This is a genomic window from Massilia forsythiae (assembly GCF_012849555.1).
GTDB lineage: Bacteria > Pseudomonadota > Gammaproteobacteria > Burkholderiales > Burkholderiaceae_D > Telluria > Telluria forsythiae.
This window is the reverse complement of sequence record NZ_CP051685.1, coordinates 631754-688789: the sequence shown is the minus strand read 5'-3', so window position 1 is coordinate 688789 and position 57036 is coordinate 631754. Positions and strand designations below refer to the sequence as shown.

The 57036-nt window shown below is 65.9% G+C and carries 49 protein-coding genes and 2 pseudogenes (2 of these 51 only partly in view); 32 read left to right on the top strand and 19 right to left on the bottom strand.

Translation table 11 applies throughout. The features are described from left to right. The 3 genes in view from obgE to proB are tightly spaced (at most 9 nt apart) and all read left to right on the top strand, a layout consistent with a single transcriptional unit that may run on beyond the window. Positions 1-900, top strand: the 3' portion of a protein-coding gene (gene obgE / locus HH212_RS02955) for a GTPase ObgE (protein WP_169434017.1). The gene continues 213 nt to the left of window position 1, outside the view; only the last 900 of its 1113 coding nucleotides appear in the window; its start codon lies beyond the left edge, outside the window; the stop codon is at positions 898-900. Positions 901-902: 2 nt separating this feature from the next. After that, complete coding sequence (locus tag HH212_RS02950; RefSeq protein ID WP_229217540.1) at positions 903-1325, top strand: hypothetical protein; 423 nt, start codon at positions 903-905, stop codon at positions 1323-1325. A gap of 9 nt (positions 1326-1334) precedes the next feature. Further along, positions 1335-2501 (top strand): glutamate 5-kinase, encoded by a 1167-nt coding sequence (gene proB / locus HH212_RS02945; protein ID WP_169434016.1) that lies wholly within the window; start codon positions 1335-1337, stop codon positions 2499-2501. A gap of 4 nt (positions 2502-2505) precedes the next feature. On the opposite strand, the gene HH212_RS02940 is transcribed toward proB, so the two are convergent. Both HH212_RS02940 and HH212_RS02935 read right to left on the bottom strand, forming a co-directional pair. Continuing rightward, positions 2506-3048 carry a hypothetical protein gene (locus HH212_RS02940; protein WP_169434015.1) on the bottom strand — a complete coding sequence of 181 codons (543 nt, stop codon included), beginning with the start codon at positions 3046-3048 and terminating at the stop codon, positions 2506-2508. 65 nt (positions 3049-3113) lie between these two features. Further along, a pseudogene (locus HH212_RS02935) lies at positions 3114-3260 on the bottom strand (VOC family protein); the annotation flags it as partial. 192 nt (positions 3261-3452) lie between these two features. Here HH212_RS02935 and HH212_RS02930 point away from each other — a divergent pair. From HH212_RS02930 to HH212_RS02900, 7 genes are read left to right on the top strand one after another with little or no spacing between them, the layout of a single operon-like run. Continuing rightward, positions 3453-4922 carry a UbiA family prenyltransferase gene (locus tag HH212_RS02930; RefSeq protein WP_255486920.1) on the top strand — a complete coding sequence of 490 codons (1470 nt, stop codon included), beginning with the start codon at positions 3453-3455 and terminating at the stop codon, positions 4920-4922. Beyond that, positions 4916-6220 carry an FAD-binding oxidoreductase gene (locus HH212_RS02925; protein WP_170205231.1) on the top strand — a complete coding sequence of 435 codons (1305 nt, stop codon included), beginning with the start codon at positions 4916-4918 and terminating at the stop codon, positions 6218-6220. The genes HH212_RS02930 and HH212_RS02925 overlap by 7 nt, the downstream gene beginning before the upstream one ends. A 1-nt stretch (position 6221) precedes the next feature. Then, positions 6222-6974 carry an SDR family NAD(P)-dependent oxidoreductase gene (locus HH212_RS02920; RefSeq protein WP_169434013.1) on the top strand — a complete coding sequence of 251 codons (753 nt, stop codon included), beginning with the start codon at positions 6222-6224 and terminating at the stop codon, positions 6972-6974. A gap of 14 nt (positions 6975-6988) precedes the next feature. Next, positions 6989-9010 carry a hypothetical protein gene (locus tag HH212_RS02915; RefSeq protein WP_169434012.1) on the top strand — a complete coding sequence of 674 codons (2022 nt, stop codon included), beginning with the start codon at positions 6989-6991 and terminating at the stop codon, positions 9008-9010. Then, positions 9007-9966: an NAD-dependent epimerase/dehydratase family protein gene (locus HH212_RS02910; RefSeq protein ID WP_211172446.1), complete on the top strand. Its 960-nt coding sequence runs from the start codon at positions 9007-9009 to the stop codon at positions 9964-9966. The genes HH212_RS02915 and HH212_RS02910 overlap by 4 nt, the downstream gene beginning before the upstream one ends. After that, positions 9967-11268 (top strand): NAD(P)/FAD-dependent oxidoreductase, encoded by a 1302-nt coding sequence (locus HH212_RS02905; RefSeq protein ID WP_169434011.1) that lies wholly within the window; start codon positions 9967-9969, stop codon positions 11266-11268. After that, complete coding sequence (locus HH212_RS02900; RefSeq protein WP_169434010.1) at positions 11265-11666, top strand: GtrA family protein; 402 nt, start codon at positions 11265-11267, stop codon at positions 11664-11666. The genes HH212_RS02905 and HH212_RS02900 overlap by 4 nt, the downstream gene beginning before the upstream one ends. 6 nt (positions 11667-11672) lie before the next feature. Here the strand turns inward: HH212_RS02900 and HH212_RS02895 are convergent, their stop codons facing one another. Continuing rightward, positions 11673-11849 (bottom strand): hypothetical protein, encoded by a 177-nt coding sequence (locus HH212_RS02895; protein ID WP_169434009.1) that lies wholly within the window; start codon positions 11847-11849, stop codon positions 11673-11675. Between HH212_RS02895 and HH212_RS02890 the strand changes: the two genes are divergently transcribed. Together HH212_RS02890 and HH212_RS02885 are read left to right on the top strand one after the other, a co-directional pair. Then, positions 11848-12594, top strand: coding sequence for a MotA/TolQ/ExbB proton channel family protein (locus tag HH212_RS02890; RefSeq protein ID WP_169434008.1), 747 nt, complete (start codon positions 11848-11850; stop codon positions 12592-12594). The two genes, HH212_RS02895 and HH212_RS02890, sit on opposite strands and share 2 nt — an antisense overlap. Further along, positions 12584-13036 carry an ExbD/TolR family protein gene (locus HH212_RS02885; RefSeq protein WP_169434007.1) on the top strand — a complete coding sequence of 151 codons (453 nt, stop codon included), beginning with the start codon at positions 12584-12586 and terminating at the stop codon, positions 13034-13036. The genes HH212_RS02890 and HH212_RS02885 overlap by 11 nt, the downstream gene beginning before the upstream one ends. A gap of 74 nt (positions 13037-13110) precedes the next feature. On the opposite strand, the gene HH212_RS02880 is transcribed toward HH212_RS02885, so the two are convergent. Then, positions 13111-13563, bottom strand: a complete 453-nt coding sequence (locus tag HH212_RS02880; protein WP_169434006.1) for a hypothetical protein — start codon at positions 13561-13563, stop codon at positions 13111-13113. An 83-nt stretch (positions 13564-13646) separates the two neighbouring features. Between HH212_RS02880 and HH212_RS02875 the strand changes: the two genes are divergently transcribed. After that, complete coding sequence (locus tag HH212_RS02875; RefSeq protein WP_169434005.1) at positions 13647-14006, top strand: MerR family transcriptional regulator; 360 nt, start codon at positions 13647-13649, stop codon at positions 14004-14006. A 7-nt stretch (positions 14007-14013) separates the two neighbouring features. Here HH212_RS02875 and nth read toward each other — a convergent pair whose 3' ends face one another. Further along, positions 14014-14661: an endonuclease III gene (nth, locus tag HH212_RS02870; protein ID WP_169434004.1), complete on the bottom strand. Its 648-nt coding sequence runs from the start codon at positions 14659-14661 to the stop codon at positions 14014-14016. Between the two features lie 52 nt (positions 14662-14713). Next, complete coding sequence (rsxB, locus tag HH212_RS02865; protein ID WP_169434003.1) at positions 14714-15418, bottom strand: electron transport complex subunit RsxB; 705 nt, start codon at positions 15416-15418, stop codon at positions 14714-14716. A 226-nt stretch (positions 15419-15644) separates the two neighbouring features. Here rsxB and HH212_RS02860 point away from each other — a divergent pair, with 226 nt between their 5' ends. After that, entirely contained in the window at positions 15645-16082 is a 438-nt protein-coding gene (locus tag HH212_RS02860; protein ID WP_169434002.1) for an RcnB family protein, read from the top strand. Positions 16083-16429: 347 nt separating this feature from the next. On the opposite strand, the gene HH212_RS02855 is transcribed toward HH212_RS02860, so the two are convergent. The 5 genes from HH212_RS02855 to HH212_RS02835 all read right to left on the bottom strand — a co-directional run bounded on the left by HH212_RS02855 (position 16430) and on the right by HH212_RS02835 (position 21703). Next, the gene (locus HH212_RS02855) at positions 16430-17665 is read right to left on the bottom strand and encodes a polyhydroxyalkanoate depolymerase (RefSeq protein ID WP_169434001.1); all 1236 of its coding nucleotides are present in this window, start codon (positions 17663-17665) and stop codon (positions 16430-16432) included. A gap of 244 nt (positions 17666-17909) precedes the next feature. Beyond that, positions 17910-18983 (bottom strand): NAD(P)/FAD-dependent oxidoreductase, encoded by a 1074-nt coding sequence (locus HH212_RS02850; RefSeq protein WP_170205229.1) that lies wholly within the window; start codon positions 18981-18983, stop codon positions 17910-17912. 223 nt (positions 18984-19206) lie between these two features. After that, positions 19207-19530, bottom strand: coding sequence for a ferredoxin FdxA (fdxA, locus tag HH212_RS02845; RefSeq protein ID WP_169434000.1), 324 nt, complete (start codon positions 19528-19530; stop codon positions 19207-19209). Positions 19531-19718: 188 nt separating this feature from the next. Continuing rightward, on the bottom strand, positions 19719-20006 hold the full coding sequence (locus HH212_RS02840; protein ID WP_169433999.1) for a protealysin inhibitor emfourin: 288 nt from the start codon (positions 20004-20006) through the stop codon (positions 19719-19721). 23 nt (positions 20007-20029) lie between these two features. Further along, entirely contained in the window at positions 20030-21703 is a 1674-nt protein-coding gene (locus HH212_RS02835; RefSeq protein WP_229217539.1) for a gluzincin family metallopeptidase, read from the bottom strand. 183 nt (positions 21704-21886) lie between these two features. Here HH212_RS02835 and HH212_RS02830 point away from each other — a divergent pair, with 183 nt between their 5' ends. After that, the gene (locus HH212_RS02830) at positions 21887-22162 is read left to right on the top strand and encodes a polyhydroxyalkanoic acid system family protein (protein ID WP_169433998.1); all 276 of its coding nucleotides are present in this window, start codon (positions 21887-21889) and stop codon (positions 22160-22162) included. Here HH212_RS02830 and HH212_RS02825 read toward each other — a convergent pair. Together HH212_RS02825 and HH212_RS02820 are read right to left on the bottom strand one after the other, a co-directional pair. Further along, positions 22159-22416, bottom strand: a complete 258-nt coding sequence (locus tag HH212_RS02825; RefSeq protein WP_169433997.1) for an acyl-CoA-binding protein — start codon at positions 22414-22416, stop codon at positions 22159-22161. The genes HH212_RS02830 and HH212_RS02825 overlap by 4 nt on opposite strands. A 253-nt stretch (positions 22417-22669) precedes the next feature. Then, the gene (locus HH212_RS02820; protein ID WP_169433996.1) at positions 22670-23026 is read right to left on the bottom strand and encodes an FKBP-type peptidyl-prolyl cis-trans isomerase; all 357 of its coding nucleotides are present in this window, start codon (positions 23024-23026) and stop codon (positions 22670-22672) included. 190 nt (positions 23027-23216) lie between these two features. Here HH212_RS02820 and HH212_RS02815 point away from each other — a divergent pair, with 190 nt between their 5' ends. The 4 genes from HH212_RS02815 to HH212_RS02800 are packed head-to-tail and all read left to right on the top strand — an operon-like array spanning position 23217 to position 26887. Continuing rightward, a complete protein-coding gene (locus HH212_RS02815; protein ID WP_169433995.1) occupies positions 23217-24188 on the top strand; it encodes a YncE family protein in 972 nt (323 codons plus the stop codon). Further along, positions 24188-25009, top strand: a complete 822-nt coding sequence (locus HH212_RS02810) for a polysaccharide deacetylase family protein (protein ID WP_169433994.1) — start codon at positions 24188-24190, stop codon at positions 25007-25009. Before HH212_RS02815 ends, HH212_RS02810 begins: the two co-directional genes overlap by 1 nt. Before the next feature lie 28 nt (positions 25010-25037). Next, a complete protein-coding gene (locus HH212_RS02805; protein WP_169433993.1) occupies positions 25038-26057 on the top strand; it encodes a sterol desaturase family protein in 1020 nt (339 codons plus the stop codon). Next, a complete protein-coding gene (locus HH212_RS02800) occupies positions 26054-26887 on the top strand; it encodes an EI24 domain-containing protein (protein ID WP_308633239.1) in 834 nt (277 codons plus the stop codon). The genes HH212_RS02805 and HH212_RS02800 overlap by 4 nt, the downstream gene beginning before the upstream one ends. A gap of 12 nt (positions 26888-26899) precedes the next feature. On the opposite strand, the gene HH212_RS02795 is transcribed toward HH212_RS02800, so the two are convergent. Further along, positions 26900-28117: a beta propeller repeat protein gene (locus HH212_RS02795; protein WP_169433992.1), complete on the bottom strand. Its 1218-nt coding sequence runs from the start codon at positions 28115-28117 to the stop codon at positions 26900-26902. A 286-nt stretch (positions 28118-28403) separates the two neighbouring features. Between HH212_RS02795 and HH212_RS02790 the strand changes: the two genes are divergently transcribed. The 6 genes and pseudogenes from HH212_RS02790 to HH212_RS02765 form a co-directional block, all read left to right on the top strand. Continuing rightward, entirely contained in the window at positions 28404-31226 is a 2823-nt protein-coding gene (locus HH212_RS02790) for a type VI secretion system Vgr family protein (RefSeq protein WP_169433991.1), read from the top strand. After that, the gene (locus HH212_RS02785) at positions 31223-32773 is read left to right on the top strand and encodes a hypothetical protein (protein ID WP_169433990.1); all 1551 of its coding nucleotides are present in this window, start codon (positions 31223-31225) and stop codon (positions 32771-32773) included. Before HH212_RS02790 ends, HH212_RS02785 begins: the two co-directional genes overlap by 4 nt. 25 nt (positions 32774-32798) lie before the next feature. Then, positions 32799-33773, top strand: a complete 975-nt coding sequence (locus tag HH212_RS02780; protein WP_169433989.1) for a hypothetical protein — start codon at positions 32799-32801, stop codon at positions 33771-33773. Positions 33774-33826: 53 nt separating this feature from the next. Continuing rightward, complete coding sequence (locus tag HH212_RS02775) at positions 33827-34090, top strand: PAAR domain-containing protein (protein ID WP_169433988.1); 264 nt, start codon at positions 33827-33829, stop codon at positions 34088-34090. A gap of 90 nt (positions 34091-34180) precedes the next feature. After that, a complete protein-coding gene (locus HH212_RS02770; RefSeq protein ID WP_169433987.1) occupies positions 34181-34966 on the top strand; it encodes a competence/damage-inducible protein A in 786 nt (261 codons plus the stop codon). Positions 34967-35544: 578 nt separating this feature from the next. After that, positions 35545-38544, top strand: a pseudogene (locus tag HH212_RS02765) (transglycosylase domain-containing protein); the annotation flags it as partial. An 835-nt stretch (positions 38545-39379) separates the two neighbouring features. On the opposite strand, the gene HH212_RS02760 reads toward HH212_RS02765, so the two are convergent. Beyond that, entirely contained in the window at positions 39380-39838 is a 459-nt protein-coding gene (locus HH212_RS02760) for a rhodanese-like domain-containing protein (RefSeq protein ID WP_169433985.1), read from the bottom strand. A 296-nt stretch (positions 39839-40134) separates the two neighbouring features. Here HH212_RS02760 and glnA point away from each other — a divergent pair, with 296 nt between their 5' ends. The 5 genes from glnA (at position 40135) to corA (ending at position 46283) form a co-directional block, all read left to right on the top strand. After that, positions 40135-41550 (top strand): type I glutamate--ammonia ligase, encoded by a 1416-nt coding sequence (gene glnA, locus HH212_RS02755; RefSeq protein ID WP_169433984.1) that lies wholly within the window; start codon positions 40135-40137, stop codon positions 41548-41550. 174 nt (positions 41551-41724) lie between these two features. Next, a complete protein-coding gene (locus HH212_RS02750; RefSeq protein WP_229217538.1) occupies positions 41725-42279 on the top strand; it encodes a DUF4124 domain-containing protein in 555 nt (184 codons plus the stop codon). 11 nt (positions 42280-42290) lie between these two features. Then, on the top strand, positions 42291-43382 hold the full coding sequence (gene glnL / locus HH212_RS02745; RefSeq protein WP_169433983.1) for a nitrogen regulation protein NR(II): 1092 nt from the start codon (positions 42291-42293) through the stop codon (positions 43380-43382). A 62-nt stretch (positions 43383-43444) separates the two neighbouring features. Beyond that, positions 43445-44974 carry a nitrogen regulation protein NR(I) gene (ntrC, locus tag HH212_RS02740; protein WP_169433982.1) on the top strand — a complete coding sequence of 510 codons (1530 nt, stop codon included), beginning with the start codon at positions 43445-43447 and terminating at the stop codon, positions 44972-44974. A gap of 343 nt (positions 44975-45317) precedes the next feature. After that, a complete protein-coding gene (gene corA, locus HH212_RS02735) occupies positions 45318-46283 on the top strand; it encodes a magnesium/cobalt transporter CorA (RefSeq protein WP_169433981.1) in 966 nt (321 codons plus the stop codon). An 18-nt stretch (positions 46284-46301) separates the two neighbouring features. Here the strand turns inward: corA and HH212_RS02730 are convergent, their stop codons facing one another. The 4 genes from HH212_RS02730 to HH212_RS02715 form a co-directional block, all read right to left on the bottom strand. Continuing rightward, positions 46302-47318, bottom strand: a complete 1017-nt coding sequence (locus HH212_RS02730; RefSeq protein ID WP_169433980.1) for an acetamidase/formamidase family protein — start codon at positions 47316-47318, stop codon at positions 46302-46304. A 143-nt stretch (positions 47319-47461) separates the two neighbouring features. Then, on the bottom strand, positions 47462-50158 hold the full coding sequence (locus HH212_RS02725; protein WP_169433979.1) for a TonB-dependent receptor: 2697 nt from the start codon (positions 50156-50158) through the stop codon (positions 47462-47464). A gap of 194 nt (positions 50159-50352) precedes the next feature. Continuing rightward, the gene (locus tag HH212_RS02720) at positions 50353-51252 is read right to left on the bottom strand and encodes an EamA family transporter (RefSeq protein WP_169433978.1); all 900 of its coding nucleotides are present in this window, start codon (positions 51250-51252) and stop codon (positions 50353-50355) included. Continuing rightward, entirely contained in the window at positions 51242-52885 is a 1644-nt protein-coding gene (locus HH212_RS02715) for an NAD(P)/FAD-dependent oxidoreductase (RefSeq protein WP_169433977.1), read from the bottom strand. The genes HH212_RS02720 and HH212_RS02715 overlap by 11 nt, the downstream gene beginning before the upstream one ends. Positions 52886-53602: 717 nt before the next feature. Here HH212_RS02715 and HH212_RS02710 point away from each other — a divergent pair. Further along, on the top strand, positions 53603-56413 hold the full coding sequence (locus HH212_RS02710) for a TonB-dependent receptor domain-containing protein (RefSeq protein ID WP_229217537.1): 2811 nt from the start codon (positions 53603-53605) through the stop codon (positions 56411-56413). A gap of 622 nt (positions 56414-57035) precedes the next feature. Continuing rightward, position 57036 carries a 1-nt sliver of a TonB-dependent receptor gene (locus tag HH212_RS02705; RefSeq protein ID WP_169433975.1) on the top strand. It continues 3176 nt past the right edge of the window, so a 1-nt sliver of its 3177-nt coding sequence is all that appears in the window; only part of the start codon is in view: it crosses the right edge, with 1 base visible at position 57036; its stop codon lies off the right edge, out of view.

Genomic DNA, 57036 nt, shown 5'->3' with positions numbered 1-57036 from the left:
CCGGGCCGCGGCTCGGACTGCTACGGCAAGGGCGCCGAGGACGTCTACCTGCGCATGCCGGTCGGTACCCTGATCATCGATGACAACAACGGTGAGATCATCGCCGACCTGACCGAGCACGAGCAGGTCGAATTGCTGGCCAAGGGCGGCGAGGGCGGCTGGGGCAACATCCATTTCAAGACCTCGACCAACCGCGCGCCGCGCCAGAAGACCGACGGCAAGGACGGCGAACGGCGCGAGCTGCGCCTGGAACTGAAGGTGCTGGCCGACGTCGGCCTGCTGGGCATGCCGAACGCCGGCAAGTCGACCTTCATCACCGCCGTCTCGAACGCGCGCCCGAAGATCGCCGACTACCCGTTCACGACCCTGCACCCGAACCTGGGCGTGGTGCGCGTCTCGCACGCCAAGAGCTTCGTGATCGCCGACATCCCGGGCCTGATCGAAGGCGCCTCCGAAGGCGCCGGCCTGGGCCACCAGTTCCTGCGCCACCTGAGCCGTACCGGCCTGCTGCTGCACATCGTCGACCTGGCGCCGTTCGACGGCAAGACCGACGCCGTCAAGGAAGCCAAGGCGCTGGTCAAGGAGCTCGAAAAGTACGACCAGGAGCTGGTCGACAAGCCGCGCTGGCTGGTGCTGAACAAGCTGGACGTGGTGCCGGAAGCCGAGCGCGCCAAGGCGGTCAAGGACTTCGTCAAGCGCATGGGCTGGAAGGGGCCGGTGTTCGAGATCTCGGCGCTCAATCGCGAAGGCTGCGAAGACCTGGTGCACGCGATCTACCAGCACCTGGAAGAAAAGCGCCACGTCGAACAGCGTTCGGCCGAGACGCAGATGACCGAGGAAGCGCGCGGCATCTCGTCGATCGATCCGGACGATCCCCGCTTCAAGATTCTCGAAGACTGACCTTGGCAGGCGCCATCGCCCATCCCGCCCGGCGGCGCGCCCACTGGCGCAGCCAGCTGCTGGGCGTGTGCGCCACCGCCCATTCGCTGGCCGCGCTGGCGGCGCTCCTCAACCCGGACCGGGTGGCGGAGGCGATGGGCCTGTTTCTCGTCGGCGTGAACGGCTACAGCCAGTTCTACGCCATCTATGTCGGAGTGCGCCTCGCCACCGCGGGGCTGGCTCTGCTGGCGTCCAGGCGGGGCGACCAGCCCATCCTCGGCGACCTCGCAGCATTGTTCATCCTGGCGCAGCCGCTCGGCCGCTTCGTCGCGGCGTTCGCGATCGGCCTGCCCAAGGGTTCCCTGTTCCTCGTGTGCGTCGCCGAAGTGCTGGCCGGCCTGGCGCTGCTGGCCTTGCGTCCGCGCGGGAATGCATTGTTCCGATGAATTCGCCCCATGAACTCCGCCACCGATTCCCATTCCGCCGCCGCGCCTGACGGCGTCGCCGATTCCGTCATCCGCCAGGCCAGCCGCATCATCGTCAAGGTCGGCTCGTCCCTGGTCACCAACGAAGGCCGCGGCCTCGACCACGCCGCCATCGCGCGCTGGGCCGCGCAGATCTCGACGCTGCGCACGCTCGGCAAGGAAGTCGTGCTGGTGTCGTCCGGCGCCATCGCCGAGGGCATGCTGCGCCTCGGTTTTACCGCGCGCCCGACCGACATCCACGAACTGCAGGCATGCGCCGCGGTCGGCCAGATGGGCCTGGCCCAGATCTACGAGACCAGCTTCCGCAGCCACGGCGTCAAGACCGCGCAGGTGCTGCTGACCCACGCCGACCTGGCCGACCGCGAACGCTACCTGAACGCGCGCTCGACCCTGACCACGCTGCTGCGTTTGCACGTGGTCCCGATCATCAACGAGAACGACACCGTGGTCACCGACGAGATCAAGTTCGGCGACAACGACACGCTGGGCGCACTGGTGGCCAACCTGATCGAGGCCGATGCGCTGGTGATCCTCACCGACCAGAAGGGGTTGTATTCGGCCGACCCGCGCAAGGACCCGTCCGCGCGCCTGATCGCCCGGGCGCAGGCCGGCGACGATGCGCTGGAAGCGATGGCCGGCGGCGCCGGCAGCAGCATCGGCCGCGGCGGCATGCTGACCAAGGTGCTCGCCGCCAGGCGCGCCGCGCGCTCCGGCGCCCACACCGTGATCGCCTGGGGCCGCGAAGACAATGCGCTGGTGCGCCTGGCGCACGGCGAAGCCATCGGCACCGCCTTGACGGCGCCGACCGCGCGCCTGACCGCGCGCCGCCAGTGGATGGTCGACCACCTGCACACCGCCGGCGAGCTGGTGCTGGATGCCGGCGCGGTGCAGAAGCTGGCGCGCGAGGGCAAGTCGCTGCTGCCGATCGGCGTGAGCGCGGTGCGCGGCGAGTTCCGACGCGGCGCGCTGGTGGGCTGCGTGGATGCGGACGGGCGCGAGATCGCGCGCGGCCTGGTCAACTACACCAGCGCCGAAGTGAAACGCATCATGCGCCATCCGTCCAGCGAGATCGAAGGCATCCTCGGCTACGTCGAGGCGCCGGAACTGGTGCACCGGGATAACCTGGTGCTGCTATAAAGCCTCAGCCGGCGGGCAGCACGCCGGCATCCGCGGCGGTGATGGTTTCCGGGCCCGGATAGAACGAGAAGCGCATCGCGTCCACTTGCCTCGGGCCGTTGGCGAACGCCTGCTCCAGCCTGAGGTATTCGCATTCGGCCGGCGCCTCGGGCAGGGTGCCGGCCCAGACCACGGTCCACTCGCCGCGCGCGTCGCGCGCTTCCACCTTGTCCAGGCTGCGCCAGGCCTTCCGGTTCAGTGCGACATGGAAGGCGCGCCCCGTCACGGTCTTGTCGAACGCATAGTGGTACACGAAGGGTTGGCCGGGTTCCGCCCTGGCATGCGGTGCATCGACCCAGGCGCCGGCCTCGCCGTGCGCCGTTCCCAGCGTGCAGGCCGGCGGCAGGGCGGCCAGTTTCTGTTCCATCGCCGCGGCATCGCGGCGCGCGGTCTCGATGTCCTGGCGCGCCTGTTCGGCAGTATCGGGGGTGGACTTGCCGGTGCAGGCCCATAGCAGGGGCAGGAAGGCGAACAGGCAAGCGTGGCGGCGCAGGGTAGATGAATACATGGCGTTCGTAAATACAATGACGCACGATCCTAGCATGGACGAGTCCGCTTAAAGCGCGCGGATTGTCACCCCGGTACCGCCGCCGCATCGTGGCACACCACGCACAGCTTGTTGCCGTCCGGGTCATGGAAATAGGCGCCGTAGTAATCGGCGTGGTAGTCGGGCCGCAGGCCGGGCGCGCCGGCGCAGCGGCCGCCATGCGCCAGCGCCAGCACAAAATCGCTCACGCCGATGAAAACGTGGGAAAACATGGATTTCCTTTGGCTGGCTGTAACAAGAAAATGACAGACAATTACAATCGGGCCTGGCCTTGGAGTCGAAAGCGATAGAAGGACAGTATTGCTCAAGGTATAATAGCTGAGATTTACTATTACCTTTTTCATATGCATTCGACCGGGGCGCCAGTGCTCGATCCTTCAGTCTCCCTTCAGGAAATCGATACACGCGCCGTTCCGCTGATCGTCGATCTGGACGGCACCCTGATTCATACGGACATGCTGCACGAATCGGCGTTGCGGATTTCGCGCGACCGTCCGCTGGACGCGCTGCGTATCCCGGTGTGGCTGATGCAGGGCAAGGCGGTCCTGAAGCGCAACCTGGCCAGCCGCAGCGGCTTCGATGCGTCGCTGCTGCCGTACAACGAGGCCTTGCTGGCCTGGCTGAAGGAGCAGCGCGCGCTCGGCCGCCAGGTGGTGCTGTGCACCGCTTCCGACCACGCGATCGCGCAAGCCATTGCGGCGCACCTGGGCGTGTTCGACGACGTCATGGCCAGCGACGGCAGCACCAACCTGGCCGGCGGCCACAAGGCGCAAGCGCTGGTGCGGCGCTATGGCGAGCGGCGCTTCGATTACGTCGGCAACTCGTCCGCCGACCTGGCGGTATGGCGCCACGCGCGCCACGCGATCGTGGTCAACGGCGCGCGCGGACTGGCGCACAAGGCCGCCGCCCAGTGCCGCGTCGAACGCGAATTCGCACCGGCGCCGCGCGGCTTCGCGGCCTGGCGCCGGGTGCTGCGCGTGCACCAGTGGCTGAAGAACCTGCTGTTGTTCATGCCGCTGCTGGCGGCGCACCAGGTCGGCGACGTCGATGGCTGGCTGACGCTGCTGCTGGCATTCGTCTCGTTCAGCCTGTGCGCCTCGACCGTCTACATCGCCAACGACCTGCTCGACCTGGAAAGCGACCGCGCCCATCCGCGCAAGCGCCTGCGCCCGTTCGCCTCGGGCGCGGTGCCGGCCTGGCAGGGCGTGCTGCTGGCGCCGCTGCTGCTGGGAACCAGCCTGGCGCTGGGCGCGCTGGTCGGTGGTACCTTCCTGCCCTGGCTGCTGTGCTATTTCGTGCTGACCTGTCTGTATTCCTGGGTGCTCAAGCGCGTCATCCTGCTCGACTGCATCACGCTGGCGATGCTGTACACGCTGCGCATCATCGCCGGCGCGGCCGCCTTGTGGATGCCGCTGTCGTTCTGGCTGCTGGCGTTCTCGGTGTTCCTGTTCCTGTCGCTCGCCTTCGTCAAGCGCTATGCCGAACTGCAGGTTCAGGCCTCGACCGGCAAGACCAAGGTGCACGGGCGCGGCTACTACACCAGCGACGAGCCGCTGGTGCTGAACCTGGGCGTGACCGCCGGCTACGCGTCGGCGGTGGTGCTGGCGCTGTACCTGAACAGCGACAACGTGCTGGTGCTGTACCGCCAGCCTGAAGCGGTATGGGGCGCGGTGCCGGTGCTGCTGTTCTGGGTCAGCTGGATCTGGATGCAGGCGCACCGCGGCCACATGCACGACGACCCGCTGGTGTTCGCGGTGAAGGACCGCGCCAGCCGGCTGGCCGGGCTGGCCTTCGGGGCGGTGGTGCTGGCCGGCGCGCTCGGGTGGCCATGGTGAAGGTGTCGTCGTGGGGCCGGCTGGCGAGCGGCGAGCACGAGCTGGTGGCGCTGTCCGACCGCGGCCGGGTGGCGCGCCAGATCGCGCGCCGCGGCGCCGATGCCGTCACCGGACTGGCGCAGGGCAATGCGCGCAGCTACGGCGACGTCTGCCTGAACCCGGGCGGGCGCCTGTGGCGCACGGCCGCCATGGACCGCTTCATCGCATTCGACGCCGCCAGCGGCCGGCTGCGCTGCGAGGCCGGCGTGCTGCTGCGCGACATCCAGCGCATGAGCCTGGCCCACGGCTGGCTGCTGCCGGTCACGCCCGGCACCCAGATGATCACCGTCGGCGGCGCCATCGCCAACGACGTGCACGGCAAGAACCACCATGTGCTCGGCGCGTTCGGCGACCACGTGCTGCACCTGCGCCTGGCGCGCACCGACGGCGCCGTGATCGATTGCGCGCCGGGCGACCCGTGGTTCGCCGCCACCGTCGGCGGCATGGGCCTGACCGGGGTGATCGTCGAGGCCGAGCTGCAGCTGCGGCGCGTGGCCGGGCCCTGGCTGGTGACCGATACCGTCCCGTACCGCAATCTCGACGAATTCTTCGCCTTGGCCGACGCTTCGGAAGCCGGCTGGGAGCATACCGTGTCGTGGATCGACTGCCTGTCCGGCATCGGCCGCGGCCTGTTCTTCCGCGCCAACCCGGCTGCCATTCCGGACCTGCAGGCGCAGGCGGGGCGGCGAGCGAACAGCGTGCCGTTCGTGCCGCCGGTGTCGCTGGTGAACGGCTTGTCGCTGCGCCCGTTCAACGAAACCTATTTCCGCCTGAATGCGCTCAAGGCCGGGCACGCCATCGCCCACTTCGAACAATACACCTACCCGCTCGACAACCTGCATCACTGGAACCGCATGTACGGCCCGCGCGGCTTCTACCAGTACCAGAGCGTGGTGCCGCGCGCCGGCGGCCAGGCCGCGGTGGGCGCGATGCTGGAGGCGATCAAGGCGTCCGGGCAGGGCTCGTTCCTGGCCGTGCTGAAGACCTTCGGCGCGCGCGAGAGCGTGGGCATGATGAGTTTTCCCCGTCCCGGCGTCACGCTGGCGCTGGACTTTCCCAACCGCGGCGCGCCGACCCTGCGCCTGTTCGAACGCCTGGACGCCATCGTGCGCGCCGCCGGCGGGCGCATCTACGCCGCCAAGGATGCGCGCATGCCGCGCGACCTGTTCGAATCGGGCTATCCGCGCCTGGCCGAATTCTTGCAATACCGCGACCCGGGCATCAGCTCGTCGATGTCGCGCCGTTTGATAGGAAGCTGATATGCAGGACCTTCAACAACGCATCGTGATCATCGGTGCCACGTCGTCCATTGCCGAGCACTGCGCGCGGCTGTGGGTGGCCGGGCGCGGCGTCGCGCTGACCCTGGTCGGGCGCGACGCCGCCCGCCTCGAGCGCGTCGCCGCCGACTTGCGCGTGCGCGGCCCCGGCGCCGCCGTCACGGTGCGCAGCGCGGACTTTTCCGATCCCCGGTCGATCCGCGCGCTGGCCGACGCCGTGGTGCGCGAGGGCATGCCGACCCAGGTGCTGATCGCGCACGGCTCGCTGCCCGACCAGCAGCAGTGCCAACGCGACCTGGAAGCGGCATCCGAGGCGCTCGACGTCAACGGCGTCTCGCCGGTGCTGTTCGCCGAAGCCTTCGCCGGACACATGGAGGCAGTCGGCGGCACGATCACCATCATCGGTTCGGTGGCGGGCGACCGCGGGCGCCGCTCCAACTACGTGTATGGCGCCGCCAAGGGCCTGGTGACGCGCTATGCGCAGGGCCTGCAGCACCGCCTGGCCGGCAGCGGCAGCAGGCTGAAGGTGGTGCTGGTCAAGCCGGGTCCGACCGCGACTCCGATGACGGCGCACCTGCCGCAGCGCGGCCTGGCGCCGGTGGAAAGCGTGGCGCGCCTGATCGTCGACGGTTCGCGCGCCGGCAAGCCGGTGGTGTACGCGCCCGGCAAGTGGGCGCTGATCATGATGGTGATCCGCCACCTGCCGGCCGTCGTCTTCAACAAAATGAATATCTGAGAAGCGCACCACCGATGACCACACGACCCTTGAGTGCCATACCGGCGATCGATGCGCATCCCGTGCCGCGGCCCTGGACCTGGGCGCTGCTGTTCCTGCTGTTCGCCGCCGCGCTGGCCGCCATCCAGTGGGGCGCGATCCAGAACACGAATCACGAGATGGGCGATTTCGCCGCCAATTCGCTGCTGATCCAGGATGCCAAGCGCCTGCATCTCGTCTACGGCAACTATTCGCGTGTCGGCTTCAACCATCCGGGCCCGGCGATCCTGTATGTGCTGGCCGGCGGCGAGCTGTTGTTCCACGACCTGCTGCATCTCGTGCCGTCGCCGTTTTCCGGCCAGTTGCTGGCGGCCAGCCTGTACGACGCCGCCTGGCTGCTGCTGATCGTCGCACTGGTGCGCCGCATGGCGGGCCGGCTGGTGCCGGCGCTGCTGTTTGCCGCGGTGACGGCGCTGGCGCTGGCCTACGGCGACCATGCGATCCTGGGCGGCATCTGGTTCCCGCACCTCTACGTGCTGCCGTATGCGGCCATGCTGCTGGCGATCGCGCGCCTGGTGCACGGCCACGCCGACGCGCTGACGCCGCTGGCGGTCGCCAGCGGCTTCCTGATCAACGGCCATGCCTCGTTCGTGCCGATACTGGGCGTGATGCTGGTGCTGGTGGTCGCCGCCAACGCCGCGCTGTCGGCGCGCGGCCCGGCCGAACGGATCCTGGCGCGCGCCTGGTTTTCCCGCCACCGGCGTGCGATCCGGCTGGCGTGCGGCATCCTGTTCCTGTTCTTCGTGCCGCTGATCGTCGCCACGGTCAAGGATTTTCCCGGCCCGATCTACCAGTATGTGAAATTCAGCCGCGGCAACAAGGGCAATACGCTGGCGCAGGCGCTCGCGTTCATCGGCGTGTATTGGGGCGTCGGTCCGGCTGCGGCCGCGCGCGGCGCACTTGCGTGGGGCGCGTTGCTGGCGTTGGCCCTGCTGGCCAGCCTGCGCGGCCCCCAGGATGCGTTCAAGCGCGCGGCGCGCGCACTCGGCATCGTCTTCGCCGCCGCCACGCTGGCCGTGCTGTACTACGCCAAGGTCGGCGTCGACATGCTGGACCAGGTGTACATCGCCCTGTTCTATTCCGCGGTGCCGGCGCTGACCGCCGGCCTGCTGGCGCTGCTGGCATGGCAGGCCGCCGCGTGGCGCGGCCGCGACCTGGCCGCGGGCGCGCTGGCGCTGGCGGCGCTGGCCGTCTGCTGGCACCTGGTGCGCCAGCCGACCGCCGCGTCCTACGCGTACGACCATCCGACCGTGGCCGACCTGTACCGGCAGGCGAGCGCGCTGCCTCGGAACGGACGGCTGGTGCTGGACCTGGACGACGATCCGAAGACCTGGGGCGACGTGTGGGGCAACACGCTCGGGCTGCTGGCGCAGGCGCGCCGTCATGGCGTGGAGCTGGCCTGCGTGGACGCCGGCTGGCACATCTCGTTCACGGCCCGGCTCAAGTGCACGCCGCAGGAGGCGGCGGCCAACCCGCATTACCTGGTGCGCCATACCACCGCCCCGGACCCGCTGCTCGGCGAGCCGGACGCCGAGGCGCTGGGCCTGTCGCTGTACCGCGCCGGCGCCGCGCCGCGACCGTTTTCCTACGTCACCGTGAGGGAGGCGCCGGACTATTTCAAGGGTATCCTCGGCAAGGGCTGGGCGGCCGTCGAAGGCGATTTCGTCTGGACCGAAGGCAGCCCCGCCGAAATCCGCCTGCCCGCCGCGCCGGGACGCGCCAGGATGCTGACGCTGGACATGGGCAGCTTCATCCCGAACCCTTACGTGTACCTGCACGTGCAGGCGCGCGCCAACGGCAAGCCGGCCGGCGCCTGGGTGTTCTATACCAGCGAGGTCCGGCGCCGCATCACGCTCGACCTGGGCGCCGACGCGGCTGCCGAACAGCATATCGAACTGCATATCGACCGCCCGCACGCCCCCAGCGAATTCAACCTGTCGGCCGATGCGCGCCGCCTCGGCCTGTCGCTGTACGGAATCAAGAAGGAAGCACAATGAGCGAACCGAAAAGCGCGGACCTGGGCCGCAAGATCATCCTGCCCGGCGGCGCCGGGCTGGTCGGCCAGAACCTGGTGGCGCGCCTGGCCGCGCGCGGCTACCGCAACCTGGTGGTGCTCGACAAGCACCGCGCCAACCTGGACGTGCTGCGCCGCGTGCAGCCCGGCGTCACGGTGGAATACGCCGACCTGGCCGAGCCGGGCGAATGGGCGCGCCACTTCACCGACGGCGCCACCGTCGTCATGCTGCAGGCGCAGATCGGCGGCAACGACTGGCAGGACTTCGTGCGCAACAACGTCGACGCCACGCGCCACCAGCTCGACATCATCAAGGAGCAGCCGAACACGCGCCTGGTGGCGATCAGCTCGTCGGTGGTGGTGTCCGTGGCCGACGACTTCTATACGCGCTCCAAGCGCGAGCAGGAAGCGATGGTGCTGGCCAGCGGCATCGCCTGCCCGGTGCTGCGCCCGACCCTGATGTTCGGCTGGTTCGACCGCAAGCACCTGGGCTGGCTGTCGCGCTTCATGAGCCGCGTACCGGTGTTCCCGATCCCGGGCCACGGCCGCTACATGCGCCAGCCGCTGTACGTGGGGGATTTCTGCAGCGTCATCATGGGCTGCATCGAAGACCCCACCATCGACGGCGTCTTCAACATCTCCGGCCACGAGGAAGTCGACTACATCGACATCATCCGCGAGATCAAGCGCGTGACGCGGTCGCGCACGCCGATCGTCAGGATCCCTTATAGCGCCTTTTACGGCCTGCTGTGGGTGTGGGGCAAGTTCGACGACAACCCGCCGTTCACCACCCAGCAGCTGGCGGCGCTGGTGGCGCGCGACAGCTTCGAAGTCATCGACTGGCCGGGCCGGTTCAAGGTGCGCAGCACGCCGTTCGCCAAGGCGATCGACGAAACCTTCAACGATCCGAAATACAGCAACGTCGTCCTGGAATTCTGAATGAATCAGTCAAGCAAGCAGCGTATCGCCGTCCTGGGCGCCGGGCCGATGGGCCTGGCCGTGGCCTACCAACTGGCGCGCGACGGCCACCAGCCGGTGGTCTACGAAGCCGACGACCGCGTCGGCGGCATGGCCGCCCACTTCGATTTTTCCGGCACGTCGATCGAACGCTATTACCACTTCCACGCGATCTCGGACCACGCCTTCCTGAAGGTGCTGGATGAGCTCGGGCTGGCCGCGAAGATGCACTGGGTGGCGACCAGGATGGGCTACTGGTACCGCAACGAGGTGCAGGCGTGGGGCAACCCGGTGGCGCTGCTGAAGTTCCGCGGCCTCGGTTTCATGGCCAAGTTCCGCTATGGCCTGCACGCCTTCTTGTCCACCAAGCGCGACGACTGGAAGCCGCTCGATCACGTCGAAGCCGGCGGCTGGATCAGGAAGAACGTCGGCGCCGAAGCCTGGGAAGTGCTGTGGCGCCGCCTGTTCGACTACAAATTCTACGACTACAGCGACAACCTGTCGGCGGCCTGGATCTGGAGCCGCATCCGCCGCATCGGCCGCTCGCGCTACAGCCTGTTCAAGGAAAAGCTGGGCTACCTGGACGGCGGCTCGGCCACCGTGCTGGAGGCGATGCGCGCCGATATCGAACGGCACGGCGGCATCCTGCGCCTGCAGACGCCGGCCACCCGCGTGCTCATCGAGGGCGGCAGGGTGACCGGCGTGGAAGCCGGCGGCCAGATCGAGGCTTTCGACAAGGTCATCAGCACCATCCCGCTGCCCTACGTGCCGCGCATCATGCCGGACCTGCCGCCGGCCACGCTGGACGCCTTCCGCTCGAAGAAGAACATCGCCGTGGTGTGCGTGATCGCCAAGCTGAAAAAGGCGGTCACCGAGAACTTTTGGCTCAACACCAACGACGAGGAGATGGACATCCCCGGCCTGGTCGAGTACACCAACCTGCGCCCGATGGGGAACCAGCACATCGTCTACGTGCCGTTCTACATGCCGGGCGAGCACCCGAAGTTCGCCGAGCCGGACCAGGCCTTCCTGGACAAGGTCAAGCGCTACCTCATGAAGATCAATCCGGCGCTGGTCGACGCCGACTTCCTCGACATGCGCGCCAGCCGCTACCGCTACGCCCAGCCGATCTGCGAGCCGGGCTACCTGGACCGGCTGCCGCCGGCCAGGCTGCCGGTGGGCGGCCTGTGGGTGGCCGACACCTCCTACTATTATCCGGAAGACCGCGGCATCTCGGAGAGCATCGACTTCGGCCGCAAGATGGCACGCGAGGCCGGCGCGTGATCAAGGCGTTCGCCTCGCGCCAGTTCCTGGTGTTCCTGGTCACGGGCGGGCTGGCGGCGGCCGTCAACTTCGGCTCGCGCATCCTGTACAACCGCGCGATGCCGTTCTCGGCGGCGATCGTGTGCGCCTATCTCACCGGGATGGTGACCGCCTTCGTGCTGGCGCGCCTGTTCGTGTTCCGCGCGAGCAGCCAGTCGGTGCACCACGCGGCCGGCTGGTTCGTCCTGGTCAACCTGCTGGCGGTGGCCCAGACCTGGGCCGTCAGCATGATCCTGCTGGACTGGGTGCTGCCATGGCTGGGCGTGACCCGGCATGCCAGGGAGATCGCCCATGGCGTCGGCGTGGTGGTGCCGGTGTTCAGCAGCTACCTGGGGCACAAGCACTTCACGTTCCGCTGAACGTCGTCAGGGATGAACGGCAAGGCGCCCATGCGGCGCCTTTTTCATGTCCTGTGCTTCTACTTGGTAGTAATAAATATGCTTTAAAGTAGAAAAATAATTACCAGATTCGCATGGCTGCGTGCTAAAGTCGTTGGTACCGGGCAGGCACCAGGGCCTGCCGCCGAGCGAAAGGATTGCCATGCTAAAGCGTCTGCACGTGCTGTTTCCCTGTTGCCTGTCGATCGTGGCGCTGCCGGCCCGTGCCGAGGACTGGAACCTGCTTGCCCAGCTGGCCAACGGCGGCATCGGCATCGTGGTCACCGGCGCCCTGTCGGTGCTGGCGCTGGCGGTGGGCCTGGAGCGGCTGGTCAACCTGCGGGTGGAGCGGGTCGCGCCCTTGGCCCTGGCGGAGCAGGCGTGCACGCTGTGGCGCGCCGGCCGCTTCGACGAACTGCAGGCGCTGGCGGCCGAAGGCGACAGCAGCCTGGCGCGCATCGTCGGCTACCTGGCGCAGCAGCGCCGCTTGCCGCCCGAGGCGCTGGCGCTGCGCGCCGGCGAACTGGCCGCCACCGAACTGCGCCTGCAGCAGCAAAAGGCCTACGCGCTGAACGTGGTGGCGACCATCGCACCGATCGTCGGCCTGCTCGGCACCGTGATCGGCATGATCGAATCCTTCCACGTGATCGCCGCCAACGGCATGGGCGACCCGACCATGCTGGCGGGCGGCATCTCCAAGGCGCTGGTGAACACGGCGGCCGGCCTGTCGGTGGCGCTGCCGGCGCTGGCCATGCACCACTTCCTGCGCAGCCGCCTGGTCGGCATCGGCATCGCACTGGAACGCGCGCTCAACCGCCTGCTGGACGACATGCGCGGCGGCGGGGCGCCGCACGATGCGGTGTACGCGGCAGTGCAACCCGTCCTGGGCGAGGCGAGCCATGCGCATTGACCTGGGCGACGACGAGCAACCCGAGATCGGCCTGATCGCGCTGATCGACTGCATCTTCTTCCTGCTGATGTTCTTCATGGTGGCGACCTCGTTCAAGCACAAGGAAGAACACCGCAAGGAACGGCAGATGCCGATCACGCTGCCGCGCTCCAGCGCCTCGCTCGACATGGCGCAGGCGGCGCCCGATCCGCTGGTGATCCGCGTCGACCGCGCCGGCAACGTGTCCATCGGCGAGGACGGTGGAAGTGGGGAAGCGGCCGGCGCGCTGTCGGTCGAGGCGCTGCACGAACGCCTGCGCGACGAGGCCGCGCGCAACCCGGGACGGCCGGTGCGCATCGACGGCGACGCCAACGTGGCCTACCAGGCGATCGTGCGGGTGCTCGACCTGTGCCAGTTCGAGGGATTGACCAATATCGCGATGCACACGCGGCGCGCGCCATGAACCTGCCGTCACGCGCAACCTGACCGCGGGGCGACGCAAGCCGCACTTCCACGAGGGCGGCAATGCCATGCTGTTCAAGCGCTGCAACCGCACCAGGCTGATGTTCTTTTCGCCGGCGCCGTCGCCTTGACGCCGGCCACCGGCCACCATTGCACGATGCCCCAGGCCCACTCGGGCGCCACGAACAGCCACAGCACCGGCGCCCCGGTCGCGTCCAGGGCCCACGCCATCCAGGCCGCGAACAGGAAGCGCGTGACGCCGTCCAGGCGCCCCAGCCGCAGCGCCGGCTCGAGCAGGCGCAGGGCCGACCAGACCAGCACGACGCTGCCCATCAGGCAGGCGATCATCACCTGGAACGGGCCGAAGGCCGGCAGCGGCTGGCCGCCCAGTCCCTGGTTGAGGGCGGACAGTTGCACGTGCAGCAGCACGAAGCTCCACGGCGTGGCGAAGGGGGCGGTGAGCAGGATGTCGTACAGCGCACTGGCGCGGACGATCTTGAGGTAGGTGGCGCGCGGCAAAGGCGGCATGGTGTCTCCCGGACGGTGTGGATTTACACATCGTCGGCCCTGGAGTACGCTCCAGGGTCAAGCCTTTTCGTGATCGGAACCTCATGCAGATCGGAGAACTGTCGGCCGCCACCGGGTTGAGCCGCGATACCCTGCGCTTCTACGAAAAACGCGGCCTGCTGCGCGCCCGGCGCGGCGCCAACGGTTATCGCGACTACCCGCCGCAAGCGGTCGACTGGCTGTGCTACCTGCGCACGGCGCAGGCGCTGGGTTTCACGCTGGCCGAAATCGAAACCGGGCTGCCCCTGCTGGCGGCGCCGGACATGTCAGCGGCGCCGGTGCGCGAGGCCTTGCTGCGCAAACTGGCAGACATCGACGAGCGCATCGCCGGGCTGGCGGCGCTGCGCGCCGACCTGGCGCGCCGGCTCGATGCGCCTGGCGAGGCGTGTCCGCTGCGAGGGTAAAGCGCCGTCAGGCATCCGCCGGCGCCGGCGTCTTGTCCTTGTACTCGCACAGGTCGTTGATGATGCAGTTCCAGCACTTGGGCTTGCGCGCCACGCAGGTATAGCGGCCGTGCAGGATCAGCCAGTGGTGCGCGTCCTGCAGGAATTCGCGCGGCACGAATTTCATCAGCTTGTGCTCGACCTGGTCGACGTTCTTGCCCGGTGCGATTTTCGTGCGGTTCGATACGCGGAAGATGTGGGTATCGACCGCCATCACCGCCTCGCTGAAGGCGGTGTTGAGCACCACGTTGGCGGTCTTGCGGCCGACGCCGGGCAGCGCCTCCAGCGCTTCGCGCGAGCGCGGCACTTCGCCGCCGTGCTGGTCGACCAGGATCTGGCAGGTGGCGATTACGTTCTTGCCCTTGGTGTTGTACAGGCCGATGGTCGAGATGTAGGTCTTCAATTCGTCCAGGCCGAGGTCGAGGATCGCCTGCGGCGTGTTGGCCACCGGGTACAGGCGGCGCGTGGCCTTGTTGACGCCGACGTCGGTCGATTGCGCCGACAGCAGCACCGCGATCAAGAGTTCGAACGGCGTCGTGTATTCGAGTTCGGTGGTGGGGGTTGGATTGGCGGTGCGCAGGCGCGTGAAGATGGCGAGGCGTTTGGCGGCGTTCATCGGGCGGTTTCTGTTTTCTTGTCGTGGTGCGGGCGCTGGCGGCCCTGGCGGGTCACGCTTTCTTTTCCGGCGGTGGCGCGGCCGGCGCGGCCGCCTTCTGGCGCGCGCGCTCGATGGCGGCGGCGATGATGGCGCGCTTGCGCTCCTTTTCGGCCAGCTCGTCGGCGCTGTTGGTCTGCTCGGCGGTCACGGCGCGCATCTTTTCCAGCGCCTTGGCGGCCAGGCGCGCGTCGTTCTCTTCCTTTTCGCGGCGCAGGCGCTCGCTGCGGAAATCGTGGCGCGCGCGCGCGGCGTCGGCTTGTGCCTGCGACCAGGCGTCCCAGCCGGTCAGCGCGCCGTCCGGGTCGTCGCGGTTCGGCACCATGACGATGCAGTCGACCGGGCAGGGCGCCACGCACAGGTCGCAGCCGGTGCACAGGCTGGGCAGGATGGTGTGCATCTGCTTGGCGGCGCCCAGGATGGCGTCCACCGGACAGGCCTGGATGCACAGCGTGCAGCCGATGCACAGGTTCTCGTCGATCCAGGCCACCGGACGCGCACGCTCGACGCCGTTGGCCGGATTGATCGGGATGACCGGGCGTCCGGTCAGCGCGGCCAGGCGCGCCACGCCTTCGATGCCGCCCGGCGGGCACTGGTTGATGTCGGCATCGCCGCGCGCGATCGCCTCCGCATACGGACGGCAGGCGGGGTAGCCGCATTTGGTGCACTGGGTTTGCGGCAGCAGGTCTTCGATCTGGTCGGCGAGCGTCTTGGTCACGGCGGTGCGGGGAACAACGAATGCAAAGACGTCATTATCCGCGAAAAGCGGAGTGCCGTCGAAGATGCGCAAGGGCAGCCTGGCAGTCTGGCATCCGATCAACGACAATTTATTCGAGGCACGAAGTTTTTCATCCGATTGTCCGTATAGGTGATGCAATTAACGGTGCGCCGGCAAGTGTCGGTGGTCTACTGTCATCAAAGCAATGGACTTAAAGGAGGGTCTTATGGACAAGAAGCGTCTCATCATCACCGCACTGTCGGCCGCGCTACTAAGCGCCGGCGGCGCCAGCTTCGCCCAGGACCGCTATCATGGCGGCGACCGTAACGATGGCCGCTACGACCAGCGCGGTCCCGACCGCGGCGACCGTCACGACGACCGCGGCGACCGCCGCGACGATCGCCGTCCGGACCGTGGCCCCGATCGCGGCCATTACGACGGCCGCGACAACCGCCGCTGGGATGGCGCCGGTCCGTCGCACGACCTGCGCCGCGGCGGCCGCCTGCCGAACCAGTACCGCAACCGCCAGTACGTGGTCGACGACTGGCGCGGCCACCGCCTGCGCCAGCCGCCGCGCGGCTACCACTGGGTGCAGACCGGCGGCGATTACGTGCTGGCGGCGATCGCGACCGGGGTGATTGCGGATATCCTGATCAATCGCTGATCTTCGCCGCGTTGTCCATGGCTGCCGTGCGGCGGCCTGGAGAGCGGCATCGGACGGCCTGTTCCGCTCGGCGGAGCAGGCCGTTTTTTCGCGGTCGTCCGTACTGTCGTCAATCCGGGATTGAATGCACCGTCGTCCCCGCGAAGGCGGGGACCCATGCCAAGCATCTGGATTCGTGATTCCAGACATGACGTGTGGGGTCCCCGCTTGCGCGGGGACGACGTTTCTATGCCGTTACATAGACACATGCCTGTGCACGCGAGCACTGATGGCAGCCCAATAAAAATGCCGCGGATTCCCGCGGCATTTTGTTACCGTGACGCCGGCGGCAACCCCGCCGCCGCCGCTCACCCGTGCTTGCGGATGAACTCCCCGATCATCGGACAGATGATCTCGCGCCAGCGGCGGCCCGAGAAGATGCCGTAGTGGCCGCACTTGGGCGCTGTGAAGTGCTGCTGCATGTCTTCCGGAATGCCCTTGCACAGTTCGTGCGCGGCCTTGGTCTGGCCGGCGCCGGAGATGTCGTCCAGTTCGCCTTCGATGGTGAACAGGGCGACGGTCTTGATATCCTGCGGGCGCACTAGCTGGCCGCCGACTTCCCAGGTCCCCTTCGGCAACCGATGTTCCTGGAACACGGTCTTGATGGTTTCCAGGTAATACTCGGCCGGCATGTCGAGCACGGCGTTGTACTCGTCGTAGAACTTGCGGTGCGATTCCGCCGAATCGTCGTCGCCGCGCACCAGGTGCTGGTAGAACTCGCGGTGGCTCTGCGCGTGGCGGCCCGGATTCATGGCGACGAAGCCGGCATGCTGCAGGAAGCCCGGATACACCTTGCGTCCGAAGCCGGGATAATTGCCCGGCACCGCATAGATCACCGTGTTTTCGAACCACGAGAATGGCTTTTCCACGGCCAGGTCGTTGACTGCCGTCGGCGACTTGCCCGGATCGATCGGGCCGCCCATCATGGTCATCGATTTCGGCAGTTTGGGGTCGTTCTGGGTGGCCATCAGCGAGATCGCCGCCAGCACCGGCACGGTCGGCTGGCACACCGAGATCACGTGCACGTCCGGTCCCAGGTGGCGGATGAAGTCCTGCACGTAGAACACATAGTCGTCCAGGTGGAACGGCCCGTCGGACAGCGGCACCATGCGCGCGTCGACCCAATCGGTGACGTACACGTCCTGGCCCGGCAGCAGCGCGCGCACGGTGTCGCGCAGCAGCGTCGCGTGGTGGCCCGACAGCGGCGCGACCAGCAGCACCGTCGGCTGCTTCAGCGCGGCGAACTCGGCGTCCGGCATGTCCTTCTTGAAGTGCCGCAGTTCGCAGAACGGCTTGTTGACTTCGATGCGTTCGACGATGCCGACCGTCTTGCCGTCGATGGTGGTCGTATTCAGGCCGAAGGCCGGTTTTTCGTAATCCTTGCCGAGCCGGTACATCAGCTCGTAGCCGGCAGCGATGCGCTGCGCGAACGGCGTGTGCGCGAATGGAGAAACGGGATTGGAAAACAGCTTGGCGGAAGCGTCGGCCCACTGCATCAGCGGGTTCAGGAAGGAGCGTTGCATCTCGTGCAGTTGGTAGAGCATAGTTTTTCCTTCGCGAATTCTGTGCGTCTTACAAACGTTTGCGCATCAGTTTCGTCAATTATAGGCCAATTGGCTTGTGATGGAGCAATACATCAAAATGGGGGCTTGGGGTAAAAATAATGCGATGCAGCATTTGTATCACAATCCGCAGGGTGCTTCGGTTAAGTGTCCTACATAAGAAAAATGCCCCGTGGGGACGGGGCATTTTCGTGGTGCGTTCGAAACGGAACGCTAAGCCGTAAGCTCAATCAAACTGCGGCGTTTCGACGCCGAGGATCTTGTGCAGCTTCGGCGAAGTCGTCGTGTACTGCATGTGGATCTTCTTGTCCGGGAAGATGTACGGCGCGGCGCCGAAGGCGGCCAGCGCGGCTTCGTGGAAGCCCGACAGGATCAGCTTCTTCTTGCCCGGGTAGGTGTTGATGTCGCCCACGGCGAAGATGCCCGGTACGTTGGTCTCGAACTTCTCGGTATCCACGACCTTCAGCTGGCGGCGCTCGATGTCCAGGCCCCACTCGGCGATCGGACCCAGCTTCGGCGACAGGCCGAAGAAGACCATCAGCATGTCCAGCGGCACGCGGCGGGTGACGCCATCGGCGCCGGTGACTTTCACCTCGGACAGCTGGCCATCCTTTTCGTCGAAGCCGGTGACCTGGCCGGTGATCAGCTGCATCTCGTAGTCTTCGCACAGCTGCTTCATCTTGGCGACCGACGCCGGCGCGGCGCGGAAGTCGTCGCGGCGGTGCACCAGCACCACGGATTCGGCCTTGCCGACGAAGTTCAGGGCCCAGTCCAGGGCCGAGTCGCCGCCGCCGCAGATGACCAGGTTCTTGCCTTCGAACAGGCTCGGATCCTTGACGCGGTAGTGCAGCTGGCTGTTCTCGAACTTCTCGATGCCGTCGACCTTGATCGTGCGCGACTGGAACGAACCGACGCCGGCGGCGATGAAGATGGTCTTGGTGATGAAGCGGGTGCCGGCAGTGGTCTCGACGTTGAAGCGGTGGTCTTCACGGCGCTGGACGGTGGTGACTTCCTGGCCCAGGTGGAAGGTCGGCTCGAACGGTTCGATCTGCTTGAGCAGGTTGTCGGTCAGTTCCTGGCCGGTGCAGACCGGCACGGCCGGGATGTCGTAGATCGGCTTGTCCGGGTACAGTTCCACGCACTGGCCGCCGACGGCCGCCAGCGAATCGATGACGTGGGCCTTGATTTCCAGCAGGCCCAGTTCGAACACCTGGAAAAGACCGACCGGACCCGCGCCGATGATCACCGCATCGGCTTCGATGGCGCCGGCAAAGGAGCTGTTGGGAGCGATGGCGCCCATTTCGGGGGTAGCACTGATTGTCATGCTGACTTCCTGTTGATATAGGTAAGGTAGTGGAGCGAGGCCGCCCAGTGTGCCACGACCGGCACGCGCCTGCAGGGACCGGTGCCGCGGCGGCCGGGGCGCCGGCGGCCGGCGATGGAGGCAGCCGCCGACACCGGCGCCGGCCTGCCGCGCCGCGATCGGAAGACGGCGCCGGCTTGCGGGCCGGGCGCCGGATGCCTCAGCGGGCCAGTTCGCCCAGCTTGTCCTTGACGTCTTTCCACTCTTCCGCGTCGGGCAGGGCGGGCTTGGTCTTGGTGATCGACGGCCAGTTGCGCGCGAGGTCGGCGTTGATCTTGATGAATTGCTGCTGGTCCGACGGCACGTCTTCTTCCGCATAGATCGCGTTGACCGGGCATTCCGCCACGCACACGGCGCAGTCGATGCATTCGTCCGGGTCGATGGCGAGGAAGTTCGGGCCTTCCCGGAAACAATCTACCGGGCATACATCGACGCAGTCGGTATAGCGACAACGGATGCACGATTCGGTGACAACGTGGGTCATAACAGTCCTATCAATAATGGAAGCGGCGGCGGCTGGCGCGCATGGGGAAGCTCGCCGGACGCGGCAAAGCACTGTATTTTAGGGCAATTCGGCATTTACGACAAATCACGCTTATACACAATACACATAAGCAAATGTGATGTGCCGCCCGCGTGTTTGCGAACAATCGTGCGGAAAAGCGGGGGAAATCAGGCGCCGGTGCGCAGGTGGGCGAGCAGTGCCTGCCAGCCGGCGCCGGCGGGAGCGCCGTCCTCGTGCAGGACCACGCTGCGGCAGCGCCGGCCGTCGTCGGCGGTGATTTCCCAGCGCTGCAGGTCGGCGCCGATCGGGCAACCGGCGGCTGGTTGCGCGCCGAAGAAATCCAGCTGCTCCAGCAGCGCTTCGATCGACTTGCCGTCCGGGCGGCAGGCGGTGTCGACTTCGAGGCGTTCGACGCGGCCAGCAAAGCCGCCGCTGGCGATGGCGCTGATCTTCATGCCTGTACAGCCTTTCGGAAAACTCACGAGAGGGGAATGGTGCGAACCGGTGCGCCGGCTGTGGAAACGCCGGCCGCCGGTTCGCCGGCCGCAGGATCGCCGGCGGGAGCGCTGCCGGCATCCGCCGCCACGGCCACGGCGGCGGCAACAACGGTATCGTGCCGCGTGCCGATCGCGGCGATCATTGCCGCCTGGGCGGTTCCCGCGGCGCCGTCATTGCCGGCCGGGCCGAAGCGGCCGTGCTCGGCGCACCAGCGCGCCAGCGCCCGGCTTTCCGCGTCCAGCACGCGTTCGACATCGTAGTACTCGGCCAGGTTCATGGTGCCGCAGCAGGCGCGCCGGTCCTGGCGTGCGCCGGGCGGGTCCGTGACCAGCGCCGCCAGGCGCAGGCCGGGCGGGTGGACCGCGGCCAGGCCGGCCGGCAGTTCCAGCACTTCGCGCTGGACGAAGCGGTCGCGGATGAAGGTGGCGTATGCGGGAGGCTGGCCGTCCCGGGCGCACAGGCCCAGCATTTCGTTGGCGACGTCGGCATAGGTGGCGGCGCGTTCGGGGGCGGCGACCAGGGCGCGCAGCACCAGGCCGCGCAGCCAGCCGGCCACCCGGTGCAGCACGCCGGCGCAGTCTTCCAGTTCGGGCCGGCGCTCGAAGGCGAACAGGTCGGCCAGGATGTCGTAGACGGCGCCGGTGAACACCTGCGAGATCGCATGCACCTCGGTGCCGGCCTGCGACAGCGTCAGGTCGTTGTCGGCGTTGCGCAGGCCGTTGGTGCTGCCGAGTGCCAGGCCGAACTGTTCGGCGATGTCTGCCAGGAAGGTCTTGTCGTGCAGGCGCGCCTTGGTCTGGGCCACCACGGCGTCGCACTGGTCGAGCTGGGACAGCGCCAGGAAGATCGCGGTCAGGTCGCCGAAGGATTCGTGCAGGCCGCCGGTCTGGGGCGGATTGGCGGCTTCCAGCCAGTGCGGCTTGAGGCCGTCCAGCACCGCGTGGCCGGTCTCGTGGGCGACGATGTCGAAAGAACGGCAGGTGTACACCCGCCCGGTCTGCCCGGACGGCACGAAGTCGCCGAACTTCAGGCAGTTCTGCGAACGGCTGTAGTACGCGTTCATCACGTTCGGCAGCCCGTACGGGAAAACCTGCAGCGGCGCCACGTCGATGCTGTTGTTCCATTGCCAGGGCAGCGGCATGGCGGCGCCCGCGGCGGACAGGGCGCGCTGGTACATGGTCAGCGTCTGGCGCACCACGGCGAAGGTGTGGACGGCGTCGAACTGCGGGGTGTCCGGCATGGTCACGAAATCGCCGAAGGCATTCGGCTCCACCGCCGCGATGGACGGGTCGCCGATGCGGATGCGGGCGTCGCGCGGACCGGCCAGCACCACGCCCGGCAAAAAGGCGCGGCGGGTGCCGATCTCGTCCACCGACGGGTCCTGCTTCCACATCAGCACGCGGGCGCCGAAGGCGTACGGCAGCGGCAGGTCGCCAGGCATATCGCTTGCGCCCGCCTGCGCCGGGCCGGGGCCGGCAAAGCCGGGTACAACTCCTGGATCGAGCGATGCGGGCTGCAGGCCGGATGCGCCCGGCGCGCCGATCGGCCGCGGCCAACCGGGCTGGTCGAGCAGCTGGGCAGCCTTGCGGTGCTGGCGATAGGTGGCGGTGGGCATCGGGATGAAGCCGACCGGCGGGGTGGCGGGTGCATCCATACTGAATCCTCCTGGCTGGGTACACGACGATGGTCGCTTCTTGCTTGGAGGATATATTGATAATAATCAAGTGATTATTCTCTGTCTCAAAAATGCAGGACGGGTAGGGCGATGCTGGCCTTTGTATGGTTCAGCTGGCATCATGGCGGGCTGTCTTGTTTTCGATCAGAAGGAACAGCCGATATGGCGGATATCAGCATTACCCAGCAACACAATTTGAGCCGGGACGCGGCGCGCGCCGCCGCCCAGAAGGTGGCGGACAAACTCGCCGGCGAATACGGCCTGAGCTGCCGCTGGGATGGGGATGTGCTGCGCTTCGAGCGCAGCGGCGTGGAAGGTTCGCTGGCCCTGGAGAACAGCCAGGCCGCGCTGCGCATCAAGCTGGGTTTCCTGATGAGTGCGTTCGCCGCCACCATCGAGCACAAGGTGGCGGAAACCATGCGCAAGACGTTTGTTTAGTTATCTTTGAGGTCTTCGATCAGGTCGACGTAGCGCTGCATCGCGTCGTCCTTCGCCGTGCCCTTCAATTCGGCCCAGGCATCGTACTTGGCGCGGCCGACCATGTCGGTAAAGCCCGGGCGCTCGCCGGTCACGTCGCCGCCGGAACCCTGCTTATACAGCGCATAGATCTGCAGCAGCGTCATGTTGTCCGGACGCTCCGGCAGGTTTTTCGAATCGATCTGCGCCTGGGCAAATTGCTCTTGCAAACTCATGGTGACTCCTTGTGATGTCGATATGCAGGTACTGCGTAAAGTCATGCCTTAAAGGCAAGACAATACTCATCTTAGCGCATCGTGCAGGAAATCAAGGAGAATTCGTACGGATTTAGAAGAAGTGCTCGGATGGCGGCGATGCCGCCCACCTGCAATGCGATCGCCCCCGTATTGCGCCCGGCATCTTGGAAGCGAGCTTGGATTCCCGCCTGCGCGGGAACGACGCATGGCAAGCGTTGAGGCAGGGCGACGGTTACACGCCCAGCAGTTCGACGTCGAAAATCAGGGTCGCGTTCGGCGGAATCACACCGCCGGCGCCGCGGGCGCCATAGCCCAGGCTGGCCGGAATGGTCAGGCGGCGCGCACCGCCCACCTTCATGCCCTGCACGCCTTCGTCCCAACCCTTGATCACGTGGCCGGCGCCCAGCGGAAACTGGAACGGGTCGTTGCGGTCCTTGCTGGAATCAAACTTGGCGCCGGTGCTGCCGTCGTCGTTGCGCAGCCAGCCGGTGTAATGCACGGTCACGTACTTGCCGGCCGTGGCTTCGGGGCCGTCGCCGACGACGGTGTCTTCGTATTGCAGACCGGAATTCGTGGTAGTGATGGACATGGGTGTTCCTTAACGTTTGGTGAATGCCGATTGTAGTGCATGACATGTCAAAGCGCTATTAACGACTTTTCTACTGTGTTGCGGGCACGCGCCGAATGCGTCGGGAATCTGTTTGAAACCGGTCAACCCGTCATTACATCAGAACGTTTCCTCGTAGAATAAGACTTTTCCACCCAGCGTTCCTTCCGCCATGCCGCGCCTGTTTCGTCAGTTTTTCCTATCCGGTCTCTGCCTGTTTTCCGCCTTGCAGACTGCCCACGCCAACGTGGTGGTGGTGCTGAACTCGCGCGACGCCACCGTCCAGTTGCTCGACCAGGCCACCGGCAACGACAACGGTACCTTCGCGGTGGGCAAGGAGCCGCACCACCTGATGGCCACGCCGGACAACAAGTCGCTGATCGTCGCCAGTTCGGTCGGCAACGAGCTGATCTTCCTAGACCCGGTCACCGGCAAGGTGCAGCGCCGCATCGCCGACGTGCTGGACCCGTACCAGATCGGTTTCACCCCGAACCAGAAGTGGTTCGTGTCGGCGTCGCTGCGCCTGGACCGGGTGGACATCTACAAGTACGACGGCGCCAACCTGGCGCTCAGCAAGCGTATCCCGCTGGCGCGCATGCCCAGCCACATCGCCTTCGACGCCGCCAGCACCACCGCCTTCGTCACCCAGCAGGGCAGTGACCAGGTCAGCGCCATCGACCTGGCCACGCAAAGCGTCAAATGGACGCTCCCGGTCGGCAAGCTGCCGGCCGGCATCGCCATGACGCCGGACGACAAGTACCTGCTGGTCGGCATCATGGGCAGCGACTACGTCGAGGTGATCGACTGGCGCGCCCAGAAGACGGTCAAGCGCATCAAGACCGGCAACGGCGCCCATAACTTCCGCGCGCTGGGCGACCGCCGCCACATCCTGGTGTCGAACCGGGTGCAGAACTCGATCAACATCATCGACCAGAACACGCTGGAAAACGTCGGCATGATCCCGGTGCCGGGCGGCCCGGACTGCATGGAACTGACCAACGACGGCAAGACGCTGTGGGTGACGCTGCGCTGGATCAAGAAGGTCGCCGTGATCGACGTGCCGACCCGCAAGGTGATCAAGCTGATCCCGGTCGGGCGCTCGCCGCACGGGGTGTTCTTCGCCAATTCCGCGCCGAGGATGTGATGCGTGCGCGAGGGAAGCGGGCGCGCGCGCTGCTGCTGGGCGCCGCTGCCGCCGCGGCATGGGCGCTGCCGGCATGCGCCGCCGATGCGCCCGCCGATGCGCCCGCCGATGCGCCGGCGCATTGCCGCGGCACGATCTATTTGACCTTCGACACCGGCAGCCAGTCGCAGGCCGAGCTGATCGCCGCCACGCTGAAGCGGCACGCCATCAAGGCCACCTTTTTCCTGGCCAACGAAAAGACGGTGCGCGGCGATTGGTCGCTCGATCCGTCGTGGGCTGCCTACTGGAAGGCGCGCGTGGCCGAGGGCCATGCCTTCGGCAGCCACACCTTCGACCACGTGTATTGGCGCGCCGACGAAGCGGGCGGGCGCATCCGTGTAAAGCCGCAGTTCGGCGCGGATGCCGGCAAGGTCGAGACCTGGAGCGCCGCCCGCTACTGCGACGAACTGCGCCGCGTCGACACGCGCTTCATGGAACTGACCGGGCGCCGGCTCGATCCGCTGTTCCGCACCCCCGGCGGGCACAGCTCTCCCAACATCCTGGCCGCCGCCCAGGCCTGCGGCTACCGCCACGTCGGCTGGGCCAGGGCCGGCTTTTCCGGCGACGAGACGTCCAGCGACGCCTACCCGAACGCGCTGCTGCTGGAGCGCGCGCTGGACGGCTTGCGGGATGGCGATATCTTCATGGCGCACATGGGCATCTGGTCGCGCAAGGACCCGTGGGCGCCGGCCAACCTGGAGCCGCTGATCGCCGGCCTCGAGCGCAAAGGCTTCTGTTTCGCTACACTGCGCGAGCATCCGGATTACCGGACTTCTCGATAACGACACACGATTCAACGCACATACCCGCATGATCCAGCATCTCTTCGATTGGTTCGCAGCGCTCCAGGGCTGGCTGTTCGAAAGCCTGGTCGAGCCTTTCCTGTTCTTTTCCGGCCTCGGCGAATACACCGAGGATGCCTTCGAGGGCGTCGAATGGTTCCTGATCGGCGCCGTCGAGATCGCGGCGCTGTACCTGGTGCTGCGTCCGCTGGAGACGCTGCTGCCGGCGCAGGCGGCAATGGACCCGCACGCGCGCCGCAACGATTTCCTGTACACCCTGGTCCACCGCCTCGGCCTGTTCACGATGGCGGTGTTCTTCACGCTCGATCCGTTGATGGACGGCGTGGCGGCGCTACTGCGCATGGAGGGCCTGCGTCCGTTCAACCTGGAGTCGCTGGTGGCGGGCATGCATCCGCTGGCCAGCTTCCTGCTGTACCTGCTGGTGCTGGACTTCTTCGATTACTGGTTCCACCGCGGCCAGCACCGGTTCCGCTGGTGGTGGGCGCTGCACAGCCTGCACCACAGCCAGACCAGCATGAACCTGTGGAGCGACAACCGCAACCACCTGCTCGACGACCTGCTGCGCGACGTCTATATGGCGGTCCTGGCGCTGGCGATCGGCGTGGCGCCGGCCCAGTACGTGCTGCTGGTGTCGGTGTCGCGCGCGCTGCAAAGCCTGCAGCACGCCAACGTGCGCATCCACTTCGGCCGCCTCGGCGAACGCCTGCTGGTGTCGCCGCGCTTCCACCGCACCCACCACGCGGTCGGCCTGGGCCACGAGTCGCAGGGCAGCGGTTCGCTGGGCGGCTGCAACTTCGGCGTGCTGCTGCCCGTGTGGGACGTCCTGTTCGGCACCGCCAACTTCGCGCCCGGCTGGCACGGCACCGGCGTGCGCGACCAGTTCGCGCGCACGGCGCCGGACGGCAGCGTCAAGCCGGGCCGCGACTACGGCCGCGGCTTCTGGCGCCAGCAGTGGCTGGGCCTGGTGCGCCTGGCCGACGCCGTCCGCGCAGCCAGCGCGCGCGCAGGCGGCGGGCGCGCATCATGATGCGCCCGATCGCCATCGCCTACGGCCGCGCAGTGCGCTCGCAGTTCTCGCGCCGCATGCTGCTGCTGTCGATCGTCCCGTTGCTGCTGTCGCTGGCGCTGTGGGGCGGCCTGCTATACGCCGGCCTGCAGCCGCTGTACGACTGGCTGCAAGCCGTGTTCACCGAATACGGCCTGTTCGCCACCAGCGGCAGCGCGCTGTCTCGCCTCGGGCTGGGCTTCCTGCATGCGATGGCGGTGCCGCTGGTGGCGATGCTGACGCTGCTGCCGCTGACGATCATCACCTCGCTGCTGTTCATCGGCGTGGGCGCCATGCCGGCCATCGCGCGCCATGTCAGCCGGGTCCAGTTCCCCGCGATGGAGCGCAAGGAGGGCGGCAGCTTCCTCGGCAGCCTGGGCGTGAACCTGTCCGGCATCGTGGTGTTCGCGCTGCTGTGGATCGTGACGCTACCGCTGTACGCGCTGGCACCGCTGGCGCTGGTGGCGCAGGCCGTGTTGTGGGGCTGGCTGACGGCGCGCGTGATGAGCTACGACGCGCTGTCGATCCACGCCAGCCTGGAAGAGCGGCGCGCCATCGTGCGCACGCGGCGCCGGCCGCTGCTGGCGATCGGCACCATCTCCGGCCTGCTGGGCGCGCTGCCCGGCGTGGTGTGGGTCGGCGGCGCGCTGTCGGTGGTGCTGTTCCCGGTGCTGGCGGTGCTGTCGATCTGGCTGTACCTGGTGATCTTCATCTTCACCGGGCTGTGGTTCCAGTATTACTGCCTGCAGGCGCTGGCCGACCTGCGCGCCGGCCGCGATGGGCAGCCGGCCGTCACCATCTCCACGCCCTGAGCCGCAAGCCGATCAGGGCTGGCCCAGGGTCAGCAGCAGTACGCGGCCCCTGGCGCTGGTCTCTTCGTTGACGGTGACGACGATGCGGCCCTGCGGGTCCAGGCCGATCGAGGTCACGTGCGCCGCCGACGCCTCCGGACGCGTACCGGCGTAGCCCGGCAGCAGCGCCGAGATGTCGGTCCACCGGGCGCCGCCGTCGGCCGACCAGGCCAGGTAGGGTTTCAGGGACGCCTTGTCGAAGCCGCCGACCACGAAGGTGTCGGGCTTGTCCGGCAGCGCCAGGAACGCGCCGATGTACGGATAAGCGCTGCCGCCCGCGAGCGGATGCTCGATCACGAACTTGAAGGTGTTGCCGCCGTCCTCGCTGCGCAGCAGCCCGCCCTCGACGCCGACGAACACGCGCTGCGTCGTCCCGGCGCGGGCGATGAACTGGATGTTGCGGTTTTCCAGGTCGGGCACGCTCAGGGAAACCGGTTCCTGCGAAGCCAGCCCCAGGCCGTCGGCGCGCAGGCGGTAGGCGCGCAGGTAGGCCATGTCGAGCGGGCACTCGCCGCCGACCAGCACGCGCTCGCCGATCACCTCGAACTTCTGGTGGTAGCACATCATCGCGTCCAGCTGGCCGAGCACGGCGCGCCAGCTGGCGCCGCCGTCGCTTGAGGCCAGCAGGTTGGGCGCGCCGCCGGCATTGCTGTACAGGACCTTGCCGGCCTGTTTCAGTTCGCTCATCGACAGCTTGGTGCAGAAGCCGCCGGCGCACACGTCCAGCGCCGCATCGCGCGGGACGAAGCTGCCGGCTGCGTCGAGCGCGCACAGCGCATGTTCGTTGGCGGCGTCGGCGCCGCCGTCGTACCAGGGCTGGAACAGCCATAGGGTCGAGCCGAGCGTGCGCAGGGTCGGCGCGCTGGGCGGCATCGTGCCGGAAGCGCCCACGCTGCAGGCGCCCAGCGCCATCTCGCTCCAGGCCGCGCCGGCTTTCAGGGGCAGCGCCGTCCTGAGCACCTGGCTGGCGGCGCCCGGCGTGTTCGACAGGCCGAGGTAGGCGCTGCCGTCCCGGTAGGCGATGCTTTCGATGCCGCGCTCGGAACTGGCCAGCAGGTCGACCCTGGTCACCTGCGCGACCGGTGGGGCGGGCGGCGTCGCCGGCGTGACCGAAACGCTGGAGCCGCCGCAGCCGGCGAGGAGCAATGCCGCCGCCATCGCGGCCGCGCGCAGCGGTGCTGGTGTGATCATGTGAGGTTCTCCTTCTTGTCGGTGCATGGGCGAGCCGATTCTAGGGAGGCGGGGCGGCAGCGTCTTGCGCGGCTTTGTCGGTGCATTGTCGGAAAATGTAGCGTGTGCTCAGGCATCGGCAAGGGGGGCGATGCGGTGCTATCAGCAATGTGGTGCCATGTGCATGAAGCTGTGGCAATTTGGAATCCGAATCACTGCGTCGTAAATTGCAATGATGGCCGTCAAACGGCGCTAGTTTTGAGCATGGCACTTTAGTGTGTAGATCATTCCTTGGGGAAAATCTCACATGAATTTGCCGAATGCGGCCGGCATGGCCGCCGGGTTGACCCAATCCAATCGTCCCATCCAACTGCTGCTGGGAGACCAGCGCGGCGTTCTCGACGACGTCTTGCTCGTCAAGCACGTCAGGGGCCAGGAAGCCCTGTGCGGCGGCATCGAATACCGGCTGTACTGCATCTCCACGCGCGCCGGACTGCCATTGAAAGACTTCATCGCGCAGCCTGCCGAGTTACGATTCGTGACCGACAGCGGCGACTTGCGCTCGGTATGCGGCATCGTGGAACAGGCATCCGCGGGGCAAAGCGATGGAGGGCTGGCGTCCTACCAGCTGGTGATGCGCGATGCACTGGCATTGATGAAACAACGCATCAATACACGTATTTTCCGTAACCAGAGCGAAGTCGATATTTCCGTGGCATTGGTGCGCGAATGGCGTAAAGCCAATCCGATCCTGGCCAAGGCATTCGATATCGATATCTCCGGCTTGCGGCGCACCTATCCGGCCCGTGAACAAACGATGCAATACAACGAGTCGGATGCCGCCTTCCTGTACCGACTGTGGAAACGGCGGGGCATCGGCTCGGGTTTCCGTCCTTGCGACACGGGCCATCCCGGCAAATCGGATATGCCCGGACATGTACTCTTCCTGTTCGATACGCCCTATGCGCTTGCCCGGAATGCCGCCGGTACCGTGCGCTTCCATCGCGACGCCGGCACCGAGGCGCGCGATGGCGTCATCAATTGGAGCGGTGTGCGTACCTTGAAGGCCGGGAGCGTGTCGCGGCAGAGCTGGGATTACCGGCGCGGCCGCATGATGTGGGCCAGTGCGCCTACGACCATGCGCCAAGGCATGGCCGGCACCCGGTTCGCTGCCAGCCTGGAAGATTACCGCATCGACATGCCCCACGCCGGCGACGATGACGACGACTACCGCAGGCTGGCCGACGCGCGCATCGAACGCCACGAATACGAAGCCAAGAATTATCACTGCGAAAGCGGCGTGCGCGACATGCGCGCCGGAGAGTGGGTCGAACTCGTCGGCCATCCCGATATCGACCGGCGCCCGGTCGACGAACGCCAATTCGTGATCACCGAATTGACGCTGTCCGCGGAAAACAACCTGCCCAAGGAAATCGACGAACGCGCGCGGCGCCTGTTCGATGCCAACGACTGGCAGCAGGCAGCCGAGCAAGCCGTCCTGGATCGTGCCAGCGCCGCGCGCGGCGTCAAGTACACCAACCGCTTCACCTGCGTGCGGCGCGGTATACCGATCGTGCCGGCCTACGATCCGCATGTCGATTTGCCGGCCGTGCATCTGCAGACGGCGATCGTCGTCGGCCCGAAGGGCGAAGAAGTGCATTGCGACGCGCTGGGACGCATCAAGCTGCGCTTCACGGGCATGCGCGAAGAGGATCATCCGAACGGCTGCGGCGCCAGCGGTACCGACCGTGACTCGGCCTGGGTGCGCGTCGCCAGCGATCTGGCCGGCAATGGCTGGGGCAGCATCGGCTTGCCGCGCGTCGGCGACGAGGTGCTGGTCGATTGCCTGGGCGGCGATCCGGACAAACCCATCGTGGTCGGCCGCGTGTACGGCGGCTCGGCGGCGCCCCCGACGTTCAGCCATGCCGGAGCGCTGCCCGGCAATCGCTTCCTGGCGGGCATCAAGAGCAAGGAAGTGCAGGGCTGGCGCCATAACCAGCTGCGCCTGGACGATACGCCCGGCCAGATCAGCGCCCAATTGGCCAGCGAACATGGACACAGCCAGCTGAACCTCGGCTGGCTGACGCAGCCGAGAAAAGACGGCGAGGGGCAGGCGCGCGGGGAAGGGGCGGAACTGCGCAGCGACCAGTCGGTGGTGCTGCGGGCAGCGCGCCTGTTGCTGCTGACGACCCAGGCGATGCTCGGCGCGAACGGCAGACAACTGGAACGCGAACCCCTGCAGGCGCTGCTGGAAGGGTCGCAGGCGCTGCTCGCGGAGCTGGGCGGCTTCGCCGAACAGCACCAGGCGCCACCGCTCGACCTGGGCGCACACCGCCAACTGATGGACGACCTGGCCAAGGCCGAGCAGGGCGGTGCACCGTTGATCGCCCAGTATGCCCACGGCGGCTTCGTCAACGCCACGCCGAATTCGTCGGTCAGCTACAGCGGGCGGCAGCAGAACTTCATCGCACAGCAGCATATCCAGGTCGTCGCGGGACAGCGCGTCGACATCCAGGGCGGCAAGGGCATCGCGTTGTTCGCGCATCGGGACGGCATGAAGCATATCGCCCGCAGCGGGAGGCTGGACATCCAGGCGCAGCAGGACAGCGTCGGCATTGCCGCCGACCGCGACGTGACGATCACCGCCAGCCAGGGCAACGTCGTGATCGCGGCCAAGAGCAGCCTCACGCTGTTGTGCGGCGGCGCCTACGTCAAGATCGCCGACGGCAGGATCGAACATGGCTGTGCCAGGGAATTCACGGTCAAGGCGGGCACGCACAACTGGGAAGGTCCGGCCCGGCAAGAAGCCGAATTGCCGTTCTTTCCGGCCGCCGAGCACATCAACTGGCTGAAGCTCGACCTGGACGGCTACCAGGGCGCGCCGATGGCCGGCGTGCCGTACACGCTGCATTTCGCCGACGGCCGCCAAAAGCACGGCACGCTCGACGGCAACGGCATGGCGGAGGAGCGCAACCTGCCGGATACCGTCGGCAAGGTGGTCTATCACAATGCGCCGTCTGCCAAGGATGCGCCACGGCCTGAGGCCGGCGAGTTGCTGTCCGGGCTCGATCCCTTATTGGCTGGCGAGCCCGAGCTGGTGGAAGCATCTCGAGAGCGTGGAGCGACATGATGGCCGAAGCGAACGATACGTTGGATGCGCTCAACGAAGTCCATGGCCAGGAGAAGCCGGACGATATCGGCATCGGCGAGTGGATATGGGGTGCGCTGCAGGGCGATTTCAATGCCGAGCGGTCCGGTTGGCAGATCGGCTTCGACATGGTGGTATCGCTGATCCCCGTGGTCGATACCATCTGCGACCTGCGCGACCTGTGCGCTAACATCCGGCAATACCGCAAGGATACTACCAACAAAATCACCTTGTTTTTCATCGCGACGACGGCGATCGGCTTTTTTCCGGAGATCGGCACGGTGGTGAAAAGCGTGTTGCGCCTGGTCTGGATCTACCTTAAACCCCTGATCAAGCACGCCGACGATATCCTCAACGTGAGCAAGCTGACGGCGGCCGCCCACCGCGCCTGCGACGCGGCGTTGCCGAAGGTGACCGAGTACCTGCAGCACAACCGGGTGGTGCAATGGGCGACACACGGCAAGTTGCCGGACATGTACAAGTTCGTCGCGAAGACCATCCAGGAGGCGACAGAAAAGCTCAGTCCTGCGCTGCTGGGCAAGCTGCTGACCGAAAAATTCAACGACCTGAAAAGCCTGCTGAACAAGATTCGGTTGATCGTGCCGAGCACCGTTCGCGAGCATGTCGACGACTTGTTGAAGTTCGTCGAGGACAAGCAGCGCGTCGTGACCGGGGCGGTACAGGAATTCGTGCAGCCGGCGCGGACCGTGCTGAAGGTGGTGGCCAAGCGCTTGGACGATCATGCGTGGCGGGCGCAGGTTTATCAGACCAACCGTGGGTGGATTGCGCCGATTTCGGAGGCGAGCGCGGTGAAGCTGATCAATGCAAAGCCTCCAAAATACGTGAAGAAACTTTTGGGTCCGATGAAATTTCCTGCTTTGGAAATGGAGGAAAATGAAATTAAGGCCCTGATGAAAATGCATCCAGATCATCCTCCCCTTAATGAGCGTCTTATTGAAACTTTTGCAAAAAATGGCGGGATACGCGCTGATAGCATGGTAGGACCTGCAAAACTTTATCGCGTTATCGATCCTTCAAGTGACGCTGCCGGCATATTCTGGATGACTGAAGCTGACTTCAAAGCACTCAAGAATCGAGACGAATGGCGTTCCAAATGTGCAGTAAAATCAGAATGGAACCAGAATGGCTGGTTTGTGGAATATGAGATCAAGTCTGGGGAAAGCTTGCCTATATGGCGCGGGCCTGCTGCCAGTCAAAAAATTAAAGGTACTGATTATTATTTGGAAGGTGGGGGCGAGCAAGTAGTCTTTTTCCCTTCTGGCCGGGATGAGGCGATTCAGGCAATGACGAGAATTGATTCCAAAACTGGTGAAGCTATCTTGGATAGAGGAAAGCCAGATCAGCGGGTTGAATTTATTGATGTGACTGGCGAAGTTGTTCCTAGTAAATTAAGGGCTCGTATTACTGATCCCAACATTAAAGGTCCAATGGAGACTGGCTGGGGCGCTTCTGACTATACAGTTGAAGAAGCAAAACGCATTTTACTGACTGTTCCTTCGTTGTCATAAATTCTTTCATGATGGAGAGCGTGATATGCGCAATATGCAATTGGAGGCTGCCGTATGGAATTTGTTTACTTCACCTGCGTTTTATGAAAGCGCTGCGCTTGAGTGCGAAGAAATGATGAATTGGTTTGGCAAGCTGGCCGTTGACCGGGAGGTTGCCAATTTCGGTAGGAACAATCAGATATTCGATACTTTTAAAAGGATGGCACGGGATTTTAGGCGGGGCGCGGAACTTGTAGAACTTGGAGACTACCAGTTGATTTGGAAGGTCTCTGGATTCGTTGCGGGTGATGCGCGTGGTATGCTGGAGCAACCATTGCAAAGTTGGATGAGTCAGGCTGAATACAAGGAATTCGAGAGCATTAGAATAGGTAAGTTGTTAAAGTTCGATAATGCTATTAATCACGCTTTGAATAATGCATTTTATGGAGCACAAGGTTTCTTCAATCCAAATCCCGATTGTCCCGAACGAAGCGATGATGACGATGGTTTTCCTGGCGATGGCATTATTAAAAGATACAGATCGGTTGTGGAGTGGTATAAAAATATACGGGGCTGGGAGCTTCCCGATCCCTTGCCCGAATACGTCATCGATAAATCGATCTCCTGCCGCACCGGCGACGAAGTCCCCTGGACCGGCGTCTGGTACCCCGCTACCGGCCTGGAAAAGCACAGCCTCACCTTCGCCATCAAAGGCCTGCGCATGCAGCCGGTGTACCGCATCGTGAAGACCACCGAAGAACTCAGTACCCCGGAATACATGTTCCCGCCTCCACAAACAGTTGCTGTGGAGACGGTCTGGCATCCCGTCGTCCCATCCGTCCGCAAGGCGCCGGCGAACGACGAACTGTGGGCCAAGGCAGGCCAGCCCTGCCCGAAAGCCGGCATGTGGCAACCGACCGACCCTGGCGTAGCGCCACGCGCCTACGAGGCCGGCATGCCGATGGCCGACCTGAAATCCGCCTACGGCATCACGGTATGGCGCTGGATGTCGGAGCGCTGATTCGGTCGTTATCGATGCGGATGAACCTATGCTGAATCGTTCGGGAGAAAAAAATGAAAGCTGTGATCCGGCTCGGTGACTTCACCAGCCATGGCGGCAAGGTCATTGCCGCTTCCGGCAGCGTGTTCGTGAACGGCGTGGCGGTGGCACGCCAGGGCGATGCCTGCAGTTGTCCGATCCAGGGACATGCCCCATGCGTGATCGCCGAAGTCGATCCCGAGGTGCTGGACGGCGGCAAGCCGGTGGCTTTCCACGGCCACAAGACCTCGTGCGGCGCGGTGCTGATCGCTTCCACGCCGTTCTCCCACAAGGCTTGAAACCAGGCTTGCCTGGAGGTGGGACGCGGGCGCGACCGGAATCGACGCTTCATGGCACACTGCGCGTTTCGAGATTTCAAGGAGCGTGCAATGGCATTCGGTCTCATCATCGTCGGCGATGAAATCCTGTCCGGCAAACGCAGCGACAAGCACCTGCCCAAGGTGATCGAACTGCTGGGCGAACGCGGTTTGCAGTTGTCCTGGGTCGAGATCGTCGGCGACGATCCGGCGCGCCTCGCGATGCTGCTGGAACGCTCGTTCGCCGGCCCGGACATCGTGTTCTGCAGCGGCGGCATCGGCGCCACGCCGGACGACCACACGCGCCAGTGCGCCGCCAAGGCGCTGGGCGTGCCATTGGCGCTGCATCCGGAGGGCCGCCTGCTGGTCGAGCAGCGCATCCGCGAGACCGCCCAGGAAGCCGGGATCGAGGCCGACCTGAATGCGCCCGACAACCTGCAGCGCCTCAAGATGGCCGAATTCCCGCAAGGCGCCGGCCTGATTCCGAATCCGTACAACCGCATTCCCGGCTTCACCGTCGCCGACCACCACTTCGTGCCTGGCTTTCCGGTGATGGCCTGGCCGATGATCGCCTGGGTGCTGGACACCCATTACGCGCACCTGTTCCACCGCGAGCGGCGCGCCGAACGGGCGATGCTGGTGTACGAGCAGGCCGAGTCGGTGCTGACGCCGCTGATGGAAGCGCTAGAGGCGCGCTACCCGGACATCCGCGTGTTCAGCCTGCCCAGCGTGGGTGACGAACGTACCCGCCGCCACATCGAGCTCGGCGTGAAGGGCGAGCCCGCGCAGGTGGAGAACGCGTTCGCCGAGATGCGCGCGGAACTCGACCGGCTGGCGGCTGAATACGAACTGCTGTGATGTCTTGACAGGCATTGCGCCGCGCATCGTGGCATGCGTATCAACCCCCGTTGCAGCGCCGGTACGGTGATGCAAACTGAGCCGTTGTTTTTTTGCGAAAATACCCGAGCGAAGTCAAAAATCTGCAGGAGCGGTTTCAGCATTTCACATCGATGTGTTGGAATGGTGTCTTGGGGCAGGGCGATCTGGGTGGGGTCGCCTGCCGACAATGTAAAATCTTTACTAGACCTCGATCGCTCGCTCCAGCCAGCACCTGCGTGGATGGCGAACCGGTCGACGGAAACTGCAGCATCTTGATTCACACCGGTTGAGCCATCATGGAAAGTAACCGCCGTCCCGAACGGCCACGTCTCGTCGCCCGCGCACTGCGCCGCATCCGCAATCTTGCGCTGCTGGGCCAGCCTTTGTCCGCCACCGTCGCTACCGCCGGCATGCCTGGAGCACCGATGCTGTCGGAAGTGCAGGAAGCGCCGGTGCTGCCCGCGCGCCCGCAGCCGGCGCCGCTGCCCGATCTGCCGCCGCCCGTATCCGGCGACGACCGGGATCCGCCGGCGCGTCCGCCGCGCCGGCGCTGGCGCATGGTCAAGCGCACCATGCTGGTACTGCTGCTGCTCGCGGCCGCCGCCGGCGCCGCCTTCGCCGTCTACGAAAGCCGCACCTCGACCTTCCAGGCGCGCTTTTTCGCGGGGCTGGCCAAGAAGGTCAGTTACCGCATGGCGGCCGGGCCGAGCGACGCGATCCGCTTCCCCGCGGCCAGCCCGTACGACGAGCGCCTCGGCTACTCGAACCTGCCGAACTACCTGGCCAAGCTGAAGTCGCGCGACTACGTGGTCGACGCCCAGGCGCGCATGTCGCCCAAGATGCTGGAACTGGCCGGCATGGGCCTGTATCCGACCTACCGCGAAAAGACCCGCGCCGGCCTCGACATCCTCGACACCAGCGGCGAGCCGCTGTTCTCGGCGCGCTTCCCAGAACGCCTGTACGACAAGTTCGAAGCCGCGCCGACGCTGCTGGTGAGCAGCCTGCTGTTCATCGAGAACCGCGAGCTGCTCGACACCACCTACCCGAAGCGCAACCCGGCGGTCGAGTGGGACCGCTTCTCCAAGGCGGTGTTCGACAAGACGCTGCACTCGGTGGGCCTGGGCAGCGGTTCGCGCGTGGCCGGCGGCAGTACGCTGGCGACCCAGATCGAGAAGTACCGCCATTCGCCGGAAGGGCGCACCGCATCGACCACGGACAAGCTGCGCCAGATGGCCTCGGCCACGCTGCGCTCGTACGCCGACGGCGAGGACACCGGCGCCGCGCGCCGCCGTATCGTGCTCGAATACCTGAACACGGTGCCGCTGTCGGCCAAGCTCGGCTACGGCGAGGTCAACGGCATCGGCGACGGCATGTGGGTCTGGTACGGGCGCGATTTCGCCGACGTCAACCGCGTCCTGGCGGGCAACGCCGTCACCCCGGAATACGCGCTGGTGTACAAGGAAGCGCTGTCGCTGATGATCGCGCAGCGCCGCCCGGCCTATTACCTGGGCGCCGGCGAGAAGGACCTGGAAACCCTGACCAACAGCCACCTGCGCGTGCTGGCCCAGGCCGGCGTGATCTCGCCGGCGCTGCGCGACGCCGCGCTGGCCATCGTGCTGCACCCGGCGCTCGGCTCGGGCGTGGCGCCGCCGCCGGCCAACACCTTCGTCACCCGCAAGGCGACCAACGCGGTACGCAACCACCTGGCCAACCTGCTGGGCGACGCGCGCCTGTACAACCTGGACCGCCTCGACCTGTCGGTGGTCACCACCCTGAATTCGGAAGCGCAGAAAGCCGTCACCGCCGCGCTGCGCAGGCTCACCGACACCCAGACCGCGGCCGCCGCCGGCCTGACCGGCAAGGGCATGCTCGGCAACGGCGACCCGGCCAAGGTGGTGTACAGCTTCACGCTGATGGAGCGCGGCGACAAGGTGAACTACTTGCGCGTCCAGACCGACAACTATGACCAGCCGCTCGACATCAACGAGGGCGCCAAGCTGGACCTGGGCTCGACCTCGAAGCTGCGCACGCTGACCACCTACCTCGACATCATCGACCAGCTGCACAAGCGCTACGAGCCGATGTCGAAGGCCGAACTGGCCAAGGTCAACGTCGATCCGAAGGACCGCCTGACCCAGTGGGCGGTGGACTACTTCACCGCGCTGCCGGCCGGCGCCGACCGCGGCCTGCAGCCGATGCTGGCCGCAGCCATGGAGCGCAAGTATTCCGGCAATCCGGGCGAAGCCTTCTTCACCGGCGGCGGCGTGCACGTGTTCGGCAACTTCAGCCACAACGACGACGGCCGCATCCTGACCATCCAGGAAGGCCTGCAGAACTCGACCAACCTGCTGTTCGTGCGCCTGATGCGCGACGTGGTGCGCTACTACATGTTCCAGCTGCCGGGCTCCTCGGCCCAGCTGCTGGCCGACGCCGACGACCCGCGCCGCGCCGAGTACCTGTCGCGCTTCGCCGACCGCGAAGGCAAGGATTTCATGGCGCGCTTCTGGAACAAGTACCGCGGCAAGTCGCCGGACGAGATCGAGTCGACGCTGATGCAGGGCGTGCGCATCAAGGCGTCCAAGCTGGCCGCCGTGCACCGCACGATCCACCCGGAAGCGAGCCTGGCGCAGTTCGGCAAGTTCCTGCACGCCTACCTGCCGGCCGACGCCGAGGTCGACGACGAGAAGATCGCCAAGATGTACGACCAGTACGCGCCGGCCAACATGTCGCTGGCCGACCGCGGCTACGTGGCCTCGGTGCACCCGCTCGAACTGTGGCTGGTCGGCTACCTGCGCACCCACCCGAAGGCCGGCTGGGACGAAGTCACCAAGGCGTCCGTCAAGGAACGCCAGGAAGTGTATTCGTGGCTGTTCAAGACCCACCGCAAGCATGCCCAGGACAAGCGCATCGCCGGCCTGCTGGAAGTGGAAGCCTTCCTCAAGATCCACGCGCAGTGGAAGAAGATGGGCTACCCGTTCGATTCGCTGGTGCCGTCCTACGCCACCACGCTGGGCGCCTCGGCCGACCGGCCGATCGCGCTGGCCGAGCTGATGGGCATCCTGATCAACGGCGGCGTGCGCAAGCAGACCCAGCGCATCGATTCGCTGCACTTCGCCAAGGACACGCCGTACGAGACCCTGGTCAAGCGCAGCCCGGACGCCAAGGGCGAGCAGGTGCTGAACCCGCTGGTGGCGCGTGCCGTGGTCGACGCCATCCGCGGCGTGGTACAGGTCGGCACCGCCAAGCGCGTGAAGACGGCCTTCGTCAAGCAGGACGGCAGCGTGATCGCGCTGGGCGGCAAGACCGGTACCGGCGACCAGCGCTTCGACGTCTACGGCGCCGGCCACCGCCTGATCGAATCGCGCTACGTGAACCGTTCGGCGACCTTCGTCTTCAACATCGGCGAGCGCTTCTTCGGCAGCATGACCGCCTACGTGCACGGCCCGGAATCGGCGCACTACGACTTCACCAGCGCGCTGCCGGTGCAGCTGCTGGTGACGCTGGCGCCGAGCCTGATGCCGATGATCGAGCACCAGCAGACGGTAACCGTACCGGGGCTGCACGTGGACCGCCCGGGCCTGGCCGCACCAAGCGGACCGGCGGATGCGGTGGCGACGGACACCGAGCATGCGGCCGATGCCGGCGCGCCGGACAGCGCGGCCGATGCGGCGGCGGAAGATGCGGCGGCCGTCGGCATCGAGGCGCCGGCCGCCAAGCCGGCCAGGGAAGCGGTCAAGGAGGCCGTCAAGGAGCCGGCTGCGAAACCTGCCGCCAAGCCGGCCGCGCAAGCGCCGTCCAAGCCGGCGGCCACCGCGCCGCGCGCGCATGCGGCCGATGCCGATGCGCCGCGCGCGCCCAAGCCAGCTTCCGAAGCGGTGCGTGCAAGACCGGCGAGCGCAGAAAGCGCGCGTCCGAAGTCCGCAGACGGCGAAGGTGCGCGTGCAAGATCCGGCGGCGCCGGCGAATCGCATCCGAAGGCGGTGACGGGCGAGCGCGCCAAGCCGGCGGGCGAGGGCGCTGCCGTCAAGCCGGCGCCGCGCAAGCCAGCCGCTGCGAGCGACGACAAGCCGAAGGCGGAACGCCCTGCGCGTCCGAAGCCGGCGGCGGTGGAAGAGGTCTTGCAGTAGGCCGATCCGCGTTATCCCCGCACAGGCGCGCTACTGTTCAAGATAATATCGCTGACCTGAAAACCGTCGTTCCCGCGTAGGCGGGAACCCATGCTGAGTATCCGAAGTTAGTGTTATTGAAGCAGTCTAGTTGCTTCTAAGGTAGCAAATTCTCTTGCTCAGTATGGGGTGAAGAATGCCAGTGGCATTCTTCACCCTTCGCGGGGACGACGGGATATCGGTGAGGCTGTGAACGCAGGTCGGGCTGTATGGCAAACGCCGATTTTCACGCCCCCACCCAGGGCAGCCCCGCCTTGCACCATCCCCCCAGGCTCTTGCGGTGTCCCTCGCTGTCGCGGTCGCCCTCGAAGCCTTCCAGGATGTCGAACGCATCCTGGAAACCCAGCTCGGTGGCCACGCGCGCCGCGTGGCGCGAGCGCACGCCCGAGCGGCACAGGAACAGCACCACGTCTTCCTTGTCGGCCACCTGCTGCAGCTGGGTGGCGAAGTCCGGGTTCGGCGCGCCGCCCGGATACAGCGTCCACTGCACCGCCGCCTGCTGCGGTTCGTCCACGGCGGCGCGGCCGATCCAGTCGCGCTCGGCGTTCGTGCGCACGTCCACCAGTTTTACGCGTGCATCGCTCTGCAGCAGCGCGAAGGCTTCGCACGGCGTCACTGCGCCCGCATACGGCTGGCCGGCGCCGCGCGCGCGGGCGGCGTCGAGGATGTCTTCGGTCGTGCTCATGTTTCCTCCTGTCTTGTCAGTGCATCGTTCCCGCCGCACCGTGGCGGACCACACCCAAAGCCGGGCTCGCACAAATGGTGCATGGTGCATTAACTTGGTGCATACTGCGCGACTCGCACCCGCCTGGTGCATATTGCCGAGTATGCATTAATTCCGTGCACCCGCTTGGGATACCAATTTTATGGGGCAAATCATACGCTTTCCAAGGATCGATTGTTTATTTGCTCATAATCAAGTGCTGGCATAAATTGTGCATTAGAGGGACCAGGAACACTTTTTCACTCAGGAGATTAAGCATGGCAAGGACCGCCGCAGATGTAATGCAGATGCTGAAGGACAACGAAGTCAAGTTCGTTGATTTGCGCTTTGCCGATACCCGCGGCAAGGAACAGCACGTGACCGTGCCGATCTCGCACTTCGACGAAGACAAGTTCGAATCCGGCCACGCCTTCGACGGTTCGTCGATCGCCGGCTGGAAAGGCATCGAAGCATCGGACATGCTGCTGATCCCGGACCCGAACACCGCCAACCTCGATCCGTTCATGGAAGAGACCACCGTGTTCATGCAGTGCGACGTGATCGAACCATCGGACGGCAAGGGCTACGACCGCGACCCGCGCTCGATCGCCAAGCGCGCCGAAGCCTACCTGAAGTCCTCGGGCGTGGGCGACACCGCCTACTTCGGCCCGGAGCCGGAATTCTTCATCTTCGACGCCGTGCGCTGGAAAGTCGACATGTCGGGCTGCTTCGTCAAGATCGATTCGGAAGAAGCGTCCTGGTCGACCGACAAGGAATTCGAAGGCGGCAATAGCGGCCACCGCCCGGGTGTCAAGGGCGGCTACTTCCCGGTCCCGCCGGTCGACAGCTTCCAGGACATGCGTTCGGAAATGTGCCTGATCCTGGAATCGCTGGGCATCCCGGTCGAAGTGCATCACCACGAAGTGGCCGGCGCCGGCCAGAACGAGATCGGCACCAAGTTCTCGACCCTGATCGAGCGCGCCGACTGGACCCAGAACATGAAGTACGTGATCTGGAACGTGGCCCACAGCTACGGCAAGACCGCCACCTTCATGCCGAAGCCGATGAACGGCGACAACGGCTCGGGCATGCACGTGCACCAGTCGATCTGGAAGGACGGCAAGAACCTGTTCGCCGGCGACGGTTATGCCGGCCTGTCGGAAACCGCCCTGTACTACATCGGCGGCATCATCAAGCACGCGCGCGCGCTGAACGCCATCACCAATCCGGGCACCAACTCGTACAAGCGCCTGGTGCCGGGCTACGAAGCGCCGGTCAAGCTGGCCTACTCGGCCCGCAACCGTTCGGCCTCGATCCGCATCCCGCACGTGGCCAACCCGAAGGGCCGCCGCATCGAGACCCGCTTCCCGGACCCGCTGGCCAACGTCTACCTGTGCTTCGCCGCGCTGCTGATGGCCGGCCTGGACGGCATCCAGAACAAGATTCACCCGGGCGAAGCCGCGACCAAGGACCTGTACCACCTGCCGCCGGAAGAAGACAAGCTGATCCCGACCGTGTGCGCTTCGCTGGAAGAAGCGCTGGAAGCCCTGGACAAGGACCGCGAGTTCCTGACCCGCGGCGGCGTGTTCAGCGACAGCATGATCGACGCCTACATCGACCTCAAGATGCAGGAAGTCCAGCGCATGCGCATGACCCCGCACCCGGCCGAGTTCGACATGTACTACTCGTCGTAATCGTCTGCCAACGCTTGCATGCCGCAGGATGCCGAGTGTATCCTTGCGGTAACAAAAACGCGGGGAAAGCCGGTCGGCCTCCCCGCGTTTTTCATTGGATGCGGTATAGTCGTCGGATTCCCAACCAGGCACCGACGTGTGCGCCGACCGGCGCGGCATGGGTGCCGAACACTGATGCGAATGACAAGCAGCAGACAATTCCCGCGCCCGGCCGCCGCCCTGGCGGCCCTGGCGCTGGCCGCCGCCCTGGCGCATCCCGGCGCGCGCGCCGACTCGGTCGTCTACAAGTGCGTAGACAAGGGCGGTCGTGTGGAATTCACCGACATCAACAAGCCGGGCTGCAAGGCGCTGGACTTGCCCGGCTACGTGCCGGCGCCGGCCCCGGTGGCCAAGGCGGCCGCCAATCCCAACGCCGCGCCGCCGGTCACCATGCGCCAGGGCGCCGGCCGTCCGCCGGCGGCGAACCCGGCCAACTTCCCGCGCGTGGACGGCGCCGCCCAGCGCGCGCGCGACGACGACCGCCGCGAGATCCTCAACGAGGAACTGCGCGCCGAGGAAAAGAAGCTGGCCGATTTGCGCCGCGACTTCAACAACGGCGAGCCTGAGCGCCAGGGTAACGAAAAGAACTACGCCAAGTACCAGGAGCGCGTGGCCAACATGCGCGACGACGTCGGCCGCGCCGAGAAGAACGTCGAAGCGCTCAAGCGCGAAATCGCCAACATCCGCTAGCAAATATTCCCATGACCGTGCCCCCGCTGCCCGACGCCGAGCCCGCCTACGACCGCTTTTCCGGCCTCGACCTGCTGGCCTCCGCCGTGCTGGTGATCGATGCGGACGGCCTGGTGCGCTGCGCCAACCCGGCCGCCGAACACCTGCTGGAAACCTCGGTCAAGTCGCTGTCGCGCCAGAAGCTGGCCGGCCTGTTCGGCAACGGCGAGGAACTGGATGTCCTGTGCGCGCATGCGCTCGCCCACAAGTATTCCGACCTGCGCCAGGACCTGAGCCTGCAGCGGCCGGGACGCGAGCCGCTGCACGTGCACGTGATCGTCAGCGCCGCCGGCGGGGCCGAGGTGGTGGTCGAGCTGCGCGAGAACGTCCAGCAATTGAAACTCGACCGCGAGGAGCGCATCCTCGACCAGACCCAGGCCAACAAGGAACTGATCCGCAACCTGGCGCACGAGATCAAGAACCCGCTGGGCGGCATCCGCGGCGCCGCCCAGTTGCTGGAGCTGGAACTGCCGGACGTGCACCTGAACGCGCTGCGCGAATACACGCAGGTGATCATCAAGGAAGCCGACCGCCTGCAGACCCTGGTCGACCGCCTGCTGGCGCCGCACCGCCACCCGCACATCGTCGGCGACGTCAACATCCACGAAGTGTGCGAGCGGGTGCGCAGCCTGGTGCTGGCCGAGTTCCCGTCCGGGCTGGCGATCCGGCGCGACTACGACGCCTCGATTCCCGAATTCCGCGGCGACAAGGAGCAGCTGATCCAGACGGTGCTGAACATCGTCCACAACGCCGCCCAGGCCCTGCGCGCGCGCATCGCGGCAGGCGACGCCGAGATCGTGCTGCGCACGCGGGTGGCGCGGCAGGTCACGCTGGCGAAGGTTCGTTACGGCCTGGCATTAGATTTGCATATCATCGATAACGGACCGGGCATCGCCCCCGAAATCCGCGACCGCATCTTCTATCCGCTGGTATCGGGACGGGAGGGCGGCAGCGGTCTCGGGCTGACGCTGGCGCAGACCTTCGTGCAGCAGCACATGGGACTGATCGAGTGCGAAAGCCGGCCTGGACTCACGGATTTCCGCATCCTGATCCCGCTGCCATAAGCGGCGGGAAGATAGGGCGGAATGGCAGTCCCCCTTGAACCAATGCGGGAAGCACGAAACACATGAAACCAATCTGGATTGTCGACGACGATGCATCGATCCGCTGGGTGCTGGAAAAAGCCCTGGCGCGCGAAAACCTCGCAACCCGGAGTTTTGCCAGCGGACGCGAGGCGCTGGCCGCGTTCGAGACCGACACCCCGCAAGTGCTGGTCTCGGACATCCGCATGCCGGGCGAATCCGGCCTCGACCTGCTGGCCGCCGTCAAGGACAGCCATCCCGGCCTGCCGGTGATCGTGATCACCGCCTTTTCCGACCTCGATTCCGCGGTCGCCTCGTTCCAGGGCGGCGCCTTCGAATACCTGGCCAAGCCGTTCGACATCGACAAGGCGGTGGCGCTGATCCGCCGCGCGCTGGAAGAAAGCCTGCTCGAGACCAGCATCGAGGCCGCGCCCAGCGAGACCCCGGAAATCCTGGGGCAGGCGCCGGCGATGCAGGAAGTGTTCCGCGCCATCGGCCGCCTGTCGCAATCGAACGTCACGGTCTTGATCACGGGCGAGTCTGGCACCGGCAAGGAACTGGTGGCGCGCGCGCTGCACAAGCACAGTCCGCGCGCGCAGCAGCCGTTCATCGCCCTGAACACCGCGGCGATCCCGAAGGACCTGCTGGAATCGGAATTGTTCGGCCACGAGCGCGGCGCCTTCACCGGCGCCCAGGCCATGCGCCGCGGCCGCTTCGAGCAGGCCGAGAATGGCACCCTGTTCCTGGACGAGATCGGCGACATGCCGTTCGACCTGCAGACGCGCCTGCTGCGCGTGCTGTCGGACGGCCATTTCTACCGCGTCGGCGGGCACCAGCCGGTGCGCGCCAACGTGCGCGTGATCGCCGCCACCCACCAGAACCTGGAACAGCGCGTGCGCGACGGCCTGTTCCGCGAAGACCTGTACCACCGCCTGAACGTGATCCGCCTGCGCCTGCCGTCGCTGCGCGAGCGGCGCGAGGACATCCCCATTTTGGTGCGCCATTTCCTGGTGCAGAGCGCACACCAGCTGGGCGTCGAGACCAAGCGCATGAGCGACGATGCCCAGCGCTACCTGGCGGGGCTGGAATTGCCGGGCAACGTGCGCCAGCTGGAAAACCTGTGCAACTGGATCACCGTGATGGCGCCCGGGCAGACCGTGGAGGTCAAGGACTTGCCGCGCGACCTGACCCAGGCCCAGCCGAACCTGCAGATGGCCAGCAGCCTGGGCGCCAATGCACCGGCGGCGGCTGCCGTGGCGATGCCGGCGCCGTCGGCAGGGCCGCTGCATGCCGGCCTGGAGGGCGCCGGCTTCGGCGCCGGCGCGCCGCCGATGCCGCAGAGCGCCGAGGACTGGATCGGCCTGCTCGAGGCGCAGGCGGCGCGCATGCTGTCCGACGGCCAGGTCGAGGTGATGGACGTGCTGGGCCGCCAGTTCGAATCGGCGCTGATCCGCACCGCGCTGAAGCACACCCACGGCCGCAAGAACGACGCCGCGATCCGCCTGGGGATCGGCCGCAACACCATCACCCGCAAGATCGCCGAACTCGGCATCGACGGAGCGAAGGACGAATAACAGCCGGGGGCTGTTATTCGAAACAGCCGGGGGCTGTTATTCGAAACAGCCGGGGGCTGTTATTCGAAACAGCCGCGGGCCGTTATTCGAAACAGCCGCCAATCCGTCGTCCCCGCGCAGGCGGGGACCCATGCAAAGCAACAGGCACCCCAGTCCCAAAAATGACCACACACCCGTGCGGAACGGACTTCGGAAATTCAGCATGGGTCCCCGCCTTCGCGGGGACGACGAGCATCCGCGCCTGCGCGGAAGCGATGCACCGGGCTATGCCCACCTGCTGCCTGTCAATAGTGTAAGCTCCGTCATCCGCGCACCCCGCGCTGCTTTGACGAATCCGTTCTCCATGCTGATCAACTGTGTCGCCTACCAGGAAGGCAAGAAGCTGTCCGACATCCCGGTCGAGGATATCAGCGACTATCTCGAAAAACCCGATTGCTTCGTCTGGGTCGCGCTGCGCGACGCCAGCCCCGACGAGATGCGCCAGATGCAGGAAGAATTCCACCTGCACGAACTGGCGGTGGAAGACGCTTCGCGCGGCCACCAGCGTCCCAAGATCGAGGAATACGGCGACTCGCTGTTCGTGTTCATGCACACGGTCGACCTGTCCGGCGATGGCGTCGAGACCGGCGAACTGGCCATCTTCGTCGGCAAGAATTACGTGCTGTCGGTGCGGCGCGACGCCGTCAAGGGCTTCCTGGGCGTACGCGCGCGCGCCGAACGCGAGCCGCACCTGCTGGCGATGGGTTCCTCGTTCGTGCTGTACGCGCTGATGGACGCGGTGGTCGACCGTTACTTCCCGGTGGTCGACATGCTGGAATCGGAACTGGAAACCATCGAGGACCGCATCTTCACCCACGGCGCCCAGCGCCGCAACGTCGAACGCCTGTACCAGCTCAAACGCAAGGGCCTGGAGCTGCGCCACGCGGTGATGCCGATGCTGGAAGCGTTTACGCGCCTGCAGGGCGGACGGGCGCCGCAGCTGGTGAACGGCACCCAGGATTACTTCCGCGACGTGCACGACCACCTGAGCCGCATCGGCGGGCGCCTGGACGCGGTGCGCGACACCATCAGCACCGCGATCCAGGTGAACCTGTCGATGGTCTCGATCGACGACAGCGAAGTGAACAAACGCCTCGCCGCCTGGGCGGCGATCTTCGCGGTGTTCACCGCGTTCGCCGGGGTATGGGGCATGAATTTCAAGGTCATGCCGGAGCTGGAGTGGCGCTGGGGCTACCCGATGGCGCTGGCGATCATGGTGGGCGTCTGCTACTACATGTACCGGCTGTTCAAGCGCTCCGGCTGGTTGTAGCAGCGCCCACGATCAGGGTCAACGCTTGGCAGTGCGCGTAAAAACCGCCTTCGGGCACATCGCGTGCACGCCGACGTTGCCGTCCACCAGCTGGGTGATGTTCATGTCGACCGCGGCGCTGGCCAGCATGTAGGCGTCGTCGCGGTTCATCCCCTTGTCCTCGACCAGGAAGGCGATCATGTCCTTCAGCGCCAGCTCGGTCGCCTCCTTCAGGTCCTTCGAAAACCCCATCGAGATGTAGTGGGTCGGCGTTTCCGCGCGCGGCCAGCGCAGGTGGCGGTCCTTGTGCACCACGAAGCGGAAGGTGCCGGACAAGTAGGTTTCCAGCGCCGTGATGTCGACCTCGCCGTTGCCCTGCGCCGCATGGCCGTCGCCGGCCTGGAACAGCGCGCCCTTGGCCGCCACCGGGATGTACAGTGTGGTGCCGGCCACCAGCTCCTTGTTGTCCATGTTCCCGGCGTGGACGAAGGGCGGGGCGCTGTCGATCTTGGCGCCGGCCGGCGCCACGCCCATGCTGCCGAAGAAGGGTTTCAAGGGGATCTCGATGCCGGGCGCGAACTGGCCGACCATCCGTTTGCGGTCGAGCGGCACCACCTTGTAGCGCCCGTACGGGTATTCGCTGGGCAGGAAGCCGGAACCGACGCCGAACACGTTGCAGGCGAAGTCCGCGTCCAGGTCGACCTTCAGGATCTGCACTTCCAGCACGTCGCCCGGCTCGGCCTCGGCGATCGCCACCGGGCCGGTGAGGATGTGGCCGCCCGGCCCCTTGTCCTGCACCTCCTTGTAGATCGCCGCGGTATAGGGCGGGATCTGCTCCGGCCTCACGCCGCGCGCGATCATGCGCTCGGGCGAGCCGCAGGTGGACAGCGCCTGCATGCGCACCGTGTCGCCGGAATGCACGGTCAGCGCCGGCACCGACTGGCCGGAATAGTAGCCCCAGGCCACGGTCTTCGGCGTGGCCGGCAGGTCGAAGTCGGCGGCCTGGGCGCAGGAGAAGCCGAGCAGGGAGAGGGAAACGAGCAAGACGCGGCGCATGGTCATCCTGGAAGCATTGGCGATGCGGCCAGTCTACGCAGGCAGGGCCGCGCTGTCGAACGAAAAACGCCCGCGGCGCAATGCCGCGGGCGTGGGGTACCGCTACGCGACGGCGGCGCCGTCACGCGTCGTGCAGGACCGGCTTAGAACGAGTAGCTGGCGCGCACGTAGTAGGTGCGGCCCAGCGGATCGTAGTAGCGCGGGTCGTAGCCGGCCTGGAAGGCGGCGTCCTGGTACGACAGCGGCGGGGTGCGGTCGGCCAGGTTGCGCACGCCGGCGGTGATGCCGATGCCCTTCTTCTGGGTCCAGGCGACGTAGGTGTCGAAGGTCGAATACGACGCCACGTGGTAGCTCGGATCCTGGTCGACGTAGCCGCTCTTGTAGTGGCCGGTCAGGCCGGCCGAGAACTCGCCGCGCGCCCAGGTCAGGTTGGCGGTGTTCTGCCAGCGGAAGATCGGACCCGCGCCCGAGTACACGCCGACGTTCTGGTGCCACTCGCCGCCTTCCGAGTTCTGGTACTCGTACTTGTGCACGTAGGTGGCGTTCAGGCCCAGCGTGAAGTTGCCGTAGCCGGCGGTGCGCAGGCGGTAGTTGCCGGTCAGGTCGACGCCGTTGGTGCGCACGCCGCCCAGGTTCTGGGTACGCAGGTCGACGTAGCCGCAGGTGGCCGGGTTCGGGCACTGCGAGCCGTCGACCGACAGGTCGCCCGACGCGGTGCGGTGGTAGACGTCGGCGTACTTGACCGGATCGGCGAAGATGTCGTCGGCGCTCAGCACGCCGATGGTGTTGCGCAGCTGGATCGCCCACAGATCGACGCCCACGCTCAGGTTGTTGATCGGCTCCAGCACCACGCCCAGGGTCGCGTTCTTCGACTTTTCCGGGCTCAGGTTGGTGTTGCCGCCGTTCAGGACCTGGAACTGCTGGCTGCAGTTGGCGGCGCGCGACTTGCCGGCGGCGACCACGCCGCCCGGGCAGTTGACCGGGTCGTCATAGGTGCCGGCGCTGTTGGTGTAGCTCTGCGAGGCGTTGATCTCGTACAGCGACGGGGCGCGGAAGCCGGTCGAGTAGGAGCCGCGCACCAGGACCGCGCTGCTCGGCTGGAAGCGGAACGAGACCTTCGGGTTGGTGCTGTTGCCGAAGTCGCTGTACTTGTCGGTGCGGATCGAGCCGGTGACGTCCAGCGTCTTCAGGATCGGCACGTTCAGTTCGCCGTACAGCGCATAGGTGTGGCGCGAGCCGGCGTTGCGCGCGGTCGGGTCGATGCCGGTGGAGGCCACGACCTTCTCGGCGAACTCGGTGTTCGAGGCGCTCTCGAATTTTTCGTAGTTGGTCTGCGCGCCCAGGGCCAGGCCGGCGCCGCGGCCGGCGTGCAGCCAGTCGCCCAGCTCGCGGCTGGCGTGGAAGTCGAGGCCGGTGGTGGTGCCCTTGGCGCTCTGCACGGTGCCGGACAGGGCAGCCGAATTCAGCAGCGCGGTGCCGGCGGCGGTCTGCGCGCCGAACGGGTTGATGATGCCGTTCAGGACGCCCGCGGTGATGAGGTTGCCGTCGCTGTAGCCGACCAGGTTCTCGCGCACCTTGTTCTCGTTCCAGGTGAGGGCGGTGTTGTAGTCCCAGCCTGCCACGGTGCCTTGCAGCGAGGTGACGAAGCGCTGCTGGCGGTTGGTGTTCTGGTCCTGGCGCACGCCGTTCGGCAGGTCGCGCCACTTCACGTGGATGAAGCCCGGCAGCACGCCGGCCGGGGTGTTGGCTTCGGTGTAGGTCGGGCTCAGCGCCGCGTTGGTCGGGTAGAACGGGTTCAGGCTGCCGTTGGCCAGGGTACGGTTCATGTACAGGCCGCCGTACGGCACCGGCGCGATGGTGGCGCCGACCTTGCTCTGGCTGGTCAGGTACTCGACGCCCAGTTCGTGGTCTTCGCTCAGTTTGAAGGTGCCGCGCAGCAGACCGGAATCGCGCACGTTGCGCGGGATGTAGTCGACGTACGACGAGGTGGTCATGCGGCAGCCGGTGCCGCCGTCGGAAATCAGCTTGTCGCCGGTGGTGCAGCCGCTCGCCGCCGCCGGGTTGTAGCTGTCGCCGCCCTGGTAGTAGTTGGCCGGGTAGGTCGAGGTCGACAGGCCGCCGGCGTAGCGGGTGTTGAACGGACGCTCGGTGCCGGTGACTGCCTTCTGTTCCTGGTGGTCGACCACGATCGAGAAGTTGTAGCGGTCCTTGTCCAGGTCGCCGAAGCCGAAGGCCACGTTGGCGTTGACCGACTTGCCGCCGGCGTGCTGCGGGCTGTCTTCGCCGAAGGTGGCGGCGCCGCCCTGGAAGTCCTTCTTGGTGATGAAGTTGATCACGCCGCCGACGGCGTCCGAGCCGTACAGCGCGGATGCGCCGTCGCGCAGGACCTCGACGCGCTCGAGCGCGGCGAAGGGAATCATGTTCAGGTCGGGCGCCGAACTGTCGTAGGCGTTGTTGGCCAGGCGGCGGCCGTTCAGCAGCACCAGGGTCTTGTTGGCGCCGATGCCGCGCAGGTCGGCGTACGAAGCGCCGCCGGTGCTGGCGCCGACCGACTGGCTGGTGCCGGTCTGGGCCTGAGAGACGCTCAGGTTGCTCATCACCTGTTCGATGGTGGTGATGCCTTCCTTCCTGAGGTCGTCGGCCTTGATGATCGTGACCGGCACGGCGGTCTCGGCATCGATGCGCTTGATCGCCGAACCGGTGATCTCGACGCGGGCCATCGGTGCCTGGGCGGCGTCCTGGGCCAGGGCGGCCTGGCCGGTCAAGCCGAAACCGGCCGCGATGGCGCCGCCGGAGAAGACCAGGCGCAGCGCCTTGGCAATGGTTTTTTCTGTGAACATGTTGGTCCTGTATCTTGGGAAATCGATTGCAATTAGTCGAAGGGGGGATAATTGCAAGCGCCAGAAGATACATGAACAGCAGCGTTCATCCAAATGTTTAAGCTGTCATTACGAAGAAAAGCAACAAAAATGAGTAAAAAAGTGTAAATAATAGGATGATCCTACGTAGGTCCAGCCAGCCCATCGGTAAATACTTACTTTTCGACGGTGGCCGCGGTCAACGCGCTGCCGGCCGAGGCCAGCATCACCAGCACGATCGCCAGCCATTGCAGCGGCGCCAAGCGCTCGCCCAGCACCAGCCAGCCGGCCAGCGCGCTCACCGCCGGCGAGGCGCTGACCACCAGGCCGAACACGCGCCGCGGCAGGCGCTTGAGTGCCGTCATCTCCAGCGAATACGGCAGGGCGCTCGACAGCAGCGCCACGCCCAGCCCGGCCGCCAGCACGCCGGGCGCCAGCAGGGCCGCGCCGGCATGGAATACGCCCACCGGCACCGTGAACAGCACCGCCGCCAGCATGCCCCAGGCCACCGCCTGGCCGCCCTGCAGGGCCGAGACGCGCTTGCCGAACACGATGTACATGGCCCAGCACAGCGCGGCGCCGCCGGCCAGCAGCACGCCGAGCGGATCGAGGGCCGCCGCATGCGCATGCACGGGCAGCAGCAGCCACAAGCCGAGCACGGCGCACGCCAGCCAGGCGAAGTCGCCGATGCGGCGCGAGCCGGCCAGCACCACCAGCAGCGGCCCGGTGACTTCGATGGCGACCGCGATGCCGATCGGGATGCGCGCAAAGGCGCCGTAGATCAGCAGGTTCATGCAGCCCAGCATCGCGCCGTACACCAGCAGGTCGGGCACGTGCGCGCGCGCCAGCGGGCGGCGCCATGGCCGGAACCAGGCCAGCAGCAGGCACGCCGCCAGCCCGACGCGCAGCGCCGTCACGCCCTGGCTGCCGACCTGCGGGAACAGGTGCTTGGCGATGGCGGCCCCGACGTAGGTCGAGACCATCGACCCCAGCAGCGCCAGCAGCGGCGCCGCCGCCGGGCCGTCGTGCGCGGCGCGTTCGCGGGCGAGGGTGGCGCCGTCCGTATCAGGCGGCATGCAGCGGGATGGCGCTGTCCGCCATCGACAGCGCCACCGCTTCCGCCACGCGGATGCCGTCCACCGCGGCCGACATGATGCCGCCGGCATAGCCCGCGCCTTCGCCGGCCGGGTACAGGCCGCGCGTGTTCAGGCTCTGCAGGCTGTCGTCGTGGCGCTTGATGCGGATCGGTGACGAGGTGCGCGTCTCGACCCCGGTCAGCACCGCGTCTTCCTTGTAGTAGCCGCGGATCTGCTTGTCGAAGGCGACGAAGGCTTCGCGCAGCGCCAGCGTGGCGTAGTCGGGCAGGGCGGGCGCCAGGTCGGTCAGGTGCACCGCCGGCTTGAACGACGGCGTCACCGAGCCGAACGCCGTCGACGGGCGGCCCTTGACGAAGTCGCCCATCAGCTGGCCCGGGGCGTCGTAGTTGCCGCCGCCGAGGATAAAGGCACGCGACTCCAGCTCGCGCTGGAAGGCCACGCCGGCCAGCGGGTGGCCCGGATAGTCGCTGGGCGTGATGCCGACCACGATCGCGCTGTTGGCGTTGCGCTCGTTGCGCGAATACTGGCTCATGCCGTTGGTGACCACGCGGCCTTCCTCGGACGATGCCGCCACCACGGTGCCGCCCGGGCACATGCAGAAGCTGTACACGCTGCGGCCGTTGGAGGCATGGTGCACGATCTTGTAGTCGGCCGCGCCGAGGATCTTGTTGCCGGCGTTGGGGCCGAAGCGGCAGGTATCGATCAGCGATTGCGGGTGCTCGACGCGAAAGCCGATCGAGAACGGCTTGGCCTCGACGTATACGCCGCGGTCGTACAGCACCTGGAAGGTGTCGCGCGCGCTGTGGCCGATCGCCATCACCAGGTGGCGCGTGGCCAGCACCTCGCCCGAGGCCAGCTTGACGCCGACGACCTGGCGATTCGACGTGCCTTCGCCCTCGACCAGCACGTCGTCGACGCGCGTCTTGAAGCGGATCTCGCCGCCCAGCGCCAGGATCTCGGCGCGCATCTGCTCGACCATCTTGACCAGGCGGAAGGTGCCGATGTGCGGCTTGCTGACGTACAGGATCTCTTCCGGCGCGCCCGATTTCACGAATTCGGACAGCACCTTGCGGCCGTAATGCTTCGGGTCCTTGATCTGGCTGTACAGCTTTCCATCAGAAAAGGTGCCGGCGCCGCCTTCGCCGAACTGCACGTTCGACTCGGTGTCGAGCTTGCGCTTCCTCCAGAAGCCGAAGGTGTCGACGGTGCGCTCGCGCACTTCCTTGCCGCGTTCCAGCACGATCGGCTTCAGGCCCATCTGCGCCAGGATCAGCGCCACGAACAGGCCGCAGGGTCCCATGCCGACCACCACCGGACGCGCCGCGTCGAAGGCGCCGGGGCCGGCCTCGACGAACTTGTAGCCGGTGTCGGGCGCGGGCACGACGTACTGGTCGCGCGCCAGGCGCGCCAGCACGGCCGCTTCGCCGCGCACCTCGACGTCGAGCGCGTAGATCAGCACGATGGCGCTGCGCTTGCGCGCGTCGTAGCTGCGCTTGAAGACGGTGAAGTCGATCAGGTCGGCGCCATCGATACCCAGCCGGCCGACGATGGCGTCGCGCAGGGCGTGTTCGGGGTGATCCAGGGGGAGTTTGAGTTCGTTAATTCGCAGCATGGTGACAATCGAGACCGGCGCCGGGCCGGAGGCAAACGGCAAGTATAAGCCATCAGCAAGCGCCGGGGGAGGGCGGCCGACGATCTTGCGGGCATCCGTTGGCGTGGTGAAATTACAACGGCTGGTCGTTTTTTCAAGAACAAAAAATTTCGATCTAAAATCGTTTATTGCTGCATAAGAACGTCATCCACGTTCCCATGAATTTCGCGATGGTGCACTGCACATTCTTGCAGTAAATACATGTTTTTATGCAGGATGCGTATTTATCGGGGTTTTCACCAAAAATGGGCATCGTGAAAACAATTTGCACCATTATCGTTGTTGCGTCGCACCAAACATAATCATCGCAAATCAATGTTTGTGATTCTGTTGTTTCTGCGCCTTTAACAAACCGTGTTTCATTGACACTTTTGCTTTTGGCGTGGTTTTATCATTAGATCAGTTACGTTTGATGTAGATCTAATGTCGATTGAGGATGTTCGTCTAATCGCGGGCATGAAAACAAAGTACCAATAAATGCAGGAAGCGTAGCAATCAGGCTGACCGGCCGTGCATTTTCCGCCGTGGCACAGCCTATCCGGCGGATCAGCACGTGCCGGTGGCGAATGCGATCGAAGAAACCACTTTGAGAGAATCCGAGAAGGAGAAGTATCCATGACGTTCAAATTGAAGTCGTTGCCATTTGCGATTTCGTGCGCAATCGCGAGCGGTGCCCTGGTGGCATCCCTGCCCGCACTGGCACAAACCACCGAAGCCGCCGGCGGCGCGGTTCCACAGCGCGTGGTCGTGACCGGCTCGCTGATCAGCCGTGCCGACACCGAGACGCCGACTCCGGTGCAGGTGCTGACCGCGCAAGACATCCAGCGCAGTGGTAAGACTTCCGTCGCCGAACTGCTCAACGACCTGGCCGCCAACGGCGCCGGTACGCTGGGCACCGGCTTCTCGGGCGCATTCGCCAACGGCGCCTCCGGCGTGTCGCTGCGCGGCCTGACCGTCGGCTCGACCCTGGTGCTGATCGACGGCCACCGCATGTCGCCGTACGCGATCGGCGACGACTCGCAGCGTTCCTTCGTCGACGTCTCGAACATCCCGTTCGACGCCATCGACAGCATCGAAATCCTGAAGAGCGGCGCCTCGTCGCTGTACGGTTCGGACGCGGTCGCGGGCGTGGTCAACATCAAGCTGAAGAAGAACTTCACCGGCACCCGCCTCACTGCCGAAGGCGGCGATACCCAGCACGGCGGCGGCGCGACCCACCGCGCATCGCTGAGCACCGGTATCGGCGACCTCGACAAGGACGGCTACAACGCCTTCGTCACCGCCGAATGGCGCCACCAGGGCGCGATCAAGGTCGCCGACCGCGACCAGTTCGCCTGGGACAACCGCGATTGGCGTTCGCGCGGCGGCAACAACCTGACCCTGGGCGTGCCGACTTCGCTGAACGGCAACCTGGTCGCGGCCAGCTCGCCGTTCCTGTACAACCCGTCGGGCACCGGCGGCGCCAACAACGCGGCCAACTTCCAGTTCCTGGATCCGAGCTGCAACTACACCCTGTACCGCGCCGGCGGCTGCGCGGTGCGCGATACCACCGGCTTCATCCAGCCGGAAAGCGAAAACCTGAATGTCCTGCTCGGCATGACCAAGAAGCTGAGCAACAACTGGGAACTGGCGTTCAAGGGTTCGATGTTCAAGCGTGACAGCGTGAACAACCGCGGCGTTCCGCCGACCTACTCGCCGACCACCTATGCCGGCGCCACCACGCTCAACAACGGCGTGCTGGTCACCAACGTCGGCCGCGTGCCCAGCACCCTGTTCGCCCCGGGCGCAGCGGTCGGCGCCAACCTGACCAACACGTTCGCCAACAACGCCCGCCTGTACGGCTACATCCCGGGCCTGGACGGCGCCTCGCAGCAGGACAACACCTCGACCTCGACCCGCCTGGCACTCGACCTGACCGGCAGCGCCTACGGCTGGGACGTCAACGTGGCTGGCGGCCTGACCAAGGTCAAGGTCGACATCGACTACAGCGGTTACGTGGACCGTGCCGCACTGTACCGCCTGATCAACAGCGGCCAGTGGAACGTGCTGGGCAATAACTCGCCGGCCCTGATCGCCCAGGTGTCGCCGCGCTTCTCGAACTCGCTGGAATCGAGGCTGAACTACTTCGACGCCGTCGGTTCGCGCGAACTGATGCAACTGGGCGCCGGCCCGCTGGCCCTGGCGGCCGGCGTGCACTGGCACAAGCGTACCTGGGATGCACCGGCCTCGTCGCTGACCGCGAACGGCCAGGTCGGCAATACCTCGGCCTTCGTGATCGGTTCGGAAACCAACACCGCCGCCTTCGCCGAACTGCAGGCCACCCCGATCAAGAACGTCGAACTGCATCTGTCGAGCCGCTACGACCACTACGATACCTACGGTAATTCGTTCACCCCGGCCGCCAGCTTCAAGTGGACCCCGGTGCAGCAGTTCGCGCTGCGCGGCACCTTCGCGCGCGGCTTCCGCGCGCCGAACCCGGCCGAGACCGGCAACGCCGGTTCGTTCTTCCAGTACAACGCGATCAACGACCCGATCCTGTGCCCGACCGGCAACCAGTACGCCGCCGGCACCCCGGTCAACGGCGCCTGCGGCATCAATCCGGCCTATGTCCAGACCACCAGCCAGAACCTGTCGCCGGAGAAGTCGAAGTCGTACACCCTGGGCTTCGTGGTCGAGCCGGTTCGCGGCCTGAACGCCACCCTGGACTACTACCGCATCCAGGTCAACAACCAGATCGTGACCGCGGCCGGCAACGACCCGAACTACGTCCCGACCTTCGTGCGTAATCCGGTCAGCCCGACCGACATCGCCACCGGCGTCGGCCAGAACACCGTGGTCGGCAACCCGTCGGTGGGCCTGATCTCGTACGCCCAGTCGCCGTACATCAATGCCGGTTCGACCAAGACCAGCGGCATCGAGGCGGACGTCAACTACCGCTGGCGCCTGCCGAGCGACATGGGCGTGGTGCGCGCCGGCCTGAGCGCGGCGCATACCTTCAGCTACGAGCAGAACGTGGCGGGCGTGGTGTACCAGCTGGCCGGTACCCAGGGTCCGTCGATCGTCTCGGGTGCGACCGGTTCGCCGAAGAACCGCGCGCAGTTCAGCCTGGGCTATGCGCAAGGTCCGCTGGACGTGAACGCGACGGTGAACTACACCAGCCGCTTCTCGACCCTGGACCCGTCCGTCGGCGGCGACAGCTGCGCCTCGTCCGCACTGGACGTCGGTGGCCGCACCTACTTCCAGGGCCTGACCCAGCCGGACTACTACTGCCACGTGGCGTCGTTTACCTCGACCAACCTGAACGTGCAGTACAAGCTGAGCCAGAACCTGACGCTGAAGGGTTCGATCCTGAACCTGTTCGACAAGCAGCCGCCGTTCGACGTCGGCACCTACGGTAACGCCTCGGCGCAGACCTCGTACAACGCTTCGCTGCACCAGGCGGGCGCGGTCGGCCGTTTCTACAGCCTGGGCCTGAGCTACATGTTCTAACCGGCCTGATGGATGGCATGACGGCATGACGCCGTCGTGCCATGCAGATGAACGCCCCGGCGTGGAGTGATCCACGCCGGGGCGTTGTTCATTGGTGGCCACGACATGCCCGATATATGTTGTTTCCCTCCAACGGCATGCAAAAAACCGATCGAGATTCGCATTCTTTTGCATGCCTGTGGAATGCCCAGATCGCATGGCCGAATCGTGAAACCGCCATTTTCTGGTGCATGGCGGGACCATCGTGAAAATCAGGAGTAATACGATTAACCCATAATCCATCCGTCCACTTCCAGGTTTTGCCGAAATTTTCCCATTTATTAAAAAATATTCGTCAAATCCTTGTAAATACGGGGTTTTTTCTATTGCAACGCAAAAATGCGGCATGTTTGAAGACTGTTCTGGTGCAAGAAAATCGTCATTCGATATGCATTTAAAGTTCTCTGTGGAAATTGACACGGGATTAATAGTTATGTTTCTATCTTGTACATATTTTCAACACACAAGCGATGCATGTGGGTTGGAGGTAGAGAGAGAAAAAACGCGCGCAATGCGCATCCGTGATCAACCGCAGCAGACCGGCCGGACCATCAACCGGCCCGCTACCAAAACAGGAAATCACA

Excerpts from the sequence above, each read along its gene's own strand:
- HH212_RS02890 (WP_169434008.1), top strand. The coding sequence starts at position 11,848 with ATGCTAAAGCGTCTGCACGTGCTGTTTCCCTGTTGCCTGTCGATCGTG.
- HH212_RS02940 (WP_169434015.1), bottom strand. The coding sequence starts at position 3,048 with ATGTATTCATCTACCCTGCGCCGCCACGCTTGCCTGTTCGCCTTCCTG.
- HH212_RS02785 (WP_169433990.1), top strand. The coding sequence starts at position 31,223 with ATGATGGCCGAAGCGAACGATACGTTGGATGCGCTCAACGAAGTCCAT.
- HH212_RS02780 (WP_169433989.1), top strand. The coding sequence starts at position 32,799 with ATGCGCAATATGCAATTGGAGGCTGCCGTATGGAATTTGTTTACTTCA.
- fdxA (WP_169434000.1), bottom strand. The coding sequence starts at position 19,530 with ATGACCCACGTTGTCACCGAATCGTGCATCCGTTGTCGCTATACCGAC.
- HH212_RS02725 (WP_169433979.1), bottom strand. The coding sequence starts at position 50,158 with ATGTTCACAGAAAAAACCATTGCCAAGGCGCTGCGCCTGGTCTTCTCC.
- HH212_RS02815 (WP_169433995.1), top strand. The coding sequence starts at position 23,217 with ATGCCGCGCCTGTTTCGTCAGTTTTTCCTATCCGGTCTCTGCCTGTTT.
- HH212_RS02790 (WP_169433991.1), top strand. The coding sequence starts at position 28,404 with ATGAATTTGCCGAATGCGGCCGGCATGGCCGCCGGGTTGACCCAATCC.
- HH212_RS02905 (WP_169434011.1), top strand. The coding sequence starts at position 9,967 with ATGAATCAGTCAAGCAAGCAGCGTATCGCCGTCCTGGGCGCCGGGCCG.
- HH212_RS02850 (WP_170205229.1), bottom strand. The coding sequence starts at position 18,983 with ATGGGCGCCATCGCTCCCAACAGCTCCTTTGCCGGCGCCATCGAAGCC.
- HH212_RS02835 (WP_229217539.1), bottom strand. The coding sequence starts at position 21,703 with ATGGATGCACCCGCCACCCCGCCGGTCGGCTTCATCCCGATGCCCACC.
- HH212_RS02715 (WP_169433977.1), bottom strand. The coding sequence starts at position 52,885 with ATGCTGCGAATTAACGAACTCAAACTCCCCCTGGATCACCCCGAACAC.
- HH212_RS02895 (WP_169434009.1), bottom strand. The coding sequence starts at position 11,849 with ATGGCAATCCTTTCGCTCGGCGGCAGGCCCTGGTGCCTGCCCGGTACC.
- HH212_RS02915 (WP_169434012.1), top strand. The coding sequence starts at position 6,989 with ATGACCACACGACCCTTGAGTGCCATACCGGCGATCGATGCGCATCCC.
- HH212_RS02860 (WP_169434002.1), top strand. The coding sequence starts at position 15,645 with ATGGACAAGAAGCGTCTCATCATCACCGCACTGTCGGCCGCGCTACTA.
- HH212_RS02825 (WP_169433997.1), bottom strand. The coding sequence starts at position 22,416 with ATGAGTTTGCAAGAGCAATTTGCCCAGGCGCAGATCGATTCGAAAAAC.
- HH212_RS02920 (WP_169434013.1), top strand. The coding sequence starts at position 6,222 with ATGCAGGACCTTCAACAACGCATCGTGATCATCGGTGCCACGTCGTCC.
- corA (WP_169433981.1), top strand. The coding sequence starts at position 45,318 with ATGCTGATCAACTGTGTCGCCTACCAGGAAGGCAAGAAGCTGTCCGAC.
- proB (WP_169434016.1), top strand. The coding sequence starts at position 1,335 with ATGAACTCCGCCACCGATTCCCATTCCGCCGCCGCGCCTGACGGCGTC.
- HH212_RS02810 (WP_169433994.1), top strand. The coding sequence starts at position 24,188 with ATGCGTGCGCGAGGGAAGCGGGCGCGCGCGCTGCTGCTGGGCGCCGCT.
- HH212_RS02855 (WP_169434001.1), bottom strand. The coding sequence starts at position 17,665 with ATGCTCTACCAACTGCACGAGATGCAACGCTCCTTCCTGAACCCGCTG.
- HH212_RS02830 (WP_169433998.1), top strand. The coding sequence starts at position 21,887 with ATGGCGGATATCAGCATTACCCAGCAACACAATTTGAGCCGGGACGCG.
- HH212_RS02800 (WP_308633239.1), top strand. The coding sequence starts at position 26,054 with ATGATGCGCCCGATCGCCATCGCCTACGGCCGCGCAGTGCGCTCGCAG.
- HH212_RS02820 (WP_169433996.1), bottom strand. The coding sequence starts at position 23,026 with ATGTCCATCACTACCACGAATTCCGGTCTGCAATACGAAGACACCGTC.
- HH212_RS02720 (WP_169433978.1), bottom strand. The coding sequence starts at position 51,252 with ATGCCGCCTGATACGGACGGCGCCACCCTCGCCCGCGAACGCGCCGCG.
- HH212_RS02840 (WP_169433999.1), bottom strand. The coding sequence starts at position 20,006 with ATGAAGATCAGCGCCATCGCCAGCGGCGGCTTTGCTGGCCGCGTCGAA.
- HH212_RS02880 (WP_169434006.1), bottom strand. The coding sequence starts at position 13,563 with ATGCCGCCTTTGCCGCGCGCCACCTACCTCAAGATCGTCCGCGCCAGT.
- nth (WP_169434004.1), bottom strand. The coding sequence starts at position 14,661 with ATGAACGCCGCCAAACGCCTCGCCATCTTCACGCGCCTGCGCACCGCC.
- HH212_RS02885 (WP_169434007.1), top strand. The coding sequence starts at position 12,584 with ATGCGCATTGACCTGGGCGACGACGAGCAACCCGAGATCGGCCTGATC.
- HH212_RS02760 (WP_169433985.1), bottom strand. The coding sequence starts at position 39,838 with ATGAGCACGACCGAAGACATCCTCGACGCCGCCCGCGCGCGCGGCGCC.
- HH212_RS02795 (WP_169433992.1), bottom strand. The coding sequence starts at position 28,117 with ATGATCACACCAGCACCGCTGCGCGCGGCCGCGATGGCGGCGGCATTG.
- glnA (WP_169433984.1), top strand. The coding sequence starts at position 40,135 with ATGGCAAGGACCGCCGCAGATGTAATGCAGATGCTGAAGGACAACGAA.
- HH212_RS02750 (WP_229217538.1), top strand. The coding sequence starts at position 41,725 with ATGCGAATGACAAGCAGCAGACAATTCCCGCGCCCGGCCGCCGCCCTG.
- HH212_RS02910 (WP_211172446.1), top strand. The coding sequence starts at position 9,007 with ATGAGCGAACCGAAAAGCGCGGACCTGGGCCGCAAGATCATCCTGCCC.
- HH212_RS02805 (WP_169433993.1), top strand. The coding sequence starts at position 25,038 with ATGATCCAGCATCTCTTCGATTGGTTCGCAGCGCTCCAGGGCTGGCTG.
- HH212_RS02925 (WP_170205231.1), top strand. The coding sequence starts at position 4,916 with ATGGTGAAGGTGTCGTCGTGGGGCCGGCTGGCGAGCGGCGAGCACGAG.
- HH212_RS02730 (WP_169433980.1), bottom strand. The coding sequence starts at position 47,318 with ATGCGCCGCGTCTTGCTCGTTTCCCTCTCCCTGCTCGGCTTCTCCTGC.
- ntrC (WP_169433982.1), top strand. The coding sequence starts at position 43,445 with ATGAAACCAATCTGGATTGTCGACGACGATGCATCGATCCGCTGGGTG.
- HH212_RS02770 (WP_169433987.1), top strand. The coding sequence starts at position 34,181 with ATGGCATTCGGTCTCATCATCGTCGGCGATGAAATCCTGTCCGGCAAA.
- HH212_RS02775 (WP_169433988.1), top strand. The coding sequence starts at position 33,827 with ATGAAAGCTGTGATCCGGCTCGGTGACTTCACCAGCCATGGCGGCAAG.
- glnL (WP_169433983.1), top strand. The coding sequence starts at position 42,291 with ATGACCGTGCCCCCGCTGCCCGACGCCGAGCCCGCCTACGACCGCTTT.
- HH212_RS02875 (WP_169434005.1), top strand. The coding sequence starts at position 13,647 with ATGCAGATCGGAGAACTGTCGGCCGCCACCGGGTTGAGCCGCGATACC.